The organism is Mycobacterium sp. Soil_C_30, from assembly GCF_057656995.1.
On sequence record NZ_JBDGJH010000005.1, the window covers coordinates 142,023 to 196,937 of the forward strand.

Annotated in this window: 60 protein-coding genes (1 of these 60 cut by a window edge); 31 read left to right on the forward strand and 29 right to left on the reverse strand. The window is 66.8% G+C overall.

What is annotated here, in order from left to right:
* Positions 1–106: 106 nt before the first annotated feature.
* From AC3A6P_RS11380 to AC3A6P_RS11410, 7 genes are all read left to right on the forward strand, one after another.
* Positions 107–685 carry a hypothetical protein gene (locus AC3A6P_RS11380; protein WP_487691589.1) on the forward strand — a complete coding sequence of 193 codons (579 nt, stop codon included), beginning with the start codon at positions 107–109 and terminating at the stop codon, positions 683–685.
* 344 nt (positions 686–1,029) lie between these two features.
* The gene (locus tag AC3A6P_RS11385; protein ID WP_487691590.1) at positions 1,030–2,295 is read left to right on the forward strand and encodes a glycosyltransferase family 4 protein; all 1,266 of its coding nucleotides are present in this window, start codon (positions 1,030–1,032) and stop codon (positions 2,293–2,295) included.
* A gap of 2 nt (positions 2,296–2,297) precedes the next feature.
* A complete protein-coding gene (gmd, locus tag AC3A6P_RS11390) occupies positions 2,298–3,332 on the forward strand; it encodes a GDP-mannose 4,6-dehydratase (RefSeq protein ID WP_487691592.1) in 1,035 nt (344 codons plus the stop codon).
* Positions 3,329–4,303, forward strand: coding sequence for a GDP-L-fucose synthase family protein (locus AC3A6P_RS11395; protein ID WP_487691944.1), 975 nt, complete (start codon positions 3,329–3,331; stop codon positions 4,301–4,303). Before gmd ends, AC3A6P_RS11395 begins: the two co-directional genes overlap by 4 nt.
* Positions 4,300–4,836, forward strand: a complete 537-nt coding sequence (locus tag AC3A6P_RS11400; protein WP_487691593.1) for an LbetaH domain-containing protein — start codon at positions 4,300–4,302, stop codon at positions 4,834–4,836. Before AC3A6P_RS11395 ends, AC3A6P_RS11400 begins: the two co-directional genes overlap by 4 nt.
* Positions 4,837–4,858: 22 nt before the next feature.
* Positions 4,859–5,995, forward strand: a complete 1,137-nt coding sequence (locus tag AC3A6P_RS11405) for a glycosyltransferase (RefSeq protein ID WP_487691594.1) — start codon at positions 4,859–4,861, stop codon at positions 5,993–5,995.
* Positions 5,992–7,254, forward strand: a complete 1,263-nt coding sequence (locus tag AC3A6P_RS11410) for a hypothetical protein (RefSeq protein WP_487691595.1) — start codon at positions 5,992–5,994, stop codon at positions 7,252–7,254. Before AC3A6P_RS11405 ends, AC3A6P_RS11410 begins: the two co-directional genes overlap by 4 nt.
* Positions 7,255–7,260: 6 nt before the next feature.
* Here the strand turns inward: AC3A6P_RS11410 and AC3A6P_RS11415 are convergent, their stop codons facing one another.
* The 10 genes from AC3A6P_RS11415 to AC3A6P_RS11460 are packed head-to-tail and all read right to left on the reverse strand — an operon-like array spanning position 7,261 to position 18,736.
* Positions 7,261–8,016 (reverse strand): SGNH/GDSL hydrolase family protein, encoded by a 756-nt coding sequence (locus tag AC3A6P_RS11415; protein ID WP_487691597.1) that lies wholly within the window; start codon positions 8,014–8,016, stop codon positions 7,261–7,263.
* Complete coding sequence (locus AC3A6P_RS11420; RefSeq protein ID WP_487691599.1) at positions 8,013–9,302, reverse strand: O-antigen polymerase; 1,290 nt, start codon at positions 9,300–9,302, stop codon at positions 8,013–8,015. Before AC3A6P_RS11420 ends, AC3A6P_RS11415 begins: the two co-directional genes overlap by 4 nt.
* Complete coding sequence (locus tag AC3A6P_RS11425; RefSeq protein WP_487691600.1) at positions 9,292–10,449, reverse strand: YveK family protein; 1,158 nt, start codon at positions 10,447–10,449, stop codon at positions 9,292–9,294. The genes AC3A6P_RS11420 and AC3A6P_RS11425 overlap by 11 nt, the downstream gene beginning before the upstream one ends.
* 25 nt (positions 10,450–10,474) lie before the next feature.
* Positions 10,475–11,239 (reverse strand): SGNH/GDSL hydrolase family protein, encoded by a 765-nt coding sequence (locus AC3A6P_RS11430; RefSeq protein ID WP_487691601.1) that lies wholly within the window; start codon positions 11,237–11,239, stop codon positions 10,475–10,477.
* Positions 11,236–12,576 carry a Wzz/FepE/Etk N-terminal domain-containing protein gene (locus AC3A6P_RS11435; RefSeq protein ID WP_487691602.1) on the reverse strand — a complete coding sequence of 447 codons (1,341 nt, stop codon included), beginning with the start codon at positions 12,574–12,576 and terminating at the stop codon, positions 11,236–11,238. The genes AC3A6P_RS11430 and AC3A6P_RS11435 overlap by 4 nt, the downstream gene beginning before the upstream one ends.
* Before the next feature lie 27 nt (positions 12,577–12,603).
* Positions 12,604–13,395, reverse strand: coding sequence for a hypothetical protein (locus tag AC3A6P_RS11440; protein ID WP_487691603.1), 792 nt, complete (start codon positions 13,393–13,395; stop codon positions 12,604–12,606).
* Positions 13,396–13,415: 20 nt separating this feature from the next.
* Positions 13,416–14,642 (reverse strand): lipase family protein, encoded by a 1,227-nt coding sequence (locus tag AC3A6P_RS11445; RefSeq protein ID WP_487691604.1) that lies wholly within the window; start codon positions 14,640–14,642, stop codon positions 13,416–13,418.
* Positions 14,639–15,871 carry an MATE family efflux transporter gene (locus AC3A6P_RS11450; RefSeq protein ID WP_487691605.1) on the reverse strand — a complete coding sequence of 411 codons (1,233 nt, stop codon included), beginning with the start codon at positions 15,869–15,871 and terminating at the stop codon, positions 14,639–14,641. The genes AC3A6P_RS11445 and AC3A6P_RS11450 overlap by 4 nt, the downstream gene beginning before the upstream one ends.
* Entirely contained in the window at positions 15,872–17,119 is a 1,248-nt protein-coding gene (locus tag AC3A6P_RS11455) for a hypothetical protein (protein ID WP_487691606.1), read from the reverse strand. It abuts the gene before it with no gap.
* 27 nt (positions 17,120–17,146) lie between these two features.
* Entirely contained in the window at positions 17,147–18,736 is a 1,590-nt protein-coding gene (locus AC3A6P_RS11460; protein ID WP_487691946.1) for a sugar transferase, read from the reverse strand.
* A 735-nt stretch (positions 18,737–19,471) separates the two neighbouring features.
* On the opposite strand from AC3A6P_RS11460, the gene AC3A6P_RS11465 reads away from it, so the two are divergent.
* From AC3A6P_RS11465 to AC3A6P_RS11485, 5 genes are all read left to right on the forward strand, one after another.
* Entirely contained in the window at positions 19,472–20,635 is a 1,164-nt protein-coding gene (locus tag AC3A6P_RS11465) for a beta-ketoacyl synthase N-terminal-like domain-containing protein (protein ID WP_487691607.1), read from the forward strand.
* Positions 20,635–21,546, forward strand: a complete 912-nt coding sequence (locus AC3A6P_RS11470) for a hypothetical protein (protein WP_487691608.1) — start codon at positions 20,635–20,637, stop codon at positions 21,544–21,546. Before AC3A6P_RS11465 ends, AC3A6P_RS11470 begins: the two co-directional genes overlap by 1 nt.
* Positions 21,547–21,639: 93 nt before the next feature.
* Entirely contained in the window at positions 21,640–22,449 is an 810-nt protein-coding gene (locus AC3A6P_RS11475; RefSeq protein WP_487691948.1) for an SDR family oxidoreductase, read from the forward strand.
* A gap of 98 nt (positions 22,450–22,547) precedes the next feature.
* A complete protein-coding gene (locus AC3A6P_RS11480; protein WP_487691609.1) occupies positions 22,548–24,185 on the forward strand; it encodes an FUSC family protein in 1,638 nt (545 codons plus the stop codon).
* A 90-nt stretch (positions 24,186–24,275) separates the two neighbouring features.
* Complete coding sequence (locus AC3A6P_RS11485) at positions 24,276–24,644, forward strand: VOC family protein (RefSeq protein WP_487691610.1); 369 nt, start codon at positions 24,276–24,278, stop codon at positions 24,642–24,644.
* A gap of 52 nt (positions 24,645–24,696) precedes the next feature.
* On the opposite strand, the gene AC3A6P_RS11490 is transcribed toward AC3A6P_RS11485, so the two are convergent.
* From AC3A6P_RS11490 to AC3A6P_RS11500, 3 genes are read right to left on the reverse strand one after another with little or no spacing between them, the layout of a single operon-like run.
* Positions 24,697–25,005, reverse strand: coding sequence for a DUF3349 domain-containing protein (locus tag AC3A6P_RS11490; protein ID WP_487691611.1), 309 nt, complete (start codon positions 25,003–25,005; stop codon positions 24,697–24,699).
* 10 nt (positions 25,006–25,015) lie between these two features.
* Positions 25,016–25,291, reverse strand: a complete 276-nt coding sequence (locus tag AC3A6P_RS11495; RefSeq protein WP_487691612.1) for a hypothetical protein — start codon at positions 25,289–25,291, stop codon at positions 25,016–25,018.
* A 21-nt stretch (positions 25,292–25,312) separates the two neighbouring features.
* Entirely contained in the window at positions 25,313–26,554 is a 1,242-nt protein-coding gene (locus AC3A6P_RS11500) for an anion permease (RefSeq protein ID WP_487691613.1), read from the reverse strand.
* Between the two features lie 244 nt (positions 26,555–26,798).
* Between AC3A6P_RS11500 and AC3A6P_RS11505 the strand changes: the two genes are divergently transcribed.
* The 3 genes from AC3A6P_RS11505 to AC3A6P_RS11515 are packed head-to-tail and all read left to right on the forward strand — an operon-like array spanning position 26,799 to position 28,887.
* Positions 26,799–27,101, forward strand: a complete 303-nt coding sequence (locus tag AC3A6P_RS11505) for a DUF3349 domain-containing protein (RefSeq protein ID WP_487691614.1) — start codon at positions 26,799–26,801, stop codon at positions 27,099–27,101.
* Between the two features lie 41 nt (positions 27,102–27,142).
* A complete protein-coding gene (gene menE / locus AC3A6P_RS11510; RefSeq protein ID WP_487691950.1) occupies positions 27,143–28,234 on the forward strand; it encodes an o-succinylbenzoate--CoA ligase in 1,092 nt (363 codons plus the stop codon).
* 38 nt (positions 28,235–28,272) lie between these two features.
* A complete protein-coding gene (locus tag AC3A6P_RS11515) occupies positions 28,273–28,887 on the forward strand; it encodes a pyridoxamine 5'-phosphate oxidase family protein (protein ID WP_487691615.1) in 615 nt (204 codons plus the stop codon).
* Here AC3A6P_RS11515 and AC3A6P_RS11520 read toward each other — a convergent pair.
* Positions 28,875–29,231: a DoxX family protein gene (locus AC3A6P_RS11520; RefSeq protein ID WP_487691616.1), complete on the reverse strand. Its 357-nt coding sequence runs from the start codon at positions 29,229–29,231 to the stop codon at positions 28,875–28,877. The two genes, AC3A6P_RS11515 and AC3A6P_RS11520, sit on opposite strands and share 13 nt — an antisense overlap.
* A gap of 65 nt (positions 29,232–29,296) precedes the next feature.
* Between AC3A6P_RS11520 and AC3A6P_RS11525 the strand changes: the two genes are divergently transcribed.
* Together AC3A6P_RS11525 and AC3A6P_RS11530 are read left to right on the forward strand one after the other, a co-directional pair.
* A complete protein-coding gene (locus AC3A6P_RS11525) occupies positions 29,297–30,088 on the forward strand; it encodes a sigma factor-like helix-turn-helix DNA-binding protein (protein WP_487691617.1) in 792 nt (263 codons plus the stop codon).
* A gap of 91 nt (positions 30,089–30,179) precedes the next feature.
* On the forward strand, positions 30,180–30,995 hold the full coding sequence (locus AC3A6P_RS11530; RefSeq protein WP_487691618.1) for an LLM class F420-dependent oxidoreductase: 816 nt from the start codon (positions 30,180–30,182) through the stop codon (positions 30,993–30,995).
* Position 30,996: 1 nt separating this feature from the next.
* Here the strand turns inward: AC3A6P_RS11530 and AC3A6P_RS11535 are convergent, their stop codons facing one another.
* Together AC3A6P_RS11535 and AC3A6P_RS11540 are read right to left on the reverse strand one after the other, a co-directional pair.
* Positions 30,997–31,323, reverse strand: a complete 327-nt coding sequence (locus tag AC3A6P_RS11535; RefSeq protein WP_487691619.1) for a branched-chain amino acid transporter permease — start codon at positions 31,321–31,323, stop codon at positions 30,997–30,999.
* On the reverse strand, positions 31,316–31,993 hold the full coding sequence (locus AC3A6P_RS11540; RefSeq protein ID WP_487691620.1) for an AzlC family ABC transporter permease: 678 nt from the start codon (positions 31,991–31,993) through the stop codon (positions 31,316–31,318). Before AC3A6P_RS11540 ends, AC3A6P_RS11535 begins: the two co-directional genes overlap by 8 nt.
* 74 nt (positions 31,994–32,067) lie before the next feature.
* Here AC3A6P_RS11540 and AC3A6P_RS11545 point away from each other — a divergent pair, with 74 nt between their 5' ends.
* Complete coding sequence (locus tag AC3A6P_RS11545) at positions 32,068–33,411, forward strand: hypothetical protein (RefSeq protein ID WP_487691621.1); 1,344 nt, start codon at positions 32,068–32,070, stop codon at positions 33,409–33,411.
* Here the strand turns inward: AC3A6P_RS11545 and AC3A6P_RS11550 are convergent.
* The 5 genes from AC3A6P_RS11550 to AC3A6P_RS11570 form a co-directional block, all read right to left on the reverse strand.
* Positions 33,337–33,831 carry a hypothetical protein gene (locus AC3A6P_RS11550; RefSeq protein ID WP_487691622.1) on the reverse strand — a complete coding sequence of 165 codons (495 nt, stop codon included), beginning with the start codon at positions 33,829–33,831 and terminating at the stop codon, positions 33,337–33,339. The genes AC3A6P_RS11545 and AC3A6P_RS11550 overlap by 75 nt on opposite strands.
* Complete coding sequence (locus AC3A6P_RS11555; protein ID WP_487691623.1) at positions 33,828–34,919, reverse strand: molybdopterin-dependent oxidoreductase; 1,092 nt, start codon at positions 34,917–34,919, stop codon at positions 33,828–33,830. Before AC3A6P_RS11555 ends, AC3A6P_RS11550 begins: the two co-directional genes overlap by 4 nt.
* A 76-nt stretch (positions 34,920–34,995) precedes the next feature.
* Entirely contained in the window at positions 34,996–35,631 is a 636-nt protein-coding gene (locus AC3A6P_RS11560; RefSeq protein WP_487691624.1) for a methyltransferase domain-containing protein, read from the reverse strand.
* 1 nt (position 35,632) lies between these two features.
* Positions 35,633–36,274 carry a TIGR04282 family arsenosugar biosynthesis glycosyltransferase gene (locus AC3A6P_RS11565; RefSeq protein WP_487691626.1) on the reverse strand — a complete coding sequence of 214 codons (642 nt, stop codon included), beginning with the start codon at positions 36,272–36,274 and terminating at the stop codon, positions 35,633–35,635.
* Complete coding sequence (locus AC3A6P_RS11570) at positions 36,274–36,927, reverse strand: glycosyltransferase family 2 protein (protein ID WP_487691628.1); 654 nt, start codon at positions 36,925–36,927, stop codon at positions 36,274–36,276. Before AC3A6P_RS11570 ends, AC3A6P_RS11565 begins: the two co-directional genes overlap by 1 nt.
* 89 nt (positions 36,928–37,016) lie before the next feature.
* Between AC3A6P_RS11570 and AC3A6P_RS11575 the strand changes: the two genes are divergently transcribed.
* Positions 37,017–37,748 carry a response regulator transcription factor gene (locus AC3A6P_RS11575; RefSeq protein WP_487691629.1) on the forward strand — a complete coding sequence of 244 codons (732 nt, stop codon included), beginning with the start codon at positions 37,017–37,019 and terminating at the stop codon, positions 37,746–37,748.
* Complete coding sequence (locus tag AC3A6P_RS11580) at positions 37,735–38,763, forward strand: sensor histidine kinase (protein ID WP_487691630.1); 1,029 nt, start codon at positions 37,735–37,737, stop codon at positions 38,761–38,763. Before AC3A6P_RS11575 ends, AC3A6P_RS11580 begins: the two co-directional genes overlap by 14 nt.
* Before the next feature lie 17 nt (positions 38,764–38,780).
* On the opposite strand, the gene AC3A6P_RS11585 is transcribed toward AC3A6P_RS11580, so the two are convergent.
* Positions 38,781–40,097 carry an aspartate aminotransferase family protein gene (locus AC3A6P_RS11585; protein ID WP_487691631.1) on the reverse strand — a complete coding sequence of 439 codons (1,317 nt, stop codon included), beginning with the start codon at positions 40,095–40,097 and terminating at the stop codon, positions 38,781–38,783.
* A gap of 116 nt (positions 40,098–40,213) precedes the next feature.
* Here AC3A6P_RS11585 and AC3A6P_RS11590 point away from each other — a divergent pair, with 116 nt between their 5' ends.
* Together AC3A6P_RS11590 and AC3A6P_RS11595 are read left to right on the forward strand one after the other, a co-directional pair.
* Positions 40,214–41,224 (forward strand): phosphotransferase enzyme family protein, encoded by a 1,011-nt coding sequence (locus AC3A6P_RS11590; RefSeq protein WP_487691632.1) that lies wholly within the window; start codon positions 40,214–40,216, stop codon positions 41,222–41,224.
* A 63-nt stretch (positions 41,225–41,287) separates the two neighbouring features.
* Entirely contained in the window at positions 41,288–42,664 is a 1,377-nt protein-coding gene (locus tag AC3A6P_RS11595; RefSeq protein ID WP_487691633.1) for an FAD-dependent oxidoreductase, read from the forward strand.
* Here AC3A6P_RS11595 and AC3A6P_RS11600 read toward each other — a convergent pair.
* The gene (locus AC3A6P_RS11600; protein WP_487691634.1) at positions 42,619–43,752 is read right to left on the reverse strand and encodes a nitronate monooxygenase; all 1,134 of its coding nucleotides are present in this window, start codon (positions 43,750–43,752) and stop codon (positions 42,619–42,621) included. The two genes, AC3A6P_RS11595 and AC3A6P_RS11600, sit on opposite strands and share 46 nt — an antisense overlap.
* A gap of 162 nt (positions 43,753–43,914) precedes the next feature.
* Here AC3A6P_RS11600 and AC3A6P_RS11605 point away from each other — a divergent pair, with 162 nt between their 5' ends.
* Entirely contained in the window at positions 43,915–44,466 is a 552-nt protein-coding gene (locus AC3A6P_RS11605; protein ID WP_487691636.1) for a TetR/AcrR family transcriptional regulator, read from the forward strand.
* Between the two features lie 59 nt (positions 44,467–44,525).
* Here AC3A6P_RS11605 and AC3A6P_RS11610 read toward each other — a convergent pair whose 3' ends face one another.
* Positions 44,526–46,040, reverse strand: a complete 1,515-nt coding sequence (locus tag AC3A6P_RS11610) for an APC family permease (RefSeq protein ID WP_487691637.1) — start codon at positions 46,038–46,040, stop codon at positions 44,526–44,528.
* Between the two features lie 365 nt (positions 46,041–46,405).
* Here AC3A6P_RS11610 and AC3A6P_RS11615 point away from each other — a divergent pair, with 365 nt between their 5' ends.
* The 3 genes from AC3A6P_RS11615 to AC3A6P_RS11625 are packed head-to-tail and all read left to right on the forward strand — an operon-like array spanning position 46,406 to position 48,805.
* Complete coding sequence (locus tag AC3A6P_RS11615; RefSeq protein ID WP_487691638.1) at positions 46,406–46,924, forward strand: flavin reductase family protein; 519 nt, start codon at positions 46,406–46,408, stop codon at positions 46,922–46,924.
* Positions 46,921–47,994, forward strand: coding sequence for an LLM class flavin-dependent oxidoreductase (locus AC3A6P_RS11620; protein WP_487691639.1), 1,074 nt, complete (start codon positions 46,921–46,923; stop codon positions 47,992–47,994). Before AC3A6P_RS11615 ends, AC3A6P_RS11620 begins: the two co-directional genes overlap by 4 nt.
* 34 nt (positions 47,995–48,028) lie before the next feature.
* Positions 48,029–48,805 carry an SDR family NAD(P)-dependent oxidoreductase gene (locus tag AC3A6P_RS11625; RefSeq protein WP_487691640.1) on the forward strand — a complete coding sequence of 259 codons (777 nt, stop codon included), beginning with the start codon at positions 48,029–48,031 and terminating at the stop codon, positions 48,803–48,805.
* Positions 48,806–48,939: 134 nt separating this feature from the next.
* Here AC3A6P_RS11625 and AC3A6P_RS11630 read toward each other — a convergent pair whose 3' ends face one another.
* Together AC3A6P_RS11630 and AC3A6P_RS11635 are read right to left on the reverse strand one after the other, a co-directional pair.
* A complete protein-coding gene (locus AC3A6P_RS11630; RefSeq protein WP_487691641.1) occupies positions 48,940–49,968 on the reverse strand; it encodes an NAD-dependent epimerase/dehydratase family protein in 1,029 nt (342 codons plus the stop codon).
* Positions 49,965–50,741: an S-methyl-5'-thioadenosine phosphorylase gene (locus tag AC3A6P_RS11635; RefSeq protein ID WP_487691642.1), complete on the reverse strand. Its 777-nt coding sequence runs from the start codon at positions 50,739–50,741 to the stop codon at positions 49,965–49,967. The genes AC3A6P_RS11630 and AC3A6P_RS11635 overlap by 4 nt, the downstream gene beginning before the upstream one ends.
* Positions 50,742–50,827: 86 nt before the next feature.
* On the opposite strand from AC3A6P_RS11635, the gene AC3A6P_RS11640 reads away from it, so the two are divergent.
* The 4 genes from AC3A6P_RS11640 to AC3A6P_RS11655 are packed head-to-tail and all read left to right on the forward strand — an operon-like array spanning position 50,828 to position 53,387.
* Positions 50,828–51,490, forward strand: coding sequence for a DUF1345 domain-containing protein (locus tag AC3A6P_RS11640; RefSeq protein WP_487691643.1), 663 nt, complete (start codon positions 50,828–50,830; stop codon positions 51,488–51,490).
* A 21-nt stretch (positions 51,491–51,511) separates the two neighbouring features.
* Positions 51,512–52,384, forward strand: a complete 873-nt coding sequence (locus tag AC3A6P_RS11645) for a 1,4-dihydroxy-2-naphthoate polyprenyltransferase (RefSeq protein WP_487691644.1) — start codon at positions 51,512–51,514, stop codon at positions 52,382–52,384.
* Between the two features lie 59 nt (positions 52,385–52,443).
* Complete coding sequence (locus AC3A6P_RS11650) at positions 52,444–52,743, forward strand: DUF2510 domain-containing protein (protein WP_487691645.1); 300 nt, start codon at positions 52,444–52,446, stop codon at positions 52,741–52,743.
* A 2-nt stretch (positions 52,744–52,745) separates the two neighbouring features.
* Positions 52,746–53,387 (forward strand): hypothetical protein, encoded by a 642-nt coding sequence (locus AC3A6P_RS11655; RefSeq protein WP_487691647.1) that lies wholly within the window; start codon positions 52,746–52,748, stop codon positions 53,385–53,387.
* On the opposite strand, the gene AC3A6P_RS11660 is transcribed toward AC3A6P_RS11655, so the two are convergent.
* From AC3A6P_RS11660 to AC3A6P_RS11670, 3 genes are read right to left on the reverse strand one after another with little or no spacing between them, the layout of a single operon-like run.
* On the reverse strand, positions 53,353–53,607 hold the full coding sequence (locus AC3A6P_RS11660) for a hypothetical protein (protein ID WP_487691648.1): 255 nt from the start codon (positions 53,605–53,607) through the stop codon (positions 53,353–53,355). The two genes, AC3A6P_RS11655 and AC3A6P_RS11660, sit on opposite strands and share 35 nt — an antisense overlap.
* Positions 53,608–53,654: 47 nt before the next feature.
* Complete coding sequence (locus AC3A6P_RS11665) at positions 53,655–54,218, reverse strand: Clp protease N-terminal domain-containing protein (RefSeq protein WP_487691649.1); 564 nt, start codon at positions 54,216–54,218, stop codon at positions 53,655–53,657.
* Positions 54,218–54,442 carry a helix-turn-helix domain-containing protein gene (locus AC3A6P_RS11670; protein WP_487691650.1) on the reverse strand — a complete coding sequence of 75 codons (225 nt, stop codon included), beginning with the start codon at positions 54,440–54,442 and terminating at the stop codon, positions 54,218–54,220. Before AC3A6P_RS11670 ends, AC3A6P_RS11665 begins: the two co-directional genes overlap by 1 nt.
* A 309-nt stretch (positions 54,443–54,751) precedes the next feature.
* On the opposite strand from AC3A6P_RS11670, the gene AC3A6P_RS11675 reads away from it, so the two are divergent.
* Positions 54,752–54,915: the 5' portion of a hypothetical protein gene (locus tag AC3A6P_RS11675; RefSeq protein ID WP_487691651.1), read on the forward strand. The gene runs 160 nt beyond the window's last position; only the first 164 of its 324 coding nucleotides appear in the window; its start codon is at positions 54,752–54,754; the stop codon falls past the right edge of the window.

The following is a 54,915-nucleotide window of genomic DNA, read 5'->3' on the forward strand; positions in this document are numbered from 1 at the left end:
AGCTCGAGGTACGAGAGCGAGAGCGGGCCGGGCTGGTGATTTCGGCGCGTTCGTAACCGCTGAGCGGTTACGAACGCGCCGAAATCACGGGATAGGCTGCCGGGCCATGCGCATATTGCTCGCTCCGCTGTGGGTGCGGGCGGCCTATTGGGGCCTGGTGGGTGCCGTCATCGCGCTGCTCGGGGGTGCGTTCTCGGCGGGGTCGCACCGGCCGATCGTGCTGAACTGGCCGTGGGGCACCGTGGTGTTCGTGCTGGTGGCCCTCGGCGTCGCCGCCCTGCTGACCTGGCGCTCGCAGACCGCCCGCCTGCCCTACGCCGCGCAGGTGGAGGGGCTGACGCCGGCGCAGCGGTCGGCGGCCATCCGCGCGACCACCGCGGGACCGGCGCCCGAGGACCCCGAGGTTCTCAAGGCGGCACTGCGGCTGGGGCAGGTCTACCTCGATCAGCAGAAGACCAACCGCCGCCGCTACCAGGTGCTGATGGGTGTCCTCGTGGCGATCGCCCTGTTCCTGTTGGTGGTGGCGGCTGTCGAGGGCGATGCGTGGGGTCTGGTGTACCCGATCATCGTGCTCGTGGTGGTGCCGCTGACGCGGTGGTGGACCGAAGCAGTGGTACAGCGCACGCAGCGGCAGAACCGGATGCTGGTGAACGCCCGCCGATCTGCGCGCAAGAAGCGCGTTTGAACGTTCCGTGAATTGCTGGGCAACTTCGTGGATTGCCCGGGGCAGCATCCTCGGCGCGTGGCTGCGTTGCTGGCGTGCGCCCAAGGCCCTGCGGCAGTGCTGACTGCCGGCACCCCCAGCTAAAGTGCCGACGGTCTACAGCACACGTATGAAAGTGTGCTTCGACCAATCCGTTCAGTAGGTGCATCTGCAATCAATCCAGCGCCAAAATCCCAGTTCATCACGCTCTATCCATTTCTTTTCCCTGTTCGAGTTGCGCACCCCAACCATCGCGCTCATCCTTTGCTAGAAATCGTGTCGCAAGTTCATTTTCTTCTGGTACCGCCGGGCTGAGAGGTGAGGCAATGGATGCCTTCCGCGTGCTGATAATGGGACTCAACTACGCTCCAGAGCCGGCCGGGGTCGCCCCGTACACAACCGGTCTCGCCAACGGCCTGGCAGCCCGCGGGCACCGGGTCCGCGTCCTGACCGGACTGCCCCACTATCCCCAGTGGGCGATCGCGCCGGGCTACGAGAACGGCCGGCGGGTGAAGCCGGACGACGGGCCTGAGGTCACTCATCTGGTGCACCACGTGCCGCCGCCGGGCAGCCTCTCCGGTCGGTTACGGATGGAACTCAGCTTCGGCCGGCGCCTGGCCTCCTCCTCGTGGGGCACACCGGATGTCATCGTGTGTGTCAGTCCGGCGCTGCTCGCGACGGGCATGGCGATCGCCCGCGCGAAAACGCTGCGGCACCGACCCGGCATCGGCGTCTGGGTGCAGGATCTCTACGGCCTCGGCGTGGTGGAAACACAGACCGTCGGCAGCCGATCCGGTGCGGCGGTCGCCGCCGCGGAAAGAGCGATCCTGCGCTCCGCCGACGGCCTCGCGGTGATCCATGACCGGTTCAAAGCCAGTGTGGTGACCGGTCTCGGCATCCGCCCCGAGAAGGTCTCGGTGATCAGGAACTGGACGCACGTGAGTCCCTCCAATCCGAGCCGACGCGACCAGACCCGTCTCGAACTCGGCTGGGGCAGCGACGAGATCGTGGCCCTGCACGCCGGGAACATGGGCGCCAAGCAGGGGCTGGAGAACGTCATCGCTACCGCGCAATTGGCCCAAAAGCTGGGCGTGCGAGCGCGTTTTGTGCTCCTCGGCGATGGCAACCAACGCGCGAAGCTTGAGTCACTGAGCCGCGGTGTCGACACGGTGCAATTGCTGGCACCACTGCCCGACGACGAGTATCGCGCTGCGCTGCTCGCTGCTGACGTCCTGCTGGTCAACGAGGCACCCGGCGTCGGCGACATGGCCGTACCGAGCAAGATCACGTCGTATTTCACCTCCGGTAACCCGATCGTCGCCGCCACGCGAGCCGACAGCATCACCGCCTCGGAGATCCTGCGATCGGGCGGAGGCCTGGTGGTACCACCCGATGACCCGGCGGAACTGCTCTCCGCCGTGCGACAACTGGGCACCGATCCCGAGCTCGCGCGCCGCCTGGGGCAAGCAGGCGCCCGGTTCTGCAGCCAGAACCTGTCGATGCCACACGCCATCGACGAATTCGAAACCTGGATCGGCCAACTCGCTTCCACAACTCCACGCACGCCGGCCAATCACGAAAGGTCACTCTAGCGATGACGAAACGCGCACTGATCACTGGAATCACCGGACAAGACGGCTCCTACCTGGCCGAGTTGCTGTTGCAGAAAGGCTATGAAGTGCACGGCCTGATCCGCCGCGCCTCGAGCTTCAACACCTCCCGCATCGACCACCTCTACGTCGATCCGCACGACCCGAATGCCCGGTTGTTCCTCCACTACGGCGACCTCAGCGATGGGGTCCGGCTGGTCACGTTGCTGATGAAGATCGACCCGCACGAGGTGTACAACCTGGCCGCGCAATCGCATGTGAGGGTGAGCTTCGATGAACCTGAACACACCGCAGATACAACCGGTTTGGGATCAACTCGTATCCTCGAAGCTGTCCGCATGGCTGGACTGCACTGCCGGTTCTACCAGGCATCCAGCTCGGAGATGTTCGGCGCCAGTCACCCGCCGCAGAACGAAGAAACCCCGTTCTATCCTCGCTCGCCTTACGGGGCGGCGAAGGTCTACTCGTACTGGATGACGAAGAACTACCGGGAAGCATACGACATGTACGTGGTGAACGGCATTCTCTTCAACCACGAATCTCCCCGTCGCGGAGAAACTTTCGTCACTCGCAAGATCACCCGCGCGGTGGCCCGCATCAAAGCCGGCGTCCAGCAACATCTCTACATGGGCAACCTGGATGCGGTGCGCGACTGGGGTTACGCGCCGGAGTACGTCGAAGGGATGTGGCGGATGCTGCAGGCCGACGAGCCCGATGACTACGTGTTGGCCACCGGACAACAACACACGGTCCGAGACTTCCTCGAGTTCTCCTTCGAGTACGCCGGTCTCAACTGGGAAGACCACGTTCGCTTCGACGAGCGGTACTTCCGGCCCACCGAGGTGGATTCGCTGATCGGTGACGCCGGCAAGGCCGAGCGGCGGCTCGGCTGGAAAGCTCAGGTGCACACCCCGGAGCTGGCCCGGATCATGGTCGAGGCGGACACCCGGGCGTTGGGGCTGGAGGGCCGGCCGTGGATCGATCAGCCGGCGATTCCGACCTGGCGGCTCAGCGCATGACCGCCCTGGCCGAACTGTCCCGGGTTCCGCTGCAACGAAACGGCGTGACCTATATCGCCGGACACCACGGCATGGTCGGATCCGCGATCTGGCGCCGCTTCCAGCAGGCGGGCTTTCGCCGTCTGGTGGGGCTGTCGTCGAACGAGCTCGACCTCACCGACCGCAACGCGGTGCACGGCTTCTTCCGGGACACCTGTCCCGCCGTGGTGGTGATCGCCGCGGCGAAGGTGGGCGGTATCAACGCCAACAATTGCCACCCGGCCGACTTCCTGTCGCAGAACCTGCAGATCCAGCTGAACGTGATGGACGCCGCCCTGGCCGTCGGTACCCCGCGATTGCTGTTCCTCGGGTCCTCCTGTATCTACCCGAAGTACGCCCCACAGCCGATCCTCGAAAGTTCGTTGCTCACCGGGCATCTCGAGCCGACCAACGATGGCTATGCGATCGCCAAGATCGCCGGGATCCTGCACGTGCAGGCGGTGCGGCGGCAGTACGGGCTGCCGTGGATCTCGGCGATGCCCACCAATCTGTACGGGCCGGGCGACAACTTCTCGCTGGAAGGCTCCCATGTGCTTCCGGCCCTCATCCGGCGCTACGACGACGCCGTCCGCAGCGGGCAGCACAGCGTGACGAACTGGGGATCCGGCACTCCGCGACGAGAGTTCCTGCATGTCGACGACATGGCTGATGCCTGCCTGCACCTGCTGGAGCACTATGACGATGCGGCCCAGGTCAACGTCGGGGTGGGATACGACAACACCATCGCCAGGATCTCCCAGATGGTGGCCCGCGCAGTCGGTTTCGAGGGCCAGACGCGATGGGACACCTCGATGCCCGACGGGACACCACGGAAGCTGCTGGACGTGTCGCTGCTGCGCGAATCGGGGTGGACCCCGAAGATCGACCTCCACCAGGGCATCGCCAGCACCGTCGAGTGGTATCGCAGCAACCGCGATCGGGTCCGCAGATGACCACCCCGCGCCGGTCGCTGGCCGGATTCACCGGCGACGGCTACGACAAGGGCCGCGCTACCGTTGTCCAGCTCCTGTGGTTGGTGGTCTCGACCACCGTGCTCATGCCGTGGTGGTGTCCCGGCGCGGTGCGGGTGGCCGCACTGCGGGCGTTCGGCGCGCGAATCGGCCCGGGCACGCTGGTGCGCCACCGCGTCCGCATCCACTGGCCGTGGAAACTCCACATCGGCGCGAACTGCTGGATCGGCGAGGGGACCTGGATTCTCAACCTCGAGCCGGTCACCCTCGGCGATGACGTCTGCATCTCGCAGGACGTGTTGTTGTGCACAGGCAGCCACGACCGCCGCTCCCCCACCTTCGAATTCGACAACGCACCCATCCGCATCGACGACGGCGCCTGGATCGCGGCACGGGCCACCGTGCTGCGCGGAGTCAAGATCGGCGCCGACGCCGTGGTGGGAGCGACCGCACTGGTACGCACCGATGTCGCGGCGGGAGCGGTGGTCGTGGCACCCGGCGCCGTCGCGCTCTGATAAATGAACCGAGGACCACCACATGCGAATCCTCCACATCGTCACGCTGCTGTCCCCGGACTCGGCCTACGGCGGTCCCGTCCGGGTTGCCCTCAACCAATGCGCGTCCTTGAACGGCCGCGGACACCAGACCATGGTTGCCGCAGCTGCTCGCGGCTATCCCACGCCCCCCACCTCCCTGCAAGGGGTTGACGTGCAGGGGTTCCCGGCGAAGACCATGGTGCCCAACATCGGGTTCGCGGGCCTGCGGGCGGCGGGGATGACGCGCTGGTTGCGACGACACCTCCACGACATCGATGTGGCGCATGTGCACCTGGCCCGCGACTTCGTGACCCTGCCCGCCGCCCGCGTGCTCGCCGAGACCGGAACTCCGTTCGTGGTCCAGCCCCACGGAATGGTGGACCCCAGCAGCCGGCTGCTGGCCAAACCCCTGGACCGGGTGTGGACTCAGCCCACACTGGAAACAGCGGATACGGTGTTCTACCTGAATCCCCGCGAGAAGTACGACCTGAGGTCGGTGGCGCGGCGCCCGCTGTCTCTGCGGGAACTGAACAACGGTGTGCCCGAATCGGTTTCGCGGTCTACCGATGTGCGCCCCAGGCACCGGCCGGAAGTGCTGTTCTTGGCCCGGCTGCACCCGCGCAAACGTCCCGGGATCTTCGTCCAGATGGCTCAGCGCCTGCTCGAGGAGGGATTCGACGTCGATTTCACGATCGCGGGACCCGACGAAGGCGCCAAACGCGACATCGACCGCCACCTTGCCGTGAAACCCGACAGCCGGATCCGCTACGAAGGCTCGGTGGCCCCCGAGGACGTCACGACGCGACTGTCTGCCGCGACCATCTATGTACTGCCGTCGGTCGACGAGCCATACCCGATGAGCGTGCTGGAGGCCATGGCGGTGGGATTGCCGGTGGTGGTGACCGACAGCTGCGGGCTGGCCCCGATGATCACCGCCACCAAGAGCGGGCTGGTAGCCGGGCCCGACCTCGACTCGCTGGCCGATTCCGTACGCCAACTGCTCACCAACTCGCTGCTGCTGCGCCGGGCCAGCGCCAACGCCCGCCGAGCCGCGGCCGAGCGGTTGGGTATGGGACCGGTCACCGACATCCTCGAGGAGAGCTATCGTCGCGCTCTGGACGGACACCGCTCGGCGTGACCGACCCCGGGAAACCCGCGCCCCAGAACAGCAACACCCTGATCGGCCGGCGAACACTGCTGACCGCCGGGGCCGCCGCGACCGCGGGGGCCGTGGGGGCCGTGGTCGCCGGCTGCGGCGGGGCCGCCTCGGCGCCGAACTCGCCGCAGTCGGCGATCTGCGACGCTCCGCTCCCGTCACTTCCGCACCCCGTCGAGGGATTCGCCGTCGCGACAGATCCGGCATTCGCCGGGGGCGCCGACCCGACGTGGACGCGCGACTCCTCCGATGCCATCCGCGCAGCCGCGGCCACCGGGATGCCGGTGTATCTGCCGCCGGGGTCCTACCGGTTCCAGGGCCCCGGCATCGACGCGCCGGCACCCGCGATCTTCGGCGCCGGGCAAGGGGCCACCACCGTCTCCCTGCATCCGATGTCGTATTTCATCGACTCCAGCCAACCGTGGACTCGCCTCACGCTCACCGGGATTCGGTTCGACGGTGGCCTCGGCCACGTCCGTAACACCAGTAACCAGTCGAACGTGACCGATATGCACCGGGTATCCGATTGTGCCTTCATGGACTACAGCGGTTGCAGCATCTCGCACAACAGCACCGACCATCCGTACTGGAAGATCGAGAGGAACATCTTCCGCGCGTCGAACTACGTGTCATCGATCGGGATCGCGCTCTCCGGCCTGACCGACGGCACCACCATCTCCGACAACGCGTTCCTGAGCAACAGAGTTCACGTCAAACTCGCCGACGGCGGCAACAACGCCTACATCTACAACAACGACTTCCTGCGCTTCGGTCCTCGAGAAGGTGTACCGCGCATCGACGTGTGGTTCGTGCCGGCGGCAACCGAAGTCAATGCAGGCGCGGGGATGGTGCTGACGCGATGCAAATTCGGCAACGAGTTCCTGGACCGGGACGACCTCCGTATCGTGTACGCCGACGACTCCGCCGGAGAACTGACCAGCGTCCGGTGGCCGGTGCTGGACCAGCCGTCCGTGGGCTGGATCGCTGGGCACACGGTGACGCACGTGTTCACCAACGGCATGGGCGATTCCGCGCTGATACCTCTGGTGCGATCGACGACGTCGAACATCGTCGGCGGCTATTACGGGCCGGTGACCCAGGCCGGCAATACCGGCGCACCGATTCTCTCCAGCGTGAACCGATTGCGCGACAAGGGAAGGAGCAATGTCTTCGGACCACTGCTGAGGGCCAACAGCAGCACGGCCGACCTGCCGGAGTTGGTGGTGTCGGACACCGATTGAGCGCCGTCAGGGCTCGGACAGCGCCGTGTTGATCACCGCCCACAGCCGGTCTGCGAGATAGCGGTGCCCGCCGTCGGTGGGGTGCACATCGTCGGCGCCGATCAGCTCGGGGGTATCTGCCAGCCACGCTTCCTCCAGTGGGTCCACGTACGTGGCTCCCTCGGATTCCGCCGCTTCGCGCAGCACGTCATCGGTGGCCACGGCGGCGTCGCTGGGCGACGGGCCCGGCCACACCGGCCCCACCACGATCAGCTTCGCCGCCGGCGCTCGCTCACGAATGGTGCGCATCGCCTCCCGCGCCGCGGTGCCGAGCTCATCGAGTGACTGACCGACATCATTGGTGCCACCGAAGACGACAACCACCTCATCATCGGCGGTGATCGTGCGGTCCACCGCGTCCAGGAAGGTGACGCCGAACGGGCCCGGGTTCACGTAACCGCTCCCGCCGGTGGCGTCAACCGTCGGCGCAACGGATACGCCCTGCTCGCTCAGGCGGCGCCACACCAGTGCAGGCCAACCCCGTTCCCCCATACCGCCTTCGGCGGTGCCCGCCGTGTAGGAGTCACCGATTACGGCCACCGGCCGCCGGCGGTCCGCCGGCACCACAATGGCATCCGCATCGTTCTGGGCGGCCCACGCGCCCGCAACGTCCTTGGCCCCGGTCGAGCCGGTGGCCACCGCGATGCCGAGCGACACCACGATGATGACACTGCTGAGGACACCGGCGATCTGCCATCGGAGCGCCGAACGCTGCCCGATCATGACGGCACCACCGCACCGTAGGACAGCCGCGGTATCCGGACCCGCTGCCTGACCAGGTAACCCACCACACACAACACCAGCGCCACCGAGAAGACGCGCCACACCATCCGCGACGAATACTGAAGCGACAGAACCGAGATGATGGCGGCCAACATCAGTGGCAGGAACGCGAGGAAGCCGTACCTGCCGCGCTGGAAGTTGTACCCGGCGTAGCTGCACACCCAACCCATGAAACCGAACAGCCCCATCTGCCCCAGCCACCCGGTGGCGCCGAACCAGCAGCCGGCGAACGACAGCGGCACCCACTCATAGGGCCAGTAGCGCTCCAGTTCCATCGGCTGAGCCGTTCCGGGCAGGATGTTGGCGTTGCCGAGCAGCACATCCAATCCCACCTCGTAACGCACGGACTGTTCGGCGACGGGAACCGACGCGAAGATCGACGCGAGAAGCTGTTTGACCGGCAAGAGGTAGGAATCGGTCGAGGACTGTGCGTTGTCCACCACGGTCGAGACGACGGTCGGTATGTTGACCAGCCCGTGTTGCATACTCCGCGCCTGCAGCACCACCGCAAACGAGAAGACAGCGAGGACAACAAGACCCACGGCACCGAGCAATGACACCACACTGAACCGTCGCGCGACCACACTGTGCCTGATCATCAGGATGGCCCCCACCAGCGGGAAGATCAGGGCGGTTCGACTGCCCGTGCCGGCCAGGCCCACGAACCAGACGATCGACGACGCATAGATCGACAGCCGCATCACTTTGTTCTGTTCGCCGGCCGACATGCCGAGCAACAGCACTCCGACGACCATGGCCAGCGGGAAGGACGCGCGCAGCAGGAAGTCATTGCCGTTGTACTGGCCGTAGAACTCGCGATCGAAGAATGCCGAACCCACACCCGCCACCCAGGCGCAGAAGCCGCCGACCGAGATGGCCAGGAGGGTGAGTTTGGCCCGTTGCGAGGGCTGCCACACCGCCTTCTCGGCGGCGAACAGCGCCGGCACCCGAGGAACACAGAACGCGCCGGCGGCCGCACCGATGGCCGCCCAGCAGAACGCCTGCACGGCAAGGGAACTCTCGAATGCGGGGGCGATGACGCGCGGGGGCAGCCCGGCACCGCCGGCGTCCTTGGCCCACTCCCAGATCGGGCCGCCCAGCGCCGCGGTGAACATGACGGCCGCCATCGTGACCGCCGGAACCGCAGCACGATTCACCCGCAGCATCCACCACAGCGATCCCCCGGTGGCGATTCCCGCCGCCAGCACCAGCGCGCTATTGAACACCGTGGCCTCGTCCGTGCGAATTCAGCACGGGGTCAGGTCCGCGCGCTGCGGTCCCCCCGCCGGGACCTGCCGCGGCCGCGGGGGCCCGCTTCGGCGACCCGTCGACGATGAAGACACCTTTGACCGCGGTGCCGTGCGCCTCCAGGATCGCGCACACGTCGGCAACCGAACGGACCAGGGTGACACCCTTGCGGCAGACCAGAATCGTGTCGAACGGCCGCGAGAACAGCAAGGAGGCCTGGCGGCCGTCATCGAGCAGGGTGGGTGCCACGAACACGGTGTACTTGGCGTCATCGACATCCACCACGTCGACCTCCAGCAGCGGTGTGCTCCGAAGGGGGATGTCGCGACTCGTCGCCGAATCGACAAGCTGGTCGACGAACTGCGCGCAGCCGTCAGACGCGGTGGCCGCCACGAACAACAGTGGCGCCGGCCGCGGTGAACCCAGGATCAGCGCCTGCGCCCGTTCCAGGTCGATCGATGTCCCGCTCAGTCGCACCGTCTCGACGAACGGCGTGGCGATCAATTTCCGCAGCGCATCCGGCGCGCGTACCACCGGGTGCTTGCGGTTGTACCACACGCTGACCAGGGCACCGATCCCCGCGCCGAGCACACCCGAAACAGTCAGCAGCAGTGCGGGTTCGAGACCCATCTGCACCGCGGGAAGCTGGTCCGGCGGGGTGACAACGCCCACCGTCGGCCCCTCGCGGACACCACTCTGCGCCTCGACGGCTTGAGCGAAGTCCGGAAGTGCCACGCCGTAGGCCTTCGCCAACGCGACCGCGGATTCGGGCGTGGGCCCCGTGACGTCGATGCGGATGAGAGACGTCTGGTGAATGGCCGTGGCGCTGACCCGATCCGTGATCTCGGCGGCAGACAGGGGAACATCGAGGGATTGGGCCACCGCCGTCAGCAGGGGTTCGCTGGTGATCAGCGACAGATACAGCTGCGCACGGTTGGACGCGTACTCGTCGCCCATCACCGCATCGGTGGGGCTGGAGCTCACAGGTGGAGCGATGTAGACGGTGATGCTCGCCTGATACGACGTGCCCGGCAGGTAGGCGACGGCGGCGCCGCCCAGCAGACCGAGCAGCAGCCCCGCCATCATCATCAGTCCGGCTCGACCCAAATGCCTTGTCTTGAGCATCAACTCGACTCCCTCACTGGCCGGCTCATCGTCCCGCCCTGCTGTCCATCGCCCAGACGACCACCGGTGACATCAGGTCGGCGATCCTGGTGTGTCCGGCGTCGGTGGGATGTACGTTGTCCTGCCCCAGAAGGCCCACGCCGACGCTGAACCAGTGGTCGGCGATGGGGTCGATGAACCGCGCCGCAGCTTCGCCGGCGGCCGAGGCCACCGCGTCCCTGATCGAGAGGAGCTGCCGGGGTGGATCGTCGTCCATCCAGGTGGGCCCGACCACCACCACCGAGGCAGCGGGCGCGATCGCGGTGATTCGTCTGTAGGTCTCCGTCGCCGCCGCCTTGACGTCGACGGGTGCGGCCACGATGTCGTTGCGGCTACCGCAGATCACCACCACATCGGTTGCCGGCCCGACCAACCGGCTGACCTGGTCGGGGAAGGTGAGCCCGGTCCCGCGCGCCACGTAACCCGACCCGGCGCCGGTGGAGGTGTCGGTGATGACCCTCGCTGGCCGTGCCTGGTTGATCAGCGCCCCGATCTGAGCGGTCCAGTTCTTGTCGCCTCGTCCGCCCTCGTCGGAACCGGCGGTGAAGTCGCCGATCACCACGATCTGTTCGTCGAAGAAACTGGCGGCGCCGTTGTCCGGGGCCGCCGTCCCTGGGTTCGCGTCGCCGGTGAGAGGCAGCACCGAGAACCGGGGTGGTTGAGACGCATTCACGCGATGCGCGACGGCCACGCCCAGCAGTGTGGTCACCACCATCAGCAGTACAGCGGCGACGGTGCCGATGGTCTTCATTGCACCGCCACCTCCACCTTGGCGGGCGCTGCTTCGGCCAGCGGACCGGACGACCGAACACTGCGGCCGGCCTGGGCGCCGGCCCGGAACAGCGCATTGCGGGCGTGGACGGCGACGATCCCGATCACCGGAATCCCCATGCCCTGCAGCAGATACACCGCGTCGTGCAGATCCGGCAGCAGCGTGTGCCTGAAGGTGACGACGAGCAGACACGAATTCGCCTGTGCGGCAAGTGTGATGGCGGTGGGTGACACGAGCAGCGGCGGACCCGCCACCACGGTGTGCTCGGAGCGGGTGTCGAACACCGCGCCGGCCTCACCGAGCGTGCGTCTCATGATCAACGTGTCGATCCCGTCGGCCTTGGTTCCGAGACCGACGTGCGTGAGGTTGTTGACCGCGCCGGCCTCCGCGCAGTCGCCCCAGGACGCCTCGCCGGCAAGGACATCGGTGAACCCGGCCACCGCGCGGTGCTCGCCGTCCGGACGCGCCCACACCGCGGTCACGGTGCGTCCGTAGGCCGCCAGAGCCGCGCCGAAACCGCCCGCGAGCCGCCCGACAACACTGTCGGAGGCGGCGTCGAGTCCTGTGACCAGCACCGCCCCCGACCCTCGCCCATCTGCCGTGCACCCCAGTGCGATCCTGCGGAAGGTGGCATCGCCGGCCTGGAGCACACCCTCTCGGGACTGCACGGTGCCGCGGTACGGCAGCCCGGCCCGGGCGATCTGACCGGCGTTACGGATCACCTCGTCGGTGCGGTCCCGGTACAGCGCCAACAGTGTGCCTGCGATGAATCCGGCCAGCCCCGCCAGCAGCGCAGTGCTCAGGGGGTTGCCGACGCGCGAGACCGCCGGTGGATCGCTGGTGAGGTTCACTCCGGTCAGTGAGCCGTCCCGGCCGGGTTGTTCGAGTTGGGCCACATACTGTTTGAAGACCTGTTCGACGGTCGCCAGGATCCTGACCGCGTCGTCGGCCGAGGGCGCGGTCACCGAGACCACCAGCATCGGCATCGCCGCGGAGATCTGGGCGTCCAACGACGCTCGGATCAGCTCCGGCGTGAACCGATCGCCCAGAGCGTGCGCGGCCCGGGTGGCCACCTCGGCGCTGTCGATCAGCTGGGCGTAGGTGGGCGCGCGGAGTTGAGCAACGCGCTCACCGCTGTAGGCGTCCACCGCGGTGCCGAGACTGCCGTAGGTGGCGATCATCACCCGGCCCTGCGCCGTGTACTGCACCGGACCGGCCAACGACCACGCCAATGACACCGACGAACCGAGCAGGGTGCAGATCACCACAATTCGCCAGCGGTGACCCAGTACCCGGAAAATCTCTTGAATCTCCACACACTCCCCCTTGCTGTAAACCAGCCCTCACCACGCGTGGACGTCGACGAAATACGACCGGTGATCACTGACCGCAACCTGTTGGAACACCTGATACGTCACGACCGACCCGCGGTTGGTGGTGATCCGGCTGTCGCTGTACACCCGCGTCCGGCCGTCAGGCCCGTCGATCCGCGCGACACCCTTGTCGTAGTTGATCTCGATGGTGATGCGGTACGCGGTGTCGTCGGACAGCCTCTCGGCGAAGGTCTCCGATCCGACGCTGGCCACCCGGCCGTTGTTGACGACGCTGAATTCGATCTTGGTGGGGGTGATCACCACGTGACAGGGCGAGGTCAGGTTCGACATGGCCGTGTCATCCTGCGGCGCATCAACACCGACGATGATTGCCGCAGAGCCGTTGTCGGTGCTACCGGGCCGGAACCCGAACTGCGCGGCCACCTTCGACACGGCGTCGGGCAGATCGGCGGAGATGTACCCCGAAGCCGGTCCTGCCGCCACGGCATTGTTGGTGAGCTTGCCGTCGCTGATCCTGAGCTCGGCTCCAGCGGCACCGTTGGTGGATTCGAGCCACGGTTGCCCGCTGTCGGCCACCAGCACCGGACCGTTCGGCAGCACCGCGAAGTTCTGGAACAGAACCGGTCCCGTCGCCGGGGTGATGCCGCGGTACAGCGCGACGGTCACTGCCGCCAGGACCACCGCGGTCACGACACCCAACAAGTACGCCGCCCCCAACGCCGCGTCGGTCCACTTCTGCGCACGGCCCAGAATCGGTGCTGCCGAGATTGTTTCAGTTTCGCCGGGAGATGGCTCCTCCAAGACGGCACCGCGGCGCCGGTTCATGATGCTTCGCATGTCGACGGGGCCGGAGCACCGGCGAACCGGTTGCCGATCCATGCGGCGATGAGCTCGGTATCGCCGAGATCGTTGTGCCCCGCCGTGGGGATCTCGACATGCTCGATGATTCCACCGCCGCGACAGCTGCGTTTCACCGCCACCGACACCCAGTCCGGGACCACCGTGTCGTCGCGCAGACCGTTGACCACGAGCATGGGGGCAGACAGCGATTCCTGCGGCAGGGCGATGCGCCGCAGGGCATCACGCAGGACGTTCTCATCGCGGATGCTGGTCGGTCCCACCTCGTCGGCGTTGAGGACAGCGGCGTGGGCGGACAACGGGCGGGGGCCGCATCCGATGAGTGACTGCCGCAGGCCGGCCACCCGGCCACGCAGGAAGTGGTCGGCGCGCACGGACGGGTCATACGTCGACAGGCCGGCGATCAGCATGGGGAACAACGCCAGCTGCGACTCCGTGAGTGTCCCCGCCATGGCCCGGTCGGCGAGTTCGCTCAGCTCGACCGCGGGTGAGAGTGCCACGGTGCCGAGCAGGTCGAGCCCCGCACCGTAGAACCTGTTGAACTCGTTGACGGCCCACGCCGCCTGCCCGCCTTGCGAAGGACCGATGGCCACCCACCGGGTTCCCACCGTCGGGTACAGGTTCCGCAGGGCCCGCACCGCGTCGATTACGTTGTACGCCGCGGTCCTCGGCTCCAGGTACGGATGCTCACCCTCGTCGCCCAGACCTTCGTAGTCGGTGACGGCGACGGCGAAGCCGGCACGCACGAAAGACGTCACGGTTGGGGCATCGCCGAACAGGTCAGGTGACTGCGAGGGCGCGCAGCCATGGGTGATCCCGGTGGTGCCGTGCGCCCACGCCAGTACCGGCCATCCCCCGGCCGGCGGCGGTCCGGGCGGAAGGAAGAAGGTGCCCCCGACCCGGGTCTGGCCGCCGGTCACACCGGAGGTCGACAGGTACACCGCCTGCACGTCGGAGATGCGTTCTGCACCCGACGATGCGAAGGTGGCGGAAACCACTTCCCCTCGCGTCGCCACTGTTTTCTCGCTCGCCGCCGGAGCGACGGTGGCCAACGGCGTGGGGATGGCCGCAGACGCGTCGGCGGGTCCGTCGCCTTCCTGGACGACAACGCAGCCGGAAACCAACCACACCAGCGAAACTGCCAGCCCTACAACGTGATACCGGTTCATGATCACCTCCTGCGGCGTCATCGGGTGTGCTGCGCCGGTTCTCGCGTGCCGTGTCGCCGGTAGACGAGCGTGGCCGGGAGGACGAACAGCACGGGGTTGGCGATGGCAGCCACCGTGAAACCCCACACCAAGCTGGTGTCGACGCCGCCCAACAGGTAACCGGCGGCGTAGCCGCACACGGTGGTCAGCACCAGCACCGTGCGGCCGATGGTGGGGATGGCGTGGTGGCCGAGCAGGCGCAAGGTGAAGGTGTCGATCATGGCGAAACCCGTGGTGAGTGCCAGGGCACCGACCAGGAGCACCCCCACCACCAGTGAATGGTTGTCCACCCCACGCAGATTCACGCCGGTGACGAGCAGGAAACCGAGCAGTGCCAGCACCAGAACGAGCGACAGTGCGCCCAGGATGACGGCCAGCCTTCTGCCCCGCCTGATCAGATCGGCGTCGTGGGCGTGGGATTCGCGGGTGGCGCCGTCGGACAACAGGTTGTACGCCGAGGCGGCCAGCACGAGATTGAGCGGGCCCAGCAGCGTCTGGGCCAGCCGTACACCGCCGATGTACTCCGAGGACCCGACGCTGCCGAACACCAGCAGCGGCACGGTCGACACTGCCTGCCCCATGACAAAATCGACGAACTGGGACGACGCGTCGCGCCACAGCAGCCGCAGCGAGACGTGACCGGACACGGCCGGCAGCCGTAACCCGAGGTAACCCAGGGTGGTCAGGTAGGTCAGGTTCACGAAAAGGAAGAACACGTCGACGTCGGCGCTCCACCACAACACCGCCGGCGCCAGCAGCGTCACCGCAAGCCGCAAGATGTCGCCTCGGGCCACCTCCCAGCGCCGGTCCAGCGCCATCGCGCGCATACGCAACCACTCCACCAGCACCGGCAGGGTCGCGCTCAGCCCAAAGACTGTCAGCCACAACGGATCTGTCACACCGAGAAATACCGCGGTGACGGCCGTCAGCAGCCCTGTGCAGGCGGCGCCAAGGGCGGCACTTCCGGTATCGACATGAGCGTTCTTGTTCGTGCGGATCTCGATGAGGGCCGGCTGGAACATCGCTGCCCGCACCGCACCCATGGCAGTCATGGACACCAGGATCAAGAGCGAGAAGGTGGTGAAGTCGCGCGGTGTCATCACCGCCGCCGCCGCCACCATCGCCAACGCCCCGGCCCCGCTGGAGCTGGCCTGCGCCAGAAGCAGCGGTTGTTCGGCGAGGCGACGTGCGACGCCGGTGAGCGTCGGCACTTATCCCGCCCCGCTCAGGACGGTCGACCCGAGGTACCCGGCGGGATTCTCGGCGACCGCGGAGATGACCCGGTCGATGTCCGCTCTGTCATACGAGCCGGAGAAGTACGACGCGGTGAAGTGGAAGCAGCTCTCCTGGTCGCACATGGCCGTGATGGTGATCTGATGGGGCAGGGTCGGATCATTGATCAGTACATAGGCCACCGGCTGCCCGTCACCGAGCCACTTGATCTTCTTCATCGACGGATGCCGGGAAGGATCCGAGAAGGTCAACCGCGTCTTGGTGGGCCACTCGGAGGCGAGCGGTTTGTCCTTCGGCCAGCCCCGGAGCCGGCGCTTGGCCACCGATCCCGCAAGCCGCACCAACGGTGCCGCGCCCTTGAGGGCCGACGCGAACTCGGCCCCGAACTGCTGAACATCGATTCCGGGCGGTGCGGTCAGATCGGCTACCGCCGACAGATTGGCCAGCGTCGTGTGCCCCTCACCCAGGTAGCGGCGCAGGTCGACGAGCACGCTCAGATCATCGGTGGTTTCCAGACCGTGCGCTTCGAAGGCAGCGCGCAGCGCGTAGACGACGGCCGCGGTGACCGAGGTTTCCGGAAAGTGCTGTTTGCGCAACGCTTTGACGGTGCCGAGGAACTCGGGACCGGTCTTGACATAGGTCATCACGATGTCCTCGACCCCGACGGGTGGGTACGCCCGGGTGGGCAAGGCGGCAACCGCCGAGTTTCCGCGCAGTCCTTCGACGATGCTGCGCGGCGAACTCCGCAGCGTTCGGCCCAGCGCCGACAGCAGCGGCCGCCGGACGTTGGGCATCAGATAATCGGTGATGTCGGAGCCCGTCGCCACGGCAGTGAGCTCGAGACACGCGGTGGCGTCTCCGATGCCGTGGTCGAAGCTGAGCATCACGTAGTCACCACAGAAAGTCACCACCAGCGGCTCGTTCTGGGTGGACGCGCGGGCGACGAAACCCTCGAAGTCGGAGAGCATCTCATCAAAATCCTGGGCGGGAACAATGGTCACCGCACCACAGCTTTCGGGATCGAAGAGCCACTTGTCGGTGGTCGACGACGGCTGCAGGCCCACCCGGGCCGAGGGGCCGCGTTGAGCCAGCCGCTGGAAGGACGCCAGGGTGTGCTCGGCTCCGAGATGTCGCACCGGGCCGATCAGCAGTGATGTGCGCTTGCCCGCGAAGGCCACATCTGTCGGGCCGACCTTGACGTACCGCTTGCCTTTGTGGACATTCATCGACTGACCTCACCTTTCTCGAGCACCTCAGTACGCACCTTTGCGCTCCAAGACGGCACCAACTGTTTTCACCACGATCAGCAGATCCCCCACCATGGACCAGTTGTCCACATACGAAAGATCCAGCCGCACAGCGTCACTCCAGTCGAGATCCGAGCGACCACTGACCTGCCACAGCCCGGTGATGCCCGGCTTGACCAGGAGCCGGCGCAGCACGTCATGGTCGTACCTGTCGGCTTCCCTGCGCAAGGGTGGGCGTGGACCCACCACACTCATCTCATTGCGCAGCACGTTGATGAACTGGGGAAGCTCGTCGATGCTGAGCTTGCGCAGGACGCGTCCCACCCGGGTGACGCGAGGGTCGTCACGGATTTTGAACAGCACACCGTCGCTTTCGTTGTGCGACAGCAGGCTCGGTAGCTGTTTGTCCGCGTCTTGAACCATGGTGCGGAACTTCAACATCGGGAACGGTTCGCCGCCGATACCGATGCGCTCGGAGCAGTAGAGCACCGGTCCCCGGTCGGACAGTTTCACCGCCAGCGCAGCGATGAGCAGGATCGGGGACGCCGCCGCCAGAACCGCAACGGCGAAACAGACGTCGAACGCCCGCTTCTGGAAGCGTTTGGTTCCGTGGTACTGCGGCTTCTCCACGTGCAGCAGCGGCAGGCCGGAGATGGGCCGCATCACCAGACGGGACAACGCGACATCGGCCACCCCCGTGGCCAGGATGAGGTCGACCCCCATCGGTTCGAGCTCCCAGGCCAGGCGCTGGACGCCACGAACCCCGAACGAGTCGGCACTGGTGATCATCACGGTGTCCGCACCACACGTGTGGGTGGCGTCGACCACGTGTGCCTCACCACCGATGATCGGGATATCGCCGCCGTCGATGCTCAGATACTCACCGCGCGGTTCGCCGTAGCCGGCCACACCGACGCCGACGATCTGGAAGCCTTCCCTGGGATTGCGCGTCAGCTCGGCGGCGAGTTCACGCACCGCGGCGAGATCTCCGAAAGCCAGCACCGCGGTCTGGTAGTGCCCCTGACCGCGGCGGCTCGAAATGTGCTTACGCCAACCGTATCTCGCGAGGACGAGGCCCATGGTGCCGACGGGCAAGGCCACCGCCAGGTAGCCGCGCGCGATGTCGACGCGGAGCAGGAGTGTGACGATTGCGATTGCCCCGAACGTCCAGAACGATGCCGAGATCACCCGCCGGTACTCCTCGAAGCCGCTTCCGATCACTCGCGGGGATCGGCTGCGGGACGAGGCCAGCGCGTAGAGCCAACCGACCGCGAACAGTACCGAGAACGTAGGGACGAACCACCGCGGATAACCCGCCGGCATCAGATCGGAACCGAACCGAACGTACTGCGCCAAGACCACCGCCGCGCACACCACGACGGCGTCGGTCACTCGTAGCCGTGCAGCGTAGCGACGTTGCCAACTGGTGCGCTCGAATACTCCCGCGGGTACCCGTACCACCGGTGACTGTCGCGGAGCGGTCATCAGTCGCGGCACCAACGCTTCTCCGTAGCCGCTGGCCTGTCGGTCTGACGGCGCAACCACCGCGGCGATACGCGCACCGCCCCTGGCGTTCTCGTCGCCGAGCGGCCACATCTTCATCTGGTCCACAGTCGGCCCCCGCACCCACAGTGCCCCGACCGGCCCTCCACACAGCTGGGTTCGGCGCCGGCGAGCGCGCCGTCCCTGGCCTGAGCTGCAGTCACCGCGCCCTCCCGTACAGCAGATAACTGACATCGATTTGCTGTGGACCCTACGGCGGCCGTTGTCGCCGCGCAGTCCGAGAATCGGCCGTTCGTTCCCGACGAAAGGACCACGTTGTTTGCTGAATGATGCTCAGTGATGGTTTTTTGGTGCCGGTTCGCGTTCCCGCTGCACCTGGCGACGCTTTGCGCCGACGCCGACTCCGGCTCCAAGAAAGCAGATCGAACACCGGGCGCAGACTCACCATCGGGATGTGGCGCGACCGCCTTGCGAGCGTTGTTATACCTGCTCAAGCTTTGTTACCAACAGTTTAACGGGAGCAACCGGGACGGCAGATCCACCGAATGCCGCAGTGGTTTTCCCGCAGCCGGCGACTACCCCATTTCCGGAATGGGACTCATCGTGAGTTGTGTTCACGACTGCGTGGGCTTACGCTCTCGGCAAATCACAGAAAATTGCCTGCCGAGCCGATCCAGCCGTCGTGCAGCGCAGATCATCGCGGAGGTTCCTGAATCAAAGATTTCCGTCGCTGTGGTTGATTTCGCAAATTCAAGAGTCGCGCCACATGCCCGGTGGTGCGGCCCCGCTCCACACTCGGGGCACATGGACAAACGGTGAGGAAACGACATGCCAGACAACAGGATCAGCGTCACGGGGGTTGGCGTGGTGAGCGGTTACGGGTGGGGCCGCGAAGTGTTCTGGGAGGGACTGTGCAGCGGCAAGTCCGCGGCGCGCCACCTCAGCGGCTACGGCGACGATCTCGAGGACTTCGCCTGGCTCGCCCTCGTCCCGGAGGGAGGGCGCCTCGAGGACGGCGAGGGGTTGTTCGGCCGCGCCTTTCTGGCGGCCGGCCGTGAAGCCGTCGCGGATGCGAGCAGCCGCGGCTGGCGTCCCGGCCGCAACGTCGGAGTGGTTCACGTCGCGTGCTTCAACGACATGTACGGCTGGCGTGAGTTCAGCCGCGGAAACGCCCGCCGGTCCCGCGATTTCGTCCGAGTGTTCCCCTCGACGCCGGCGGCGATGTTCATGAAGGAGTTCGGGTTTCGTGGACCCTCACTCATGGTGTCGGCGACCTGCTCCTCGACCAACAACGCCCTCCTGGTCGCCAAGCTGTGGCTGCGAACCGGCGCGGCGTCCGACGTGGTGGTGGTCTCGGCCGATTTGTCCTTCACCCCGGAAGTGGTGGCAGGTTTCACCCGGATGGGTGCCTCGGTCATCGACGCCGAACCGCTCGACGCGTGCCGCCCGTTCCAGGAAGGTGGGCGGGGATTCCCGCCGGGCGAGGCAGCTGTCGGATTCGTGCTCACCACCGACAGTGTCGACGCCTACGCCGAACTGCTCGGCGGCGCGATGACCAGCGATGCCCACCATCCCACCGGCATGGATCCCTCACACGCCGAGGTGGTGCGCTGTGTGTCGGAAGCACTCGCCGACGCCGGTATCACGGCGCCCGATGTGGAATACCTGAACGCACACGGCACCGGCACCGCACAGTGCAACGCTGCCGAAACCGACGTGCTGGAACAGGTTTTCGGCACGAAACCACCGCTGGTGTACGCACTGAAACCGTTGATCGGGCACTGCCTGGCCAGTGCCGGGGCAGTCGAGTTGGCAGCCGGGGTGATGGCCTACGAGCGTGGTGTCATTCCCGCACCGCGGATCGTGAGCCCAGCTCACCCGCGTCTGCTCGACGGTGTCACGCCGTTCGGCGGCGGCGCCACCCTCAAGACGTCGATGGGAATGGGCGGATACAACTCGGCCGTCCTCATCGGGCCGGCGGAAGCCGCATAATGACCGTCACCGTCGACGTGCTCAGCGTCGGTTCGGGCTCCGGCGTACTCGGGGCAGCCGTCTCGGCGGCCCGCGCCGGCATGTCCGTCATGTACACCGACCTCTTCTCCGCCCGGCCGCACGCGGGTCAAACGGCCGCGTTGCCTCTGTCATGGTCCGGTGTGCTGTTGCAACGATGGGGGGTGCAGACCCTGGACCGCCATACCCACGCGTACCTGGACGAGGTGACCGCCGATATCGGCGATCCGGACCTGACAGCCGAACTCGAGGGTGTCACCGTCACCGAACTGCGGCCAGGCCTGCGTCGTGAAGACGGTTCCGTGGCACCGTTCCGCGGTGCTCAACTACGCAACTGGTCGCGGCAGTGCCTGACCGCGACCACCGGCGTGATATCCACTCGTGTCACGTTGCCCGGCGCGGTGAAGATCAGATCCGCCTCAGGCGAGGCGATCGAGGTCAGTGACATCGTTTCAATGCCAGAAGAAGGGATTGGCGAAGTCGACCTGCATTCCTGGCTTCTCGGCCGTGCCCGCGAATACGGCGTTCAGATCGTCACCGGACAGGGTTTGCACCGACTCCTGTTCGCCGATGATCAGGTGTTCGGCGGCATCATCGACACCCCGTCCGGCAGCCAAGTCGTGCGATCGCGCCACGGTGTACTGCTCGGAACCGGAATCCGGGACCACAGCCTGCCCCGGCCGGCGCTTCCCTGTGCACGCACCCGACTGTGCCTGAGCAGCCGCAACGCCAGCAGATTCGCCCGTTTGGAGTTGGTGCCGGACCAGGAGCTGCCGTCGCGTCGGCCATCGACGAGTTTGGGGCGCCGCGGCGGCGGCACAGTTTCATCCGGGCAGGCGCACGCGCGTCGACCGATCTTGCGCAGCGGCCGGGGTAAGCGCTCACGCGCCTGAGTCCGCAGCGCCCACAGGGGTCCGGCGGCCGGGCGAGGGTCTCTAGACTGTGCGTCCGTGAACCCGCTGCGCCTGGTGACCGATGCGATCGCGATGGCTGGGATGCGACCGCCGCTGTCGCTGCCGAGCCGGACCAACGTCGCGTTGGAGGGTAAACGGGTACTGCTCACCGGCGCGTCCTCGGGTATCGGTGCGGCCGCCGCTCTGAAGTTCGGCGCGCGTGGTGCGACGGTGTTCGTGGTGGCGCGACGTGCCGACCTGCTCGAGGAGGTGGTGGGGCGGATCACCGAGGCCGGTGGCACCGCCCGAGCCTTCCCCTGTGACCTGTCGGATTTCGACGCCATCGACCGGCTGGTGAAAGATGTTGGGCCCGTTGACATCCTGATCAACAATGCCGGCCGTTCGATCCGTCGTCCGCTGGAGGAGTCGCTGGACCGCTGGCATGACGTCGAGCGCACCATGACGCTGAACTATTACTCGCCACTGCGGCTGATCCGCGGTGTGGCCCCTGGGATGCTCAAACGCGGTGACGGCCACATCATCAACGTGGCGACCTGGGGTGTGATGAACGAGTCGGCGCCGCTGTTCGCCGCCTACAACGCTTCGAAGGCGGCGCTGAGCACCGTCAGCCGGGCCATCGAAACCGAATGGGCGCCCAAGGGAATCAAATCGACCACCCTGTACTACCCCCTGGTGGCCACGCCGATGATCGCACCGACGCGCGCCTACGACGGGTTACCGGCGCTGCGCGCCGAGGAGGCCGCCGACTGGATGATCGACGCTGCCCGCACCCGGCCGGTGCGGATCGCCCCGCGGATGGCGGTGACGGCCCGCGCGCTGGACACCGTGGCCCCCGGTGTCGTGACGGCCATCATGAAGCGGCAGAACTTCCAGCCGGGCTGACAGTGCTCCGCGCGCTGTTCGGTCTGCGTCCGTCACCGCCTCGTCTCGGGCTCGCGACCCGGACGGCGATCAGTGCCGCGCTGCCCATTCTGATCGGCGTGGCAGTCGGTGACGTCGGTGCGGGCCTGATCGCGACGCTGGGCGCGTTCACCGCACGGTTCGGCGGTGACCGGCCCTACCTGAACCGGGGCGCGCAACTGGCCGTCATCGCGCTGTCCCTGGCCGCGGCCGTCACCGTCGGAGCCTGGGCGGCCCAGACGGCCTGGACCGCGGTGACTGCGGTGTCGCTCGTCGCGCTGGTGGCGGTGTGGCTGTGTGCGGCGTTGGCGGTGGGCCCGCCCGGCGCCTACATCTTCGTCCTGGTGTGCGCGGCCGGCGTCGGCGTCTCGGGTTCGCATCTGCCGCCCCGGCACATCGGGCTGCTGGTGCTCGCCGGTGGAGCGATCTCGTGGGTGGTGCAGATGCTGCCCGCCCTCGCCGACTTCCGTCGTCCGGAGAAGACCGCCGTGGCCGCCGCGGGTGCGGCAGTCGCCGGCTACCTCGAGGCGCCCGATTCCGAAACCCGCCGGGCCGCCGCCGAAGCGCTGCACCGCGCGTGGACGGTTCTGGTGACCTATCAGCCGCGGGAGACCCGGCCGGCCGGTTCGGTGAACCGGTTACGCCACACCAACCATGCGCTGCACGTGCTGTTCACCGACGGAATGCGTGCCACCGCAACCGGTTCCACCATTCCCGACGACTGGGTGCGCACAGCGCGCAGCCTTGCTGCGGGCGAGGTGGCTCCGGAGTCCGTCGTCGCGCCGGTGGCACCCCGACCCGCACTGCGCCCACCCGGGGTGGGCGCCAGGCTGGCCGATGCGCTGCGGCCGGGCTCGCAGACGGTGTGGGTGTTGCGGCGCGTGGTGATCGCCGTGCCGTTGGCCGGTGTCGCGGCAGCGGGGTTGGGCCTCGGCCACATCTACTGGGCCATGGCCGCCGCGGTCCTGGTGCTGCACCTGGGCGCCGACCGGACCGCCACGCTGCAACGCGGCGGCCAGCGACTGGTCGGAACGTGGGCGGGACTCGTACTCGCGGCGGCGATCCTGGCGATCCACCCGCAGGGACTGTGGCTGGCTCTGGTGGTGCCGGCGCTGCAGTTCCTCGTCGAACTGCTCGTGGTCCGCAATTACCTGTGGGCGACGGTGTTCATCACCGCGACGGCCCTGACCATCTCGTCGGGCGCGCACCAGGTGGACGCCGGGCCGCTACTGCTGGACCGCGGGGTGGACACGGTGATCGGTTGCGCCATCGGGGTGCTGGTGTATCTGCTCAGCGCGGGCCGCCAAGAAGCCAACCGACTGGCCGAAGCCCTGGCGAGCACGCTCGAACACACGGCCGCCGCGACGGAACACCTGGAGGTTCGGCGCGCCCGCCGGGACCTGCAGCTGAGCATCATCGCGCTCGGCACCGCCTACGACGCGGCGGTGGCCGGGCCGCACCGCCACCGCGACGTGGCGGCCAGACTGGCCCGGGCGGTGGCGGCGGCCGAACACCTGGGATACCTGACGGTCGCGGCGTCCTGGGCCGCCGAGCACGGGCGCACCGACCCGCTCCTCGACGACGACACCACCACGTATGTGGCGACGTTGCGCGGGCTGGCCGCCGCGGTGCGCAGCGCCGTGCCGCCACCGGGAACCGACTGTGTTCCCGCAGTGGTGCGCGCGGATGTCGCCGCCGTGGCGGACACGCTCAGGTGACGCGGGCGCCCAGACCGAGGTCTCGGCGCTGCAACCCGAACTTTCGGCCCATGCGTCGGTTTGGGCGAACCGGGGTGATAGACAAGGGCCATGGAAATCCTGGCCAGCCGTGTGCTGTTCCGGCCGGCGGACTACCAACGGTCGGTCGAGTTCTACCGCGACAGCCTGGGCCTGGCGATCGCCCGCGAGTACGCCGGCGGCACGGTCTTCTATGCCGGACAGTCGCTGATCGAACTTGCCGGCCACGGGAAGCCGATGACCGGAGGTTCGCTGTGGCTGCAGGTGCGTGACCTCTATGCCACCCAGGCCGAGTTGCAGGACCGCGGCGTCGAGATCACCCGGGAGGCCAGACAAGAACCGTGGGGCCTGCACGAAATGCACGTCGCCGACCCTGATGGCGTCACCCTGATCTTCGTGCAGGTGCCCGAGGATCACCCGCTGCGTCGCGACAGCCGCTGAAACCACAAACGCCGGGTCCTGCTCACGAGCAGAACCCGGCGCTGGTGGATGATCAGTGCGAGGGCGTGGCCAGCGGCCAGCCCACCGAGGCGAGCCGGGCCGAAACCTGGTGCATCTCCTCGGGATTCGGCTCCTTGTCGATCAGCGAGTGAATGGCGTCGCGGATCTGCTCGTCGGTGACGGGGGTGTCGGGTTTCCCGCTCGTGAGGATCGAGCGGGCTGCGGCCACCACTTCGTCTTCACTGAGAGTCCGCTTGAGCAGGGCCAGCAGCGCGAAGTGGTCCTTGGGCGGGACACCCTCGGGGAATCCGGCGTTCAGCCAGCGGATGACGTTGTTGAACGTGCTCTGTGTCTCGGTCATGGCAGCCTACTCAAGCGAAGGGAAAGAGGTTGACACCGAAGTGATGCTCGATCGTGGTTCTGGTGATCCACAGCAGGGCCACCAGGATCACGGCGCCGACGAGGACGAACAGCGCCAGGCCGAGGAACTTCAGCAGGGGGTTGGTCGAGTGCACGGTGCCGTCGGCGTCAGCCACGCCGGCGCCGTGGGAGTAGGCAACCAGTCCGGTGGCGAACAGCGCGGGCAGTCCCGCCCCGAGAACCAAGCCCACCACCAGCACCTTGAAGATGCTTTCCACATAGATCATGTCGATTCCTCAGTTCTGCGATCAGACGGTGGTGGTTTTCGGGGTGTCGGTGATGTCCCGCAAGTCGGCCGGCACGACGGAGTTGGTCGAGTCGTCCCAGTCGGCGTTGACGTTGTTGTGGTCGACCTTCTGCTGCTGGGCGCGCCACCACATGTAGAACGACAGGCCCACCAGGATCAGGAAGATCAGCCCGTCGCCCACCAGCTGCGTGGTGAACCCCGCCACGGTGTGGGACACCCAGAACGCCAGCGCACCCACCAGGCCCGCCGCGGGCAGCGTGACGATCCACGCCAGCGCCATCCGGCCGGCCACCGCCCAGCGCACCGAGGCGCCGGGCTTGCCGACGCCGCTGCCCAGGATCGAGCCGGTGGCCACATGGGTGGTGGACAGCGCCATACCGGCGGCCGAAGAACTCAGAATGATGGCGGCCGAGGAGGCTTCCGCGGCCAGGCCCTGCGGGGACTCGATCTCGACCAGGCCCTTGCCGAGTGTGCGGATGACGCGCCAGCCGCCGAGGTAGGTGCCCAGCCCGATGGCCAGCGCACAGCTGGCGATGATCCAGAACGGCAGCCCGTCCTCGGCGACATTGCCGGTGAGGTGGCCGGTGGTGATGAGGGCCAGAGCGATGACACCCATGGTCTTCTGCGCATCGTTGGTGCCGTGGGACAGCGCGACCAGCGAGGCGGTGGCGATCTGGCCCCAGCGGAAGCCTTCCTCGCGGCGGTTCTTCACCACGTTGCGGGTGATCCGGTACACCAGCCAGGTGCCGCAGGCGGCAACCAGCCCGGCGATCACCGGGGCGGCGATGGCGGGGATGAGCACCTTCTGCGTGACGCCGGCCCAGTTGACGCCGGCCAGCCCGATGGCCGCCAGGCCGGCGCCGATGAGCCCGCCGAACAGTGCGTGCGACGAGCTGGACGGGATGCCGAACAGCCAGGTGAGCAGGTTCCACAGGATGCCGCCGATGAGTCCGGCGAAGATGATCGTCAGGCCGGTCGAGGCATCGATGTTGGGCAGCAGGGTGCCGGTTTTGCTGTCCTGGATCTTGAGCACCGACGTCGTTACCGTCAGCGCCACTTCCACGGACAGGAAGGCGCCGACGAGGTTCAGCACACCCGCCAGCAACACCGCGGTCTTGGGCTTCAGCGCACGGGTCGCGATGGACGTGGCCATGGCGTTTCCGGTGTCGTGGAAGCCATTGGTGAAATCGAAGGCCAGGGCCGTCGCGATCAGCAGGATCAAGATGATCATCTCTGCGCTCATGCCGCTAATTGTGAGACCAGCGAAGCGAATTCAACTAACCGAAGAGCGCCTCGCAGCGTTAGCTGAGCTGCCTTTATACATACTCCCAGGTGACGTTCATCTGCCGTTCACCGAAACCATGGCGGCCGTTGGTACACCTCTTCCGGTGGGGACATGAAACGAACCGTTTGCCTCCAGGCGGGTACCGTCTGGCCGAGCACACGACGGCACACCATCAAAGCGCCCCTCGATCGGAAGTGAAGACGTGAACCGGTTCCTCAGCGCAGTGGTGAATTGGCTGCGCGCCGGCTACCCCGACGGCGTGCCGCGCAACGACTACCTGCCCTTGTTCGCTCTGTTGTCGGGCCGACTGAGTACCGACGAGGTGAAGCAGGTGACCCGCGAACTGCTCAACCGCCCCGACCTCGACGACGCCGACATCGGCGCCGAGATCGTCCGCCTCACCGACGGCCTGCCGTCGCCCGCCGATATCGAACGGGTGCGGGAGCGGCTGGCCGCCAAAGGGTGGCCGCTGGATGACCCCCGCGACGCAGAGGAACGGCCATAACCACGCTGCGCACGCTCGTCGTCCCGCCGTCGGCAGCGGCGCTGGCGGCCGCACTCGAGCCGGTTCTCGACGGCCGCGGGAGCGCCCTGCTGCCGCTGCCTCCCGGTGATCCGCGCCAGGCGGAGTTGTTGCAGACCGCCCTGCGAGCCGGCGAGGAGATCGACGACGATGTGGCGCTCGTCGTCTCGACCTCCGGGACCACCGGCACCCCGAAGGGCGCCATGCTGACCGCGGCGGCGTTGACGGCCAGCGCCACCGCGACGCATGCCCGACTCGGCGGCCCGGGTAGGTGGTTGTTGGCGCTGCCCTCGTATCACATCGCCGGACTGCAGGTGGTGATCCGCAGCGTGCTGGCCGGCACCACGCCCATCGGGCTCGACCTGTCGAACGGATTCGACGTCGGCGTGCTGCCGGACGCCGTGGCCGCCATGGGCCCCGGGCGCCGCTACACCTCCCTGGTGGCCGCACAGTTGGCCAAGGCGTTGCCCGACCCGGCCGCCACCGAGGCGCTGGCCGAATTGGACGCGGTGCTGCTCGGCGGCGGGCCCGCGCCGGCGCCTGTCCTGGAAGGCGCTGCGGCAGCGGGTATCTCGGTGGTCCGCACCTACGGTTCCAGTGAAACCGCGGGCGGGTGTGTGTACGACGGTGTCCCGCTCGACGGGGTGGGCGTGCGCATCGATGACGGCCGGATCGTGCTCGGTGGGCCCACGTTGGCCAAGGGCTACCGCAATGTTCCGGTGGACGACCCGTTCGCCGAACCGGGCTGGTTTCGCACCGACGACGCCGGGGTGCTCGAGGATGGGGTACTGCGGGTGGTGGGCCGTATCGACGAGGCCATCACGACAGGTGGGCTGAAGGTACTGCCCCAGCCGGTGGAAGCGGTACTGGCCACGTGGCCCGGGATCGCCGACTGCGCTGTGTTCGGGCTCCCCGACGACCGGTTGGGCCAGCGGGTGGTGGCCGCCCTGGTGTTGTCCGGCCCCGCGCCGACGGTGGCTGAGCTGCGCGCGCATGTCGCGCAGTCGTTGGATCCGACGGCCGCACCGCGGGAGATCCACGTGGTCGACGAGCTGCCGCGGCGCGGGATCGGCAAGCTGGACCGCCGTGCGCTGGTGGCCCGCTTCTCGACGTAGCCGCGGAATCGGCGGCCCCGCGGAGCATCATGTAACCCATGCGCCGTGAAGTCAGCACCATCGAAGAGCTCCGCGCCCTGGTCGGAGAACCGGCCGAAGCCGTGAAGAAGAAGGTCAGCCCGAAGCTGGCGCCGATTCACCGCGACTGGCTGGCGCATTCGCCGTTGTGTTTTGTGGCGACCACCGACAGTGACGGCAACATCGACGTCTCCCCCAAAGGTGACCCGCCCGGGTTCGTTCACGTCATCGATTCGACGACCATCGCGATTCCGGAGCGTCCCGGCAACAAGCGCGTCGACGGATACCTCAACGTGTTGCAGCGGCCCCGCGCGGGCACGCTGTTCCTGGTGCCTGGTCGCGGTGACACGTTGCGGATCAACGGCGGCGCCACCATCGTGGCCGACGCCGACTACTTCGATTCGCTGGTCGTGGCCGGCAAGCGTCCGATCCTGGCGCTGGAGATCGCCATCGAAGAGGTGTTCTTCCACTGCGCCAAGGCTTTTCTGCGCTCGGACGCGTGGAAACCGGACAGCTGGCAGCCGGACGCCCTGCCCAGCGTCGCGCAGATGGTCAAGGCCATGGATGCCGGCCTGAGCCTGGCCGAACTGGAAGCGCAGTTCAGCGAGGAGAGTATGCGCACTCAGTTGTACTGAGCCAGTGCCGTTACCCACGATGCCACCGCCAGCAGCAGGTAGGTCAATGGGAACGCCAGGTTGTGCAGCACCCGGGTTTTCACATGCACCGCCACTGCGCCCAGGAAGAACAGCACCAAACCCGTTGCGGCAGCGCAGCCCAACGCGGGCACCACGAATCCGGCCAGCAGGCCCAGGCCACCGGCGGCTTTGCACAGGGCCAGTGGGGTGATCCAGGACTGCGGCACGCCCACCTCGGCGGAGTTGGCCAGGACGAAACGGGCGCGCGCCAGATCGGCGGCGGCGATACCGAGATTGGCAGCCGCGGTCACCACCGTGACCACCACATAAAGGGTTACAGTCATGTTCTTCCTCCGCTTTTAGGGTTTGTGCGACCTGTTGACGTTTCAGCGTGGGAAGAGGTGACATTGTGCAGGTCAGCGACGTCTTCGACGAGCACCGCTCCCGTCTGATGAGCGTGGCGGTGCGGATATTGGGCTCGGTACACGACGCCGAGGACGCCGTGCAGCAGACCTGGCTCAAGGCCGCGGGCGCCGATCTCGGTGCGGTGCGTAACCCGGCGGGCTGGCTGACCACCGTGTTGAGCCGCGAATGCCTGGACATGCTGCGGCACCGGCGAGCCTGGGTGCCACTCGATGAGGACGTCGCGCAATGGGACAGGGCGACAATCGATCTGGTCGACAGCGTGGGCCTGGCCATGCTGGTGCTCCTGGACCGGCTCTCCCCGGCCCAACGGGTGGCGTTCGTACTGCACGACGCGTTCGGGGTGCCGTTCGCCGATATCGCCGCGGCGCTGGGCACCACCCCGTCGGCGGCCAAGCAGCTGGCCAGCCGGGCACGACGGGCCGTGGCGGGAGCCGCGGCGGTGCCCGCAGACCGGGATCACGTCCGGCTGGCCGAAGCGTTCCTGGCGGCGTCCCGAGACGGGGACATCGCCACCCTCCTCGACGTCCTGGCACCCGATGTGGTGCGCCGGGTGGACCCGATCCTGGTGCCCGCGGAAGTGCCCACGTCGGTGCACGGTGCCCGCGCGGTCGCCGAGGAGACGCGCTTGTTCGCCGCCCGCGCCCGCGCCGGCGCGGTGACCGTGGTCGAGGGCGAACCGGTGATCGCGATCGTGGCCGGCGGCCGGGTACGGATCGTCATCCGGCTGACATTCGAGGCGGGGCGGATCAGCGTCGTCGACATCGCGCCTCTTTGAATCAGCCCGAATTTAATCGCCTGCCGAGGAATAAGGGGTCAGGTGGGCGACTTGTCCACGGGGAGAGCCCTATTCGCTGAGGAGATGATCCATGTCGCGACCCATTCGGACCGGTGTGCAGTTGATTCCCGGCGGAGCACCGGACTACCGGACGTGGCGCGAGGCGGTCCTGCGCGCAGAAGATCTGGGCACCGACATCATCTTCGGCTACGACCACTTCCACGCCCCCAACTTCGCCGGCATCGTCGATGCGTTGCCGATCCTGGCCGAGACCCAACCCGACGTGACCAACTTCGAGGGTTGGACGGCGCTGGCCTCCTGGGGTGAGATCACCACCCGCGCCGAGATCGGCCTGCTGGTCAGCGGCATCGGGTACCGCAATCCCGACCTGCTCGCCGACATGGCGCGCACCGTCGACCACATCAGCGGTGGCCGCGTCATCCTCGGTGTCGGCGCCGGCTGGTACGAAAAGGATTACACCACATACGGTTACGACTTCGGCACGGTGAAGTCGCGGGCGGACCTGTTCGACCAGGGCCTGCTGCGTATCGAAAGCCGGTTGAGCCAACTCAATCCCGAACCGGTGCGCAAGATCCCGATCCTGATCGGCGGCTCGGGCCAGAAGCGCACCCTGCCCGCGGTGGCCCGGCACGCCGACGTGTGGCACACCTTCCTGCCGATCGAGCTGTACCGGCAGGCCAGTGCCCGCCTCGGTGAGCTGGCTTCCGGGTTCGGCCGAGCCGATGGTGATATCGAACGGTCGGTGCCGTGGGAGGACGAGAACAGCGCCGACCAGTACGTGGACGCCGGAGCGACACTGTTCACCACCGAGATTCGGCCCACGGCAGACGGTTACGACTTCACCGCGCTGGAGAGGCTGCTGAAGTGGCGGGCCAATCGGAGCTGACTCACGCCAGCGCCGAGACCAGGCTGACGTAGACAGCGGTGCCCACCAGGATGCTGAGCAGCGCCTGCCGCCGCCACAGGTGCAGGCCTGCGGTGACGGCCACGCCGATCACCAGGAACAGCACCTCCCGTGGGGTTTGTCGCTGCGCACCGTGCAGGGTGTAGATGGCCAGCATCACCATCACCCCGACGGGCATGTGCACGCTCAGATGCCGCACCACCGTGCTGTGCCGCATGGGTGCCAGCACCGCGAACGGCAGCGCGCGCAGTGCCCACGTCACGGCGGCGCTGACCGCCACCAACAGCGCGATGTAACCGTTGTCAGGCATCGTCGCCTCCAAAATGCTTGCGCAGCAGTAGCACCGCGGTGAACGCCGCGAATGCGCACACCAGCAGCTGACCCGGGGCCACCACCCATGCAGCCACCGCGCACGCGGCGGCGGAGACAGCTGTCAGCGGATCGGGACGCTGCCGGTAGGCGTCGATGGCCAGCACGATGAACAACGCCGTCAGCGCGAAATCCAACCCCTCCAGCCGTTCGATGGGCAACGCCTCACCGAGCACGCCCCCGAGCGTCGCACCTGTCACCCACAGCAACTGGAAACACAGCTGCATCAGCAGGATCGGCCGCGTCGTCCAGTCCCGGGCCTCCGGGCTGACACCGACGGCATACGCCTCGTCGGAGAGCGTGTAGGTGCTGTACAGCTTGCCGGGGATCCCGCGCACCCGGTGCAGCGGGAAAGACAGCGCATAGAAGATGTGGCGGGCGTTGACGATGAACGTGGTCAACGCGACCGTCGCCACGGGCGCCGCCGCGGCCACCAGCGGCACCATCAGGAACTCCAGGGATCCGGCGTAGATCACGGCGGCGAACGTCGGTGCCCACCACCACGCCAGTCCGGCGTGCACCACCACAAAGCCCAGCGCCATCCCCAGTGGGATGAACGCCAGACCGATCGGCGCCGACAAGGCGAACACCTGCCGTAGGGAATGAGCCATCCGCCCAGTGTGCGATACCGGGGTCACCGAATCGTCAGACCGGGCCCGCAGCCGGGCACATAGGGTGGGAGAGTGTGAAGACCGGACGCCGTGAGTTCGTTGCCGTCGCCCTGGCCGTACTTCTGGTTGCTGCGGCGTTCGTCGTCCCCAAGCTGCATCTGGGCATCGTCACCCCGCTGATCAACGCCGACGCCGAACGGTTCGAGGCGTTCGCCGGCGCCGCACCGATCTTCGGGTGGTGGGACGCGCACGTCGGGTGGGGCACGGTGCCCGCCATCTTGATCGGTCTGGCGGCGGTGCGGTGGGGTCAGTCGGTGGCGCAGCGGCTGGGATTTCGGACGTTGCTGCTGGTGACGTGGGTGACGTCGGCGGCCTGGGCGTTCTCGCTGGCCATGATCGACGGCTGGCAGCGCGGTTTCGCCGGGCGGCTCACCGCCACGCACGAGTACCTGCGCCAGGTGCCGACCATCGACGACATTCCGTACGCGGTGCGGTCATTCGCCGGCCGGATCGTGGACTATCAACCGGATTCGTGGATGACGCATGTGTCCGGGCATCCACCGGGGGCGTTGCTGACATTCGTCTGGCTGGACCGGATCGGGCTCGGCGGCGGCGCCTGGGCCGGGTTGTTCTGTCTGCTCGTCGGCTCTTCGGCGGCCGCGGCGATCCTGGTGGCGGTGCGGGCGCTGTCCGGGGAGGACCTCGCGCGCGGCGCGGCCCCGTTCGTCGCGGTGGCGCCGACGGCCATCTGGATCGCGGTGTCGGCCGACGGGTACTTCGCCGGTGTCGCCGCCTGGGGTATCGCGTTGTTGGCCCTGAGCGTGCGCGGCTCCTGGTGGTGCGCCGCACCGGCGGGACTGTTGCTCGGCTGGGCCATCTTCCTGAACTACGGGCTGGGGCTGATCGCACTGCCCGCGGTGGCGGTACTGGTGTCGGCGTCGTCCGTGCGGGTGGCGCTGCGGACGTTGGGCGTGGCGGTGGTCGCGGCATCGGTGGTGGCCGCGGTGTTCTACGCGGCCGGATTCTGGTGGTTCGACGGCTATCACGCGGTGCAGGAACGGTATTGGCAGGGCATCGCGCTGGACCGGCCCTTCCAGTACTGGGGCTGGGCCAATCTGGCGTCGACGGTGTGCGCCATCGGTCTGGGCAGCGTGGCGGGTGTGGCGCGGGCGTTCGACTGGCCGGCTGTTCGCGCGCGGTCCGGCATTCACCTGCTGGTGCTGGCGGCGCTGCTGGCGATCCTGTGCGCCGACCTGAGCATGCTGAGCAAGGCGGAGACCGAACGCATCTGGCTGGGGTTCATGGTGTGGTTGACGGCCGCTCCGGCACTGCTGCCAGTGGCCTCACGCCGGTGGTGGTTGGCGCTCAACGTCGTCGGCGCGCTGCTGCTCAACCACCTCATCCTCACCAACTGGTAGGGATTTCGGCGCGTTGGTAACCGCTGAGCGGTTACCAACGCGCCGAAATCCCACGTAGGCGAAGGTGAGGACCCAGACGATGGCCAGGGCGATCCACAGCCCGGTCGGGTAATCACGGTCCAGCACCGAGGGATTGGTCGGTCGAGCGCCGGGCGTGTCGAACACCGGGACCGCCAGCAGTACCAGCGTCACGCTGAGCAGGGCCGCCACCGCCACCGGCGTCCAGACCGTGCGTGGCAGAATCCGTCGGCCCGCATAACCCAACGCGGCCACCAGCGGCGCGAACACGAAGTCGTGCAGCAACACACCGGCCAGCGCCCACAGCACGATCCGCAGCAACGTCGGCCAGGGATTCTCCAACAGCAACACCACACCGTAACCGATCAGCGCCACGCCCGCGACGCCCAGCGCGGCCCTCATGTGACCACCTCGATACGCGTCAACCACTTCGTCTGCAGCACACCGGGTCTCGACGGGGCGATCAGCCGGCAGGGATACCCATGGTCGATGTCGAGGGTCTGCCCGTTGAGCTTCAGCGCGATCAGCGTCCTATCGTCGCGGGCGTGCTTCGCCGGCAGCACGGTCCGAGAGTACGGCCCGGGCGGTTCCAGCGAGATCATCCGCAGATCGGCGTCGCGAGGCGCCCCGACGGTGGCGACGAGCTCGGCCAGCACCACACCGGTCCACTCGGCGTCGCGGCTCCAGCCTTCGACACAGGCGATCGGCAGCCGGTGTGTGGTCTGCGGCAGGTTGTTCAGGTCCTCGACGGTGAACCTCGTGGTGTTGGAACCGTAGACGACGGTGAGCCGGTAGTCGGGTGCCCGCGCGGTCCGCAGGACGCCCGCCTCGGCGCCGGAGCGGTTGACCGGCAGATCCTGGGGCCCGTCGCCCGAGCGTGGTGCCAGCACCGAGACATGACGCAGCCACGGCACGCTCTGCCCCACGGTGGCTGTCGTCGCCACGCCCACAGCCAGCCACGTCCCGCGCAAGACGGCCCGCCGTGACACCGGAACACCGAAATCCGTCGGCTCCTCGAAGGCACGACGGATGACGGGCAACTTCACCGCGACGTGCAGGATCACCGAGCCGAACACCACATAGGACATCGCGTAATGCACTGTGGTGAAGAAGAATCCGAACGCATACCACTGCGCGATGTTCATCAGGCCGGTCACCAGCTGGAAGATCATCGAGGCGACGAGCACCAGGATGGAGCCGCGCTCGAGGAGCCGCAGCGGTGAGCCGATCACGGGTCGTTCGAACAGGTTCGGCCACACCGACCACAGCTTGACCACCAGCAATGGCACGGCGGCGATACCGGTGGCGACGTGCAGTCCTTGCGTGAGGCGGTACAGCCACACCGGTCTGGTGGGCCACGGGAACCACGGCTGCGGATGCTGGATGAGGTGGCTGATCAGCCCGGTCAGGAAACACACCGTGACGGCGATGCCGAGCCACACCCCGACTCGGCCGGTGACCGCGGTGCCGCGCAGGGTGGTTCGGCTCACGAGCGCACAGATTTGTACGGAAACCCTCGGCGTGTTGTGTACAGACACGCGCGCTCGCCAGAGGGGGGCGGGGGCATCAGGCGGCCAGGGAGGCGACCACCCGGTCGCCGATCGAGTGGATGTCGTCGACGGCCAGGCCCACATCGGAGGCCAGTTGCGCAGCGCAGTCGACGCCCACCCACGCCCAGCGGAACCACGGGCCGATCGTTCTCCTGGTCTCCAGCCGAATCCAATCCACCTTCACCCCATGGGATTGCGGGTCGAATTCGGCCAGACACCGGCCACCGTGGCGCAGCAGTTCCGCCGAGCGGCGCAACACCCGCCACGGGTCGCCACCGAGACCGACATTGCCGTCGGCCAGCAGGACGTTGTGCCAGCGCCCGGTGCCCGGCAACGGGTCGAACAGATCGCGCCGCAAGGCCGGCGCCCCGCTGTCGCGCGCCAGGTCGATCGCCGTCGGCGACAGGTCCACCCCCAGTGCCGGGATTCCCCGCTGCACCAGATTGGCCACCAGACGTCCTGGGCCACAGCCCAAGTCGATCGTCGGGCCATCGCACATGTCGAGCACCACCGCGTCAAAATGCGCTTCGGCTTTCGAGGCCTGCCGCCCGCCGAGCCAGGTGCGCACCGGCAACCGGTCGGTGCTGCCGTCGTCGTGGCGGATCCAGCAGCGTTCACCGTTGAGGGCACGCTCATAGAGATGGCCGAACATGTCAGACCCCCACGAATCTGCTCGCGGGGCCGCACAGTGCCCGGACAGCATCCAGATCGTCGATGGTGTCCACATCATCGAGCTCCGGCAGCAGCGTCACCTCGGCGCCGGTGGCCCGCAGCGCTGCCAATGTCTGTGCACCGGTATCGGATCGCGACATCGGAATGTCAGCCAGGCACTGCGCCGTCGTCGCAGCGCTGACCCCCAGCGCCCACCATCCGCCGTCGCCGGCCATGCCGAGCACCGCGTCACCGTCGAGCAGTTGCCGCGCCGAACCACTGAGCAGTTCGGCGGTGACCTGGGGGGTGTCCATCCCGATCTGCAGCACGGGCAGGCCGGCCGAAGCGTCGGCGTGCGCGTGCACCAGGCGCTCGGCGAAACCGTCACCGCGCTGCTCGATCACCACGAACGACGCCAGCAGCTCCCGGATCTCAGCGGCCCGCGCCGCCTTCGTCAGATCCCCGGTGAACGCGACCACCCGGCGGGTCACGGATGCGGCGACAACCGCATCGAGAGTGTCCAGCAGCGCCGCCGCGGCGACGTCGGCGGCGGCGTCGTCACCGATCGATGCGGCCAGCCGGGTCTTGGCCAGCCCGGGAACCGGAGCTTTGGCTACGACGAGAAGACAGCAAGGGAGCTCCATCAGTTGATCGCCTTCCAGAAGTCCACCGCGGCATGGAAGCTCCCCCGAACGGAACCGCTGACCTTCGACACCCCACCGGTGCGGGGTCCGTACGCGACATCCAGTTCCACCACTCGCCAGCCCGCTGCGGCGGCGCGGACCAGCAGTTCCAGCGGATACCCCGATCGGCGGTCCTGCACACCGAGATTCAGCAAATCGTCCCGCCGCATCACCCGCATGGGTGCGATGTCGTGGACTGCAAGGCCATGCTTGTGACGCAACCGGAAGCAAACCGCCGCGGTGCCCAGGCGGGCGTGCCACGGCCAGCGCAACCCCCGTACCGGCCGCCGCCGTCCGGTCACCATCTCGGCGCCGTCGAGTGCGGCCACCAACCGCGGCAGATCGCCGGGATCCAGTGACCCGTCGGCATCGATGACCGCCACGATCGGCGACGTCGCGGCCACCACACCGGCATGCACCGCCGACCCATAACCCGGTACCCGTTCCACGACCACCTGGGCGCCGTGACCGCGCGCGACCTCGGCGGTGTCGTCGGTGCTGTTGTTGTCGACGACCAGCGCCCGGTACCCCGGGGGAATTGCTGCGAGCACCCCGGGCAGGGCCTCGGCCTCGTTGAGGCAGGGCAGCACCACTGTGACCGGACAGTCGGGCATGACTTCCGACGGTAGCAGTGAAATTGGCACCGATCCGGACCGCCGTCGGTGACGAATGCCTTACATCATCGCAGGTAGATGAGCTTCGAATGAGTGGAGATGGTGAGTTGGGAGCCGTGGGCGCGCGTGTGCTGATCGCCGACGACGACGTGGTCGTCCGCGATGTCGTGCGCCGATACCTGGAACGTGACGGGTTGGAAGTCGCTGTCGCCGACAACGGCACCGACGCGTTACGCATGCTCGGCACGGAACGGATCGACGTGGCGGTGCTCGACGTGATGATGCCCGGACCCGACGGGCTGACCTTGTGCCGCAGTCTGCGGCAGGCGGGTGACTTCAGTGTGCCGGTGATCCTGCTGACCGCCCTCGGCGAGGAGGACGACCGGATCGCGGGGCTCGAAGCCGGCGCCGACGACTACGTGACGAAACCGTTCAGTCCTCGTGAGTTGGCGCTGCGCGTGCGCTCGGTCCTGCGCAGGTCGCCGTCGCCGCTGGGCGCGTTGCCATTGGACATCACCGTCGGTGAGTTGACGGTGTCCTCGGCCTCGCGCACCGTGAGCCTCGAGGGCCGCCCGGTGGGCCTGACCAACCGTGAGTTCGACCTGCTGATGTTCTTCCTCACCCACGCCGACACCGTGTTCACCCGCGAGGAACTTCTGCAGCGGGTGTGGCACTGGGACTACGGCGACCTGTCCACGGTGACGGTCCACGTCAAACGGTTGCGTTCCAAACTCGGTGACCACCACCGGGTACAGACGGTGTGGGGCCGCGGCTATCTGTGGCAGAGCGCGGCCGACGAGGACCCGCATGCCGCCGGCTGACGTGACCGAAATCGTCCTGCTCGTGCTCGCCTCCTCGGTGCCCGTTGTCCTGTTGGGGGCGTTGATCATCCGGGTGGCCCGGAGCTGGTCGCTGGCGGTCAGCATGGTGGTCCTGGTGCTGATACCGGTGGTCGCCACATTCGCCGGGGTGCTGGGCGCCAGTAGCTTCATGATCACCGAGACATTCGAGAAAACGGCCATCGTCTTGGTGATCGTGTCGGTGGTGACCATTCCCGCCGCGGTGATGCTGGCCCGCTATCAGGCGCGAAGAACCGTGTGGGAACAGGAGATCCGCGACTCTGAACGCGCCGCCGAACAGTCCCGGCGCAAGCTGGTGGCCTTCGTGAGCCACGATCTGCGCACCCCCCTGGCCGGCATCCGCGCGGTGTCGGAAGCCATCGCCGACGGCGTGGTCAGTGATCACGAGGTCCGTGAACACGCCAAACACATCGAGCAGGAATCGATTCGGCTGTCCGAGATGGTCGATGACCTGTTCGAGATGTCGAAGATCAATGCCGGGGCCGTCACGGCGTCCTATGACCGGGTGGCCCTCGACGAGGTGGTCGACGACGTAGTGCGCGCCCACCGCATCACCGCCGATCGGGCCGGTGTCGCGTTGCGTGCCGACCTGCCCGGGGCGCCGGTCAAGGTGATCGGCAGCGACCGCGCGCTGGTGCGGGTGCTGTCGAATCTGGTGGCCAACGCGATCGCCCACACCCCCTGCGGCGGTACGGTCAGGCTGGAGCTGGGCCGCGACGAGCAGGGCGCCTGGGCGAGGGTCGACGACACCGGAGTGGGAATCGACGAAGCCGACCTGGGGCGGGTGTTCGACGTGGCCTACCGCGGCTCCAACGGGCGTGTGCCGCGGTTGGATTCGTCGTTGCCCAGCGGGTCAGGGCTGGGTCTGGCCATCGCCGCCGGCCTGGTGCAGGCCCACCGCGGCACGTTGTCGGCGCACAACCTCGACACCGGAGCCCGCTTCGAGGTGCGGCTGCCGCTGGCTACGGAGGCTTGAGCCGCCTCGGCGACCGGCTACCGAGCCTTGAGCACCGCCTCGAACTCCGTGCAGAACCAGTCCACATCTGCCATCGAGAACACCAGCGGCGGACGAATTTTCAGCACATTGCCGTCATGCCCGCATACCGACAACAGCACCCGTCGCTCCCGGAGCGCATTGACCAGCCAGCGCGCCCCGGCACGGTCGGGTTTCTTGGTCTCGGGATCGCTGACCATCTCGACGCCGATGTAGAGACCCGCACCGCGGACGTCACCGACGCCGGGATGCGCGAGCGCGATCTCGGTCAGTTCCCGCCGCAGCGTCGCACCCACATTGGCTGCATTGCTCATCAGCCGTTCGTGCTCGATGACGTCGAGGACGGCCGACGCCGCGGCCATGGACACCGGGTTACCGCCGAATGTGTTGAAGTAGGGCATCCCGACGGCGAACGATTTCAGGACGTCGGAGCGGGCCGCCATGGCGGCGACCGGCATCCCGTTGCCCATCGGTTTCCCGGTGGTCAGCAGATCGGGAGTGACCCCGTGGCGCAGGCACCCCCACATCGAGTCACCGGTGCGGGCGAAACCCGGCTGCACCTCATCGGCGATGAACACTCCCCCGCGCGAGCGCACCACGTCGACGGCGGGTTTGAGCACGTTCGGGTCGGTGTAGATGCCGTCGGACGAGAAAATGGTGTCGACGATCAGGCACGACACCCCGTAACCGGCCTCGCTCAACTCGTCGGCGGCGGCTGCGACATCAGCGGCGAAGCGCTGGGCCAGTTGATCGCCGGGCACCCGGTAGCTGTCTGGCGGTGGCACCGTGCGCACATTCGGACCCTGTGTACCGGGCCCGCCGAGTGACGGCGAGATGGCGGTGACAGCGGCGGTGTTGCCGTGATAGGCGTCGGCGGTGATGATGACACCTGTTGCGCCGGTGTGCATTTCAGCCACCCGCAAGGCCAGGTCATTGACCTCGGAGCCGGTGCAGGCGTACATCACCTGATCGATCTCGAACGGCAGCGTGTCCAGTAGCCGCTGCGAGTAGTCGATGATGGCCTGGTGCAGGTAGCGGGTGTGGGTGTTGAGCGTCGACAGCTGCCGGGTGACGGCCTCCACCACATGCGGATGGCAATGCCCGACGCTGGCCACATTGTTGTAGGCGTCGAGATACCGCTCACCTTCGGCGTCGAAGAGGTACGTGCCCTGCCCGCGCACCAGATGGACCGGGCGTTCGTAGAACAGCCGGTACGCCGGGCCGAGCATCTCCTCCCGCTTGGCGATCAGCGGTTCAGCCTGACCGGTGGCGCCGGCCGAGTAGCTGTTGGAATCCATGATGTTGGAGAAACTCATAACGCCACAACGATGCCATCTGCGCCGGATTCCGTCGCGGCGAGCATCTCGAAGTACGTAATTTGTACGGGACGCGCCCGGTCGCGCAAGTGGTTTGGGTGCCGCACACTGTTCCGATGCCAGGTCTGCCACCCAACCACCAGGACTTCGCGCGCGCGGCGCTGCCCGCTTATGGGCTTGCCGCCGACACCCCGCTGCGGCTGCTGAGCCTGTCGGAGAACGCCACCTACTTGGCGGATACCGGGCCCGAGCCCCTGGTGGTGCGAGTGCACCGGCCCGGCTACCACTCCCTGTCGGCGATCCGCTCCGAGCTGAGCTGGATGGCGGCACTGCGCGACGAGACCACAGTGATGACACCGCATCTGATCCCGGCCCGCGACGGAAGCGATGTGGTGAGCGCCGATGTGGCCGGGACGCGGTTGTACGTCGACGCGGTCTCCTACATCCCCGGGTGCACCGCCGAAGAGCAGCCCGACGCGGTGGGCTTCGATCAGCTGGGCCGATTGACCGCGCTCATGCACAACCATGTCGAGGACTGGCAGGCCCCGGATTTCTTCACCCGGTTCCGGTGGGATCTGGAAACCACCATCAGCCCGGTCGCGCGCTGGGGCGACTGGCGCGGCGCGCCCCACCTCAGCGACGCCGACACCACGGTGATCGGACTCGCCACCGAACGAATCATCGAGCGTCTCACCGCATTCGGCACCGAGGCCGATCGTTTCGGCTTGGTGCACGCCGACCTGCGCATGGCGAACCTCATGGTGGATCCCACGAATCCGGCCGCACCGATCACCGTCATCGACTTCGACGACTGCGGGTGGTCCTGGCATCTGGCCGATCTCGGTGCGGTGGTGTCGTTCATCGAAGACACCCCGGAGGCCGAACGTATCATCGCCGACTGGCTGCGCGGCTACCAGGAGGTACGCAAACTCCCCGACGAGCACCTCGAGCTGGTGCCGACGTTCGTGATGCTGCGCCGCGTCATGTTGTCGGCCTGGATCGGTAGCCACGCCGACGCCGACGCCGCCCGAACTCTGGCACCGACATTCGCTGCGGGCACCGCCCGGCTGGCCGAGCGCTACCTCGGCGACGACTCCTGGCTGAAAAACTCGATATGGGGTAGTTGACTACGCTAGTCGCCCCCGGCGCCCCGCCCGAGACTGGCTGCTCAGGCCTATCAAGGGGGTGCCATGAGCCGACTGGGCGAGCATGCAGTGGTTTTGGGGGCGAGTATCAGTGGACTACTCGCTGCGCGGGTGCTCTCCGAGTTCTACGACCGGGTGACCGTCGTGGAGCGCGACACTTTGCCCGAGGATGTCGACAACCGGCGCGGTGTCCCGCAGGGGCGGCACGTGCACGTGCTGCTGGCCAGCGGGTCCGATGCCGTCGAACAGCTGTTTCCCGGAATCCTGGACGCGTTCCTCGGCGACGGCGCCGTCGAACTGTCCACCGATCGGCTGAGCGATTTCTGGCAAGTGCTCAGCGGCCAGAACCTGCGCCGCGAAGATGGGCGTTTCGACCGCGCGTTCCAGATGTACCAGTCGACCCGTCCATTCCTGGAAACCCATGTCCGTCAACGTCTTCGACGATCCGATACGGTGACCATCCTGGACTCACACGACGTGGTGAACTTGACCGCCGAGGGCAATCGCATCACCGGGGTGGCGGTCGCACCACACCGCGGCGGGCCGACGCGAGAGATCGCCGCAGACCTGGTGGTCGACGCCATGGGCCGAGGAGCGCGCACTCCAGCGTTTCTCGAGTCACTGGGCTACCAGCGACCACCTGAACTCGGCACCGTCGTACGGGTGTCCTACACGAGTCAGTTGCTGCGGATCGCGTCCCCGGAGCCGCCTGCGAAGCTCTTCTTGATCAACGCCAAGAAAGGCGGCACCGCCGGCGGGGTGCTGGCCAAGTGTGAGAACAACACCTGGCTCTTGACCAGCGTGGGCATGGTGGGCATCGAGCCGCCCACCGAGTGGGATGCGTTGCGAGACTTCGCCGAGAGCTGGGCACCCGAGCCCATGATGGCAGCCCTGCGCCGCGCCGAACCGATCGGCGAACCGTCTCGCTACCGCTACGCCTCCACCCAGTGGCGCCGCTACGACCGGATGCACCGCTTCCCCGACGGCCTCGTGGTCTTCGGCGACGCAATCTGCAGCTTCAACCCGATCTACGGGCAGGGCATGTCGGTGGCCGCGCTGGAAGCGCTCGCGTTGCACGACTGCCTGCGCGCCGGTGCCGATCAGCTGGCCCGGCGGTTCTTCGCGGCGACGTCCGAGACGATCAACACCGCCTGGCAGCTGGCCACCGGCGCTGATCTGGCGATCCCCGAGGTGCAGGGCCGCCGCACGCCGGCGACCCGGTTGCTGGGCTGGTACACCGACCGCGTCATCGCACGATGTGCCTCCGACCTCGTGGTGCACGAGCAGTTCGTGCGGGTGACCAATCTCCTGGATCCGCCCACCCGGTTGATGCGGCCGGCGATCATCCGGCGGGTGCTGGGCCGTCAAAATCCGGTTCAGTCCTCCAGCGAGGCCCCGAGCCGTTCGGCGGCGGTCACATAGTCCTCGATGAACTCCAGCACCACGTCGCGGGCGGGTTTCACCTTGTTCATCAAGCCCACCCCCTGCCCGACGAAGTAGGTGGCCAGCGCCTGGGCGCCCGGATGTCCTTGTGCGGCAAGCTTGTCCACCCGGCGCAGCACCGGCTCGACGAGCATGTTCTGCAGCGGGAGCGGCAGGGTCTGATGGCCCTCCCTGGCGGGCTGCCAGGCGTTGGTCCAGTCGGACACCAGCTGACGGGCGGGCTTGCCGGTGCGTCCCATCGACCGCACGGTGTCGCGCGAGGAGGCGGCCAGCATCTTCTGGACGGTGTGCGGCGCGGTCTCGGCCTCCTCCGTCGTCAACCACACCGAACCCGTCCACGCACCCGCGGCGCCCATCGCCACACAGGCAGCCATCTGCCGGCCCGTCACGATGCCGCCCGCCGCCAGCACGGGGACGTCCTTGCCTCTGGGGTGCGCCTCCAGCGCTTCGAGGACCTCGGGCACCAGCACCAGCGTCGACACCTCACCACAGTGTCCGCCTGCCTCGGTGCCCTGGGCGATGATCACGTCGACCCCGGCCTCGGCCTGCTTGATGGCGTGCTCCTTGGCGCCGACCAGCGCGGCGACCGGGACACCGCTGCTGGCGCCGGCCTCGATCATGTAGTCCGGTGGGACACCGAGGGCGTTGGCCATCATCTTGATGGGGTGTTTGAGCGAGACGTCCAGCAGTTGCTCTCCGGTGTCCCCCGACAGGTTGGAGCCGCCGTGCCGGGGCCGATCGTCGAGCGGGATATCGTGTGCAGCAAGCAGTTCGGCGACGAAGGTGCGATACTCGGCGGGAATGCGGTCCACCAGTTGACCGGTGGACAGCGACTCGCCTTTGCCCTCGAACTTGGCGGGCACGATGATGTCGACGCCGTAGGGCTTGCCGCGGACCTCGCTGTCGATCCAGGCCAGTTCCTGCTCGAGCTGGTCAGGGGTGAACGCCGTCCCGCCCAGCACCCCGAACCCGCCCGCATTCGTCACGGCAGCCACCACGTCGCGGCAGTGGCTGAACGCGAACAACGGGAACTCGATGCCGAAGCGGTCGCAAATCGGTGTCTTCACCCGATCAGTATTGCCCCACACAATTGACGCCTGTCAAGTAGTGGTTCCCAGAGTCAGGCTATCCTCGACACATTGCATTGCCGCAGCACATTCCCACTCCACGGAGAGGCCAGGTTGGCTCGAAACAAGAGTGATCGCTCTGAGGCCACCAGGGCAGCGTTGATGGACGCGGCCTTGCGGGTGATCACCGATTCCGGTGTCAAAGGTGTCACGCACCGTCGAGTCTGCGCGGCCGCGAACATGTCGCTGGGTACTGTCAATTACCACTACGGAGATCTCAACGATCTCCTGCTCGACGCGTTCAGCGTGTACGTCGAACGCGTCTCCCGAACCTACGAGAACAGCTTCAGCGCTGCCCGCAATGACGAGGAGCTCGCCGACGCGGTTCTTGCCCTGATCGACTCACTGGCCGACGACAGCGACACCGCCATCCTGATGTGGGAACTGTATGTCGAGGCCGCTCGAGACAGGCGTTATCGCATGCTGGTTCGCAAATGGTCGGTACGCGCCAAGTCAGGGGTGGCCGCATACTGCGGCGCCACCACCGCGACTGCCATCGAGGCACTGTGGGACGGAGCAGTGATGCAGCGCATCGTCGGCGACGCCTATCTTCCTGACGACGAACTCCGACGGGTCGTCCTGTCGATCATCCGATCGGACCCTTCACGTCACTATCCCGCCACCAACACCGAAGTACCGGCAGGCCAGCGCTGAAGCCTGTTGCCGCGCACCAAAGTGAGTGCGCGGCAACAGTGATCTGCGAGTAGCGTTCGTTACTCCGATGTCGTGGCGCGTGCTTGGCGCAGCCTCTCAGCCACGGCCAGCGCATCGTTTTCGGGTGAACCGGAACTGCCGTACGGGCGAGCCACCACCATGTAGACGCCGCCCACGGTCAGCACGAAGGCCAATCCGATCAGCACGATCCAACGATCAACGAAGGACAGACTGGCGTCACCCGGGATCGCCAGCAGGATCATCGCGGCAATCCCGTATACCAGGGCGGCGACGTTGACCAGCATCCCGGCAGCGCCCAGCGACCACTGACCGGCCGGTCGCCAACCTTTAAACCGCTGGCGCAAGGCCGCGAGAACCACCATCTGGAAGCAGACGTAGATGCCGAGGACGGCGAACGCTGTCACCTGCACAATGCTGTCCGGCTTGAAATACAGCCAAACGCTGATCATCATTGGCGCGCAGCACGATACGATCATCGCGTTGCGCGGCACCGCTCCGCTGCCGCCGACCTCCTCGTGGAGTTTCGACAGCCATCCACTGCCCGGCAACATGTCGTCTCGCGCGAAGCTGTAGAGAAGTCGACTCAGAGCGGCTTGCTGCGAGAGAACGGCAGACAAGAAGATGGTGGCGGCAACGATCAAGAGCATCGTCATACCCCACTCACCAGTGCTCGCGCGAACGATCTCCGGGATCGGGTCGGCGACGTTTCCGTCGACGATGTCCTTCAAATTCGGTGCAGCCAGGATGAACCCGGCATAGGCGATCACTGCAGCCACCAGACCGATGACAATGGTCAAGATCATGGCCAGGGGGATCCGACGCTCGGGATCCTTGACTTCCTCGGCAACATCACCGCATGCCTCGAAGCCGTAGAACTGCCAAAGGCCCACCAGGGCAGCCAGCATGAAGGCCCACAGGTACGACTCGGAGGCGGCCACTCCCATCGAGTCGAACAACGTCGAGAAGGAGTTCTTCCGTTCGAAAAGCAGCAAGTACAGGCCGAGCGCAACAACGCCGACGAGCTCGCAATAGAACCCGATCCGCGCAACGAGCGCCAGTGTTTTCGTTCCGGTGCTGTTGAGGACAAACGCCACCGCTAGTAGTCCGAGCGCAATCAACAGCCCGGATCCGGCGGTGACCGTGGCCTGAAATAGATTGGCCAGGAATGGAATTGCAAACTGCACTACCGACGTGGTGGTCACGATGAGAGCGGCGAGATAGATCCAGGCGGCCATCCATGCGTAGCGTTTACCCCAGAGTCTCCTGGTCCAGGGATAGATGCCGCCGGTGATCGGATACTGCGACACCACCTCCCCAAACACCAGCGCGACGAGCATTTGCCCCACGGCAACGATGACGAACCACCAGATCGACGGCGGCCCGGCGGTGGCCAGCCCCAGAGCGAAGATGGACAGGACTCCCGCCCCCGGAGACAGGTAGGTGAACCCGAGCGAGAAGTTGGACACCAAACCTATGGATCGCTTGAATTGCTCCGGAGCGTGGTGCCCTTGCCCTTCGCTGGGCGCTCCTGGAGCCTGTATCGACTCGGACATTGACGGCTTCCTTCCACGACAGAAGTACAGAGGAGATGTTGGGGCGGCTCGACATAGCCGAAAGCGTTCTTCCAGTGTTCGATTCAGATGAAACGGCGTCGACCGCCTAATATTCGAACAAACGTTGAACATTGGAAGTTGGCAAAGCGTAACCCCGCATACCACACCTGTCAACGTTGCCGGGGCTGCATCTCAGCCGCCTCCGTCGTGAAACCTGCAGGAAACAAGGAATTGTCGATGCACCGATGGCGGAACCATCAATCGATTCGCGGCTATTGACAGCCAGCCGGCCGAGATTTATGTTCGCTACACCGCCACAGTTTCAACAAATGTTCGAATTAAGTAACCGGTAAGGACATGAGGCCATGACGACCCGCGGGTTGAACGAAGTCAGTTTCAAACGAGCCGTCGGCCAGTTCCCCACCGGCCTGACAATCGTCACGGGCATACACGACGGGATACCTGTCGGCATGACTTTGCAGTCCTTCATGTCCCTGTCGCTCGAACCGATGCTGATAGCCCTTGCAGTCGCGCATACGTCCACCACCTGGCCCATGATCGAGACGGCGGGCTCCTTCGCGGTGAACGTGCTGGCACAAAACCACGGAGAGCTTGCCCGTCGATTCGCCAAGCGCGGTGAAGCTCGGTTCGCCGCCGTCGACTTCGGCACCTCATCATCGGGCAACCCCGTGCTGACAGATGCGGTTACGTGGCTGGACTGCCAACTACACCGCACCGTAGACGGTGGTGATCACAGAATCGTCATCGCCGAGGTGGTCGAAACCGTGGATGACGTAACCCGGATCGACGTCGAGGCCCTCCTGTACTTCCGCTCGCAGTTCCACAGCACCACCACATCACCCCCTGAGGAAGGAACCCCATGAAGTTCGGACTCTTCAACATCCCGTATTCCCGCGAGTACTCACACGGCAAGCGGACTGCCCGCCAGGTCATCGACTGGGATCTGACCATCACGAGGTGGGCGGACGAATGTGGTTGGGCAGAAGCCTATTTCGCTGAGCACTACACACTCGGCGGTGAACCCAGTCCTGCACCTGACGTTATGATCGCCGCTGCATCCCAGATCACGTCGCAGATTCGCCTGGGCGCAGCCGCGCATCTGCTGGCCTACCACAACCCGATCTCCCTGGCACACCGTCTCATGTGGCTCGATCACCTCACCGGCGGTCGATACATCGCCGGCGTGGCACCGGGCGCCTTCCCCAGCGATGCCCAGTTGTTCAACACCGGCAAGAAGAATCCTCAGATGATGGTCGAGGCGATCGACATCATGCAAGCCATCTGGGAGAAGGAAGGGCCCTTTCGCATCGAAGGCGACTTCTGGACCGTCGACATGCCGGCTTACTCCGACGACATTCACGGTCCTCACCTCAAGCCCTTGCAGGATCGGATTCCCGTGATCATGACCGGTATGCAGGCGAAGTCGCCGACTTTGACGACCGCCGGCCAGCGCGGGTTCTTTCCCATGAGCCAGCAGGTGCACGAGAGTGTGCTGTTGCAACACTGGGAGACCTATGCCGCCGCAGCGACGGGCGCGGGCCATCCCGCTGATCGCGCCAACTGGCGGATCTGCCGCGACGTCCTGGTCGCCGACAGCGATGAGCAAGCGCGCGACGCCTATCTCAACGGCGCGATGGGCGATCTGTGGGGTAACTACAACATTCCGACTTTCATCAACTTGGGTCTCGGCGACCTGGTGACCGGCGGTACCATCCCGAAGGAAGAACTCACAGCCGAGTGGATGGTGGACAATTTCCACATCGTCGGTTCCCCGCAGACCGTCGCGTCGAAGATCGAAACGCTGTACAAGGCGGTCGGTGGTTTCGGCACACTGATCTCGTTCGGCCACGAGTACTCCGACGATCAAGAGGTATACCGCCGCAGCTTCGAACTGATCGGAACCAAAGTCGCCGAGTTGGTTTCCCATCTCTGAAGCGCGCCGCCGACACTATCTCGGGAGACAAAGCATGTCCTACTCATCCCAGCTGCTCCTTGACGGAAAGGTGGCACTGGTGTCGGGGGGCGCCCGCGGCATGGGTGCCGAACACGTCCGTCGACTGGCCGAGGAAGGTGCCGTCGTACATTTCGGCGACGTCCAGTATGACCTGGCGCAGACCCTGGCCGAGCAGTTGCAGTCGAAGGGTCTCGAGGTTCACGCCCACGATCTCGACGTCACCGATTCGTCGTCATGGCAGCGGGTGATCGAGACGATCGCGGCCACGCATGACTGCCTCGACGTTTTGGTGAACAACGCCGGCATTCTCGATATGGCCAGATTGGAGGACGCAACCGAAGAGTCGTGGCGCCGCACCTTGGACATCAACACGACCGGGGTTTTCCTGGGAGCCAAGACCGCTCTGCCGTTGTTGAAGCGCAGCCGGTCCGCGTCGATTGTCAACATCTCGTCGATATTCGGACTCATCGCCGCAGAGGGGTACGTCGCCTACACCGCATCAAAGGGGGCAGTGACCACGCTGTCGAAAGCTCTGGCCTGCACATACGGTCCACTCGGAATTCGTTGCAACAGTGTCCACCCGGGCTACATCCAGACCGCCATGCTGGATGAGGAGTTGAACCAGCTCGCAGACGGCGCCGTTGACGTTCTGCATCAGCAGATCCCGTTGCGGCGCTTCTCACAGGCAGGTGAGGTGTCCGAGGTTGTCGTCTTCCTCGCGTCAGATCGTGCCTCCTACGTCTCGGGCGCGGAGATCGTCGTGGACGGCGGGCTCCTGGCCGGGCGATAGCACCCCACACGCGGGTGGGCGTGAGACCGTACGCCCACCCGCGCTCACTGCAGCAGGAGGGCACCTGATGAATGCGTTTGGCCATGGCTCGATTCACAGCACCTCAGACGATCTGGGACCCGCGTCGACCGGACCTAATCTCGCAGCGGGGCGAACGCAAAATCCCGCAAGCCGTCCCGCGGCGACACCGCGGCGCGAAACCCCAGCGTCTGCGCGGCCCCCTCCGGCGAGGCGACGATATGGCGGACATCGCCACTGCGGTACTGCCCGGTGATCTCCGGGGCCGGGCCGCCGCGTGCCTCACACACCAGATCGGCGACCTGCAGGATCGAAATCGGTTGTCCTGAGCATACATTGGCGGCGAGAAAGCCGTTGCTGTCATTTTCCACCGCCGCCACATTCGCAGCCGCGACGTCGCTGACGTGGACGAAATCGCGCATCTGCCCGCCGTCTTCGAAAACCCTGGGTGCCCGTCCCTTTTCCAGAGCCGAGCGGAAGATCGCGGCGACACCGGAATACGGTGTGTCACGGGGCATACCGGGGCCGTAGACGTTGTGATAGCGCAACGCGATAGCCGAACCACCGGTGGCCTCGGCCCAGGCCAGCGCGTAATGCTCCTGCGCGGTCTTGCTGGCGGCGTACAGACTGCGCGGCCGTAGCGGTGCGCACTCGGGTACCAGGGTCCAGCCCACCTCTTCATCGCCGAGCGGGCAGCGATGCTCGAACATCCCGGCGTCCAGATCCTCCCGGCGGCGCGGCACCGGATCGACGGCCCCGTGCACCGGGCATTCGAAACCACCCTGGCCGTACACCACCATCGACGACGCCAACACCAGCTTCTGCACGCCGGCGGCGTACATCTGCGCCAACAGCACCGTCGTCGCGTAATCGTTGTGCCTGCCGTACGCGGGCGCGTCGGCGGCGTCCACCCCGGCGCCCACCATCGCCGCCTGGTGACACACGACGTCGACCCCATCGAGCAGATGCGCCACGATGTCCGGGGCTGCCACGTCGCCGCGCACCACACCGTCGGGAAGGCGGCCGTCGTGATGCGCCGCGGGGAGCAGCACGTCGAGGCCGATCACCTCGTGCCCTTTAGCTTTCAGCGCGGCCGACACCTGCGAGCCGATGAACCCGGCCGCGCCGGTCAGCAGAACCTTCACGGCAAGTCGATCGGCAGCGTCACGCCTTCGTGCGGTGAGCAGTGCGTGCACGTGTGTTCCTGCGGCACCGACTCGATGGCCTCGTGCACCAGCTTTTTGAACGGCACCAGGTTTCTCTCGAATTCGGCGAACACGTCCACCGCCTTGACCCCGCTGCCGGCCTCCACACCCGCATCCAGATCGGTCACCAAAGCGATGGCGGCATAACAGATTTCGAGCTCGCGGGCGAGTACCGACTCCGGGTAACCGGTCATGTTGATCAGCGAGAAGCCCTCCCGGGCATACCACTGGCTCTCCGCCCGGGTGGAAAACCGAGGCCCTTCGATGACCACCATCGTGCCACCGTCCACCACGTCCGGCAGGTCGGTGACCGCTGACCGCAGGTCCGGGCAGTACGGGTCGGCGAAATCGACGTGGATACCGCCGGAGTCGAAATAGGTGGCGGCGCGCCCGCTGGTGCGGTCGACGAGCTGGTCGGGCACCACCATCGCACCCGGGCCCAGATCGGGTGTCAGACTGCCGACGGCGCACGGGCCGAACACCCGCCGCACCCCGAGGGAGCGCAGCGCCCACATGTTGGCGCGGTACGGCACGGTGTGCGGGGAGAACTCGTGTTTGACGCCGTGGCGCGGCAGGAATGCCACCTCGTGCTCACCCACGGTGCCGACGGTGACGGCCGCGCTGGGCGCCCCGTACGGGGTATCGAGGCTGACGGTGCGGGCGTCGGCCCCGAAAAACGAGTAGAAACCGCTGCCGCCGATGACTCCGAGCATCCGTCCATTCTGGTGCATGACCGGTGCCGCCGACTCGTGACGGTGCTGTGACATCCGCTTCCCAGCAACGGTGGTTGACTGCCCTGGTGGCTGTTGTGTCCGCATTCAGTGCAGATGGCCCGGCCGTTGTCCGCCTAGCCGGTGCCGCCGCCGGCGGCGTCGTCGCGGCATTGGTGGTGGCGTCGACGGCCGGTGTTCCGTACGCCCCGGCGGCGGGTTGGGTGGTGGTCGCCTCGATCTACCTCGCCTGGACGTGGCTGCTGGTGGGACGGATGGATGCCGAGCGGACCGAGGCACATGCGCGGCACGCCCACGAGGAGGACTCCACCCGTGGCTTCACGCAGGTGATGATGTTGCTGGCCAGTGTGGGCAGCCTCGGCGGCGTGGGTTATCTGCTGGCCGCCGAATCCGCCAAGGGTGGTGACGTGCCGGCCGCCGTCGTCGGAACCCTGTCGGTGGCGGCGTCCTGGTTCGCCGTGCACACCGTTTTCATGCTGCGCTACGCCCGGCAGTACTACACCGGCCCGCCCGCGGCCATCGACTTCAATCAAGACGACAAGCCCGCCTACGCGGATTTTGCCTACCTGGCCTTCACCCTCGGCATGACGTATCAGGTGTCGGACACCAATCTGCGCAGCCGGGACATCCGGTCCACCGCCCTCACCCATGCCCTGCTGTCGTTTCTGCTGGGAGCCGTGATCCTGGCGATGACGCTGAATCTCGTGGTGGGCCTGACGGCGATCAACTGAGGTCGTGGGACGATCATCGGCATGGCCACCGTCGCGCAATGGATCGAAGGCGCTCGTCCGCGGACGCTGCCGAATGCGGTCGCGCCCGTCATCGCCGGCACCGGCGCGGCGGCCTGGCTGGACGGCGCGGTCTGGTGGAAGGCGCTACTGGCCCTGGTGGTCTCCCTGGCCCTGATCGTCGGGGTGAACTACGCCAACGACTACTCCGACGGGATCCGCGGTACCGACGACGTGCGGGCGGGTCCACTGCGGCTGGTGGGCTCGAAGGTGGCCTCGCCCCGGTCGGTGCTGACGGCCGCGGTCATCAGTCTGTTGCTTGCCGCGATCGCCGGTCTGGTGCTGGCGATCGTCAGCAACCCGTGGCTGATCGCCGTCGGCGTGGTGTGCATCGCCGGTGCCTGGTTTTACACGGGCGGGTCGAAACCCTACGGATACTTGGGTTTTGGCGAGATCGCGGTGTTCGTGTTCTTCGGGCTGGTGGCGGTGCTGGGCACGCAGTACACCCAGGCGTTGACCGTCGATTGGGTGGGCACCGTGGCGGCCGTCGCGATGGGATGCCTGTCGTCGGCGGTGCTGGTGGCCAACAACCTGCGCGACATTCCCACCGATACCGAGTCGGGCAAGATCACGCTGGCGGTGCGACTCGGCGACGCACGCACCCGGACGCTGTACGTGGTGCTGCTCGCGGTGGCCGGCCTGGCGACCATCGGCCTGGCGTTCGCCACCCCGTGGTGTCTGGTGGGCTTGGTGGCTGCACCGTTGGCGGTACGCGCCTCGCGGCCTGTGACGTCCGGAAAGGGCGGACCGCAGCTGATCCCTGTGCTCCGTGACACCGGCCTGACCATGCTGGTGTGGTCGATCGCCGTGGCCGTCGCGTTGTTCCTCGGAAGCTGACCCTCGACGATCTCGCCGAGACCGCGTTGCGGTGACATGTTGTCCTGCACAATCTCACCGTGAGCGCGTGGATGTTCGACAACCGTCCTCAGGAATGGCTCTTCGACGCCCACCGCCCCGCCGGCTGGTACCCGGACCCGGCGGGCACCGACCGGTGGGAGTACTGGAACGGACGTGCGTGGAGCAGACGGCGAAACCTGTCGGGCATCCCATCGCGCGTGATCACCCCTTGGCGCCTGAGCGCCGCGCTCGCGACGATGGTCGGATTCGGTCTGCTCAACGCCGCTGCACTTGTTGTGTTGACCGACGGGTTGCCGTCGCTGATCCGTGTGATCAGCGATGTGCTGCAGTCGCTGTAGCGATGCGCCGCATTTCAGCCGACGAGTGCGACCGTCTGTGGTCCGGGTGGACACCATGGGAGGTGACCCGCCGGCTGTCCGGCGTCACCGCGCCCTGGTACGTCGCTGCGGGCTGGGCGATCGACCTTTACCTCCATGGCGCACCGCGGGCACACGGCGACCTCGAGATCGGCGTCCCCCGCAATCGGTTCGACGACATCATCGATGCGCTGCCGGGGTATGAGTGGGATTGCGTCGGCGACGGATGCCTGGGGCCCTATCCCGACCACGCCGATGCCACGCACCAGACCTGGCTACGCGACCGGGCGACGGGCCGCTACCACCTGGACGTGTTCCGGGAACCCCATGCCGACGGCCGCTGGGTCTGCCGCAGGGATCCATCGCTCACCATGAGCTACGACGAACTCATTCTGCGCACCGCTGGCGGCGTACCCTACGTCATCCCCGAGGTGGCGCTGCTGTTCAAGGCGAAGAATCCGCGCGCCAAAGACATCCACGACCTCGCACGCGTGCTTCCCGCGATGCCGGACCACCGCCTCGCCCGACTCTGGGGATGGCTCGACGTGATCCACCCCGGCCACCCTTGGCTGCTCACCATCGGCGCGGTGCTCACGCCCCAGAAGGCACCGGATAGCGGTCGTTGACGTCGGCATTGGAGTCCTTGCGCGCACAGTGGGCGCAGCAGAAGATGCCGTCGTCGGTTTCGATGCCGTGGCCGAGAATTCGGCAGCCGCAGTGGACGCACTCGGGTGCGAGCTGGGCTGCAGCGCATTCCACGCTGTCGAACGTCGCGGAATGGCCGTCGGCGAAGGTCACGGTGAAAGCTTTGTCGTAGTCGTTGCCGCAGGTATCGCAGATCGTCATGAGACTTGAGTGCCCGCCGAACCCAGAGCCAAACAGTCACGCGTTGCTCAGGCGGCCTTGTCCAGTAGCGACTCCACAGCCGCGCGCAGCTGGTCGACGCCGACGTGCTCGGTGATCAGCCCGACGGCCCGAGGGTCGCCGCCGCGCAGAACGGCCAGCAGCACATGCTCGCTGCTGATCTCTTTACTCTTGTGCGCCAATGCTTCTCGCAGTGCCAGCTCGAGGGTCTTCTTCGCGGATCGGGTGAACGGGATGTGGCCGCGGCGCCGCCGGCGACGTCCGGAACGACGCAGTGCGTCGCCGAAGGCGTCGGGCCCGAAGCCGCGTTCCACCGCCGCGCGCACGGCATGCAGGTCGATACCGATGGCCCGCAACGTCTCGGCGTCATCGTCGAACGCGCCGCGGTCGGGGTCGGCGGCGGCAAGGCGGGAGCGCACCGCGTCGGCCGTGAGACCGAATCCGCCCAGCACGGTGGACAGCTCACGGCCGGCGCTCTGCAGCACCCCGACCAGCAGATGCTCGGCGCCGATCTCACGGGCATCGAGATCGCGGGCCTCCTCCTGGGCGAGCACCACGGCAACGCGGGCGGTGCGGGTGAAGCGTTCGAACATCATCGCCTCCGGTTGTACTTCTGATGAACGGCCTGGCGGCTGACTCCGAGCGCGTCGGCGATGGCCTGCCAGCTCCAGCCCTGTTCACGGGCGTTGGCCACATGCAGCGCTTCCAGCCGCTCCTGTAGCCGCTGCAGGGCTCCGACGGCGCGCAGCCCGACCGCGGGGTCGACACTGCCCAATTCGTCGGGGTGCTCCAGCGGAGGCGACGCGGACTCACTCATGCGTGTCAATGTAACTTGACGAGAGGTTCGCGTCAACCAATCTTGACACCGCTGGTGTGGGCCACGTTGCTACGCCGGCTGCGCTGAGACTGCGGTCACTGCGGGAAACATCGGCGTGCCGGCACACCCCCGGCAGTCTCGACGAGTGATCACTGCCACCCGAGAACCAAATGCTGCCAATGGAATTAATCCTCTGACATGCTGGTTTAAGCAAGCAGACCGGAACGAGAAACCGATCCGAACCGCGACCCACAGATCTCTCTGCGAGGCACGATTCGCAACCAAAGAAGTACAGAGAGAAGCACGACCATGAAGAAGTTTGGCTTTGCCACCATCGCCGCCACCGCCCTCACCGCAGGCTTCCTCGGCCTGGCCGCCCCGGCCATCGCCGCTCCCACCGGAGCCGGCAACGCCCAGGACACCATCTCCAGCCTCGAAAACCAGGGCTACAAGGTGATCGTCAACCGCCTGTC

Coding starts and splice junctions, on each gene's coding strand:
- AC3A6P_RS11380 (WP_487691589.1), top strand. CDS start 107: ATGCGCATATTGCTCGCTCCGCTGTGGGTGCGGGCGGCCTATTGGGGC.
- AC3A6P_RS11385 (WP_487691590.1), top strand. CDS start 1,030: ATGGATGCCTTCCGCGTGCTGATAATGGGACTCAACTACGCTCCAGAG.
- gmd (WP_487691592.1), top strand. CDS start 2,298: ATGACGAAACGCGCACTGATCACTGGAATCACCGGACAAGACGGCTCC.
- AC3A6P_RS11395 (WP_487691944.1), top strand. CDS start 3,329: ATGACCGCCCTGGCCGAACTGTCCCGGGTTCCGCTGCAACGAAACGGC.
- AC3A6P_RS11400 (WP_487691593.1), top strand. CDS start 4,300: ATGACCACCCCGCGCCGGTCGCTGGCCGGATTCACCGGCGACGGCTAC.
- AC3A6P_RS11405 (WP_487691594.1), top strand. CDS start 4,859: ATGCGAATCCTCCACATCGTCACGCTGCTGTCCCCGGACTCGGCCTAC.
- AC3A6P_RS11415 (WP_487691597.1), bottom strand. CDS start 8,016: ATGATCGGGCAGCGTTCGGCGCTCCGATGGCAGATCGCCGGTGTCCTC.
- AC3A6P_RS11425 (WP_487691600.1), bottom strand. CDS start 10,449: ATGCTCAAGACAAGGCATTTGGGTCGAGCCGGACTGATGATGATGGCG.
- AC3A6P_RS11430 (WP_487691601.1), bottom strand. CDS start 11,239: ATGAAGACCATCGGCACCGTCGCCGCTGTACTGCTGATGGTGGTGACC.
- AC3A6P_RS11445 (WP_487691604.1), bottom strand. CDS start 14,642: ATGACGCCGCAGGAGGTGATCATGAACCGGTATCACGTTGTAGGGCTG.
- AC3A6P_RS11455 (WP_487691606.1), bottom strand. CDS start 17,119: ATGAATGTCCACAAAGGCAAGCGGTACGTCAAGGTCGGCCCGACAGAT.
- AC3A6P_RS11460 (WP_487691946.1), bottom strand. CDS start 18,736: ATGTGGCCGCTCGGCGACGAGAACGCCAGGGGCGGTGCGCGTATCGCC.
- AC3A6P_RS11465 (WP_487691607.1), top strand. CDS start 19,472: ATGCCAGACAACAGGATCAGCGTCACGGGGGTTGGCGTGGTGAGCGGT.
- AC3A6P_RS11470 (WP_487691608.1), top strand. CDS start 20,635: ATGACCGTCACCGTCGACGTGCTCAGCGTCGGTTCGGGCTCCGGCGTA.
- AC3A6P_RS11475 (WP_487691948.1), top strand. CDS start 21,640: ATGGCTGGGATGCGACCGCCGCTGTCGCTGCCGAGCCGGACCAACGTC.
- AC3A6P_RS11485 (WP_487691610.1), top strand. CDS start 24,276: ATGGAAATCCTGGCCAGCCGTGTGCTGTTCCGGCCGGCGGACTACCAA.
- AC3A6P_RS11490 (WP_487691611.1), bottom strand. CDS start 25,005: ATGACCGAGACACAGAGCACGTTCAACAACGTCATCCGCTGGCTGAAC.
- AC3A6P_RS11495 (WP_487691612.1), bottom strand. CDS start 25,291: ATGATCTATGTGGAAAGCATCTTCAAGGTGCTGGTGGTGGGCTTGGTT.
- AC3A6P_RS11500 (WP_487691613.1), bottom strand. CDS start 26,554: ATGAGCGCAGAGATGATCATCTTGATCCTGCTGATCGCGACGGCCCTG.
- AC3A6P_RS11515 (WP_487691615.1), top strand. CDS start 28,273: ATGCGCCGTGAAGTCAGCACCATCGAAGAGCTCCGCGCCCTGGTCGGA.
- AC3A6P_RS11520 (WP_487691616.1), bottom strand. CDS start 29,231: ATGACTGTAACCCTTTATGTGGTGGTCACGGTGGTGACCGCGGCTGCC.
- AC3A6P_RS11530 (WP_487691618.1), top strand. CDS start 30,180: ATGTCGCGACCCATTCGGACCGGTGTGCAGTTGATTCCCGGCGGAGCA.
- AC3A6P_RS11535 (WP_487691619.1), bottom strand. CDS start 31,323: ATGCCTGACAACGGTTACATCGCGCTGTTGGTGGCGGTCAGCGCCGCC.
- AC3A6P_RS11540 (WP_487691620.1), bottom strand. CDS start 31,993: ATGGCTCATTCCCTACGGCAGGTGTTCGCCTTGTCGGCGCCGATCGGT.
- AC3A6P_RS11550 (WP_487691622.1), bottom strand. CDS start 33,831: ATGAGGGCCGCGCTGGGCGTCGCGGGCGTGGCGCTGATCGGTTACGGT.
- AC3A6P_RS11560 (WP_487691624.1), bottom strand. CDS start 35,631: ATGTTCGGCCATCTCTATGAGCGTGCCCTCAACGGTGAACGCTGCTGG.
- AC3A6P_RS11565 (WP_487691626.1), bottom strand. CDS start 36,274: ATGGAGCTCCCTTGCTGTCTTCTCGTCGTAGCCAAAGCTCCGGTTCCC.
- AC3A6P_RS11570 (WP_487691628.1), bottom strand. CDS start 36,927: ATGCCCGACTGTCCGGTCACAGTGGTGCTGCCCTGCCTCAACGAGGCC.
- AC3A6P_RS11575 (WP_487691629.1), top strand. CDS start 37,017: ATGAGTGGAGATGGTGAGTTGGGAGCCGTGGGCGCGCGTGTGCTGATC.
- AC3A6P_RS11580 (WP_487691630.1), top strand. CDS start 37,735: ATGCCGCCGGCTGACGTGACCGAAATCGTCCTGCTCGTGCTCGCCTCC.
- AC3A6P_RS11585 (WP_487691631.1), bottom strand. CDS start 40,097: ATGAGTTTCTCCAACATCATGGATTCCAACAGCTACTCGGCCGGCGCC.
- AC3A6P_RS11590 (WP_487691632.1), top strand. CDS start 40,214: ATGCCAGGTCTGCCACCCAACCACCAGGACTTCGCGCGCGCGGCGCTG.
- AC3A6P_RS11595 (WP_487691633.1), top strand. CDS start 41,288: ATGAGCCGACTGGGCGAGCATGCAGTGGTTTTGGGGGCGAGTATCAGT.
- AC3A6P_RS11605 (WP_487691636.1), top strand. CDS start 43,915: ATGGACGCGGCCTTGCGGGTGATCACCGATTCCGGTGTCAAAGGTGTC.
- AC3A6P_RS11610 (WP_487691637.1), bottom strand. CDS start 46,040: ATGTCCGAGTCGATACAGGCTCCAGGAGCGCCCAGCGAAGGGCAAGGG.
- AC3A6P_RS11615 (WP_487691638.1), top strand. CDS start 46,406: ATGACGACCCGCGGGTTGAACGAAGTCAGTTTCAAACGAGCCGTCGGC.
- AC3A6P_RS11620 (WP_487691639.1), top strand. CDS start 46,921: ATGAAGTTCGGACTCTTCAACATCCCGTATTCCCGCGAGTACTCACAC.
- AC3A6P_RS11625 (WP_487691640.1), top strand. CDS start 48,029: ATGTCCTACTCATCCCAGCTGCTCCTTGACGGAAAGGTGGCACTGGTG.
- AC3A6P_RS11635 (WP_487691642.1), bottom strand. CDS start 50,741: ATGCTCGGAGTCATCGGCGGCAGCGGTTTCTACTCGTTTTTCGGGGCC.
- AC3A6P_RS11645 (WP_487691644.1), top strand. CDS start 51,512: ATGGCCACCGTCGCGCAATGGATCGAAGGCGCTCGTCCGCGGACGCTG.
- AC3A6P_RS11655 (WP_487691647.1), top strand. CDS start 52,746: ATGCGCCGCATTTCAGCCGACGAGTGCGACCGTCTGTGGTCCGGGTGG.
- AC3A6P_RS11660 (WP_487691648.1), bottom strand. CDS start 53,607: ATGACGATCTGCGATACCTGCGGCAACGACTACGACAAAGCTTTCACC.
- AC3A6P_RS11665 (WP_487691649.1), bottom strand. CDS start 54,218: ATGTTCGAACGCTTCACCCGCACCGCCCGCGTTGCCGTGGTGCTCGCC.
- AC3A6P_RS11670 (WP_487691650.1), bottom strand. CDS start 54,442: ATGAGTGAGTCCGCGTCGCCTCCGCTGGAGCACCCCGACGAATTGGGC.